The organism is Streptomyces triticagri (assembly GCF_003429565.1).
GTDB classification, from domain to species: domain Bacteria; phylum Actinomycetota; class Actinomycetes; order Streptomycetales; family Streptomycetaceae; genus Streptomyces; species Streptomyces triticagri.
Genome location: NZ_QUAK01000016.1, coordinates 1 through 56,830 on the forward strand (window position 1 = coordinate 1; position 56,830 = coordinate 56,830).

51 protein-coding genes and 2 pseudogenes (1 of these 53 cut by a window edge) are annotated in these 56,830 nt (G+C 71.6%); 25 read left to right on the plus strand and 28 right to left on the minus strand.

The genetic code is table 11. From position 1 onward, the window contains the following. Positions 1-93: 93 nt before the first annotated feature. Both DY218_RS02990 and DY218_RS02995 read right to left on the minus strand, forming a co-directional pair. On the minus strand, positions 94-1,596 hold the full coding sequence (locus DY218_RS02990) for an amino acid permease (protein WP_128554309.1): 1,503 nt from the start codon (positions 1,594-1,596) through the stop codon (positions 94-96). A 109-nt stretch (positions 1,597-1,705) separates the two neighbouring features. Beyond that, complete coding sequence (locus DY218_RS02995; protein ID WP_128554310.1) at positions 1,706-2,182, minus strand: universal stress protein; 477 nt, start codon at positions 2,180-2,182, stop codon at positions 1,706-1,708. Between the two features lie 120 nt (positions 2,183-2,302). Here DY218_RS02995 and lysX point away from each other — a divergent pair, with 120 nt between their 5' ends. Both lysX and DY218_RS03005 read left to right on the plus strand, forming a co-directional pair. After that, entirely contained in the window at positions 2,303-5,647 is a 3,345-nt protein-coding gene (gene lysX, locus DY218_RS03000) for a bifunctional lysylphosphatidylglycerol synthetase/lysine--tRNA ligase LysX (RefSeq protein ID WP_128554311.1), read from the plus strand. 136 nt (positions 5,648-5,783) lie between these two features. After that, complete coding sequence (locus tag DY218_RS03005; protein ID WP_128554312.1) at positions 5,784-6,626, plus strand: polysaccharide deacetylase family protein; 843 nt, start codon at positions 5,784-5,786, stop codon at positions 6,624-6,626. Between the two features lie 68 nt (positions 6,627-6,694). On the opposite strand, the gene DY218_RS03010 is transcribed toward DY218_RS03005, so the two are convergent. Beyond that, positions 6,695-7,360 carry a class F sortase gene (locus DY218_RS03010; protein WP_128554313.1) on the minus strand — a complete coding sequence of 222 codons (666 nt, stop codon included), beginning with the start codon at positions 7,358-7,360 and terminating at the stop codon, positions 6,695-6,697. Positions 7,361-7,693: 333 nt separating this feature from the next. Between DY218_RS03010 and DY218_RS03015 the strand changes: the two genes are divergently transcribed. Continuing rightward, positions 7,694-8,179, plus strand: coding sequence for a hypothetical protein (locus DY218_RS03015; RefSeq protein ID WP_128554314.1), 486 nt, complete (start codon positions 7,694-7,696; stop codon positions 8,177-8,179). A 101-nt stretch (positions 8,180-8,280) separates the two neighbouring features. Here DY218_RS03015 and DY218_RS03020 read toward each other — a convergent pair whose 3' ends face one another. Beyond that, a complete protein-coding gene (locus DY218_RS03020; RefSeq protein ID WP_128554315.1) occupies positions 8,281-8,898 on the minus strand; it encodes a hypothetical protein in 618 nt (205 codons plus the stop codon). A gap of 366 nt (positions 8,899-9,264) precedes the next feature. On the opposite strand from DY218_RS03020, the gene DY218_RS03025 reads away from it, so the two are divergent. From DY218_RS03025 to DY218_RS03040, 4 genes are all read left to right on the plus strand, one after another. Continuing rightward, on the plus strand, positions 9,265-10,251 hold the full coding sequence (locus tag DY218_RS03025; RefSeq protein ID WP_128554316.1) for an SCO0930 family lipoprotein: 987 nt from the start codon (positions 9,265-9,267) through the stop codon (positions 10,249-10,251). Positions 10,252-10,480: 229 nt separating this feature from the next. Further along, on the plus strand, positions 10,481-11,293 hold the full coding sequence (locus tag DY218_RS03030; RefSeq protein WP_128554317.1) for an SAM-dependent methyltransferase: 813 nt from the start codon (positions 10,481-10,483) through the stop codon (positions 11,291-11,293). After that, positions 11,290-13,425 (plus strand): putative bifunctional diguanylate cyclase/phosphodiesterase, encoded by a 2,136-nt coding sequence (locus DY218_RS03035; protein ID WP_128554318.1) that lies wholly within the window; start codon positions 11,290-11,292, stop codon positions 13,423-13,425. Before DY218_RS03030 ends, DY218_RS03035 begins: the two co-directional genes overlap by 4 nt. A gap of 147 nt (positions 13,426-13,572) precedes the next feature. Beyond that, on the plus strand, positions 13,573-14,115 hold the full coding sequence (locus DY218_RS03040) for an FABP family protein (RefSeq protein WP_128554319.1): 543 nt from the start codon (positions 13,573-13,575) through the stop codon (positions 14,113-14,115). A gap of 20 nt (positions 14,116-14,135) precedes the next feature. Here the strand turns inward: DY218_RS03040 and DY218_RS03045 are convergent, their stop codons facing one another. After that, positions 14,136-15,026 carry a LysR family transcriptional regulator gene (locus DY218_RS03045; protein ID WP_128554320.1) on the minus strand — a complete coding sequence of 297 codons (891 nt, stop codon included), beginning with the start codon at positions 15,024-15,026 and terminating at the stop codon, positions 14,136-14,138. 96 nt (positions 15,027-15,122) lie between these two features. Here DY218_RS03045 and DY218_RS03050 point away from each other — a divergent pair, with 96 nt between their 5' ends. From DY218_RS03050 to DY218_RS03060, 3 genes are read left to right on the plus strand one after another with little or no spacing between them, the layout of a single operon-like run. After that, a complete protein-coding gene (locus DY218_RS03050; RefSeq protein ID WP_128554321.1) occupies positions 15,123-15,866 on the plus strand; it encodes a succinate dehydrogenase in 744 nt (247 codons plus the stop codon). Between the two features lies 1 nt (position 15,867). Continuing rightward, positions 15,868-17,817 carry a fumarate reductase/succinate dehydrogenase flavoprotein subunit gene (locus tag DY218_RS03055; RefSeq protein WP_128554322.1) on the plus strand — a complete coding sequence of 650 codons (1,950 nt, stop codon included), beginning with the start codon at positions 15,868-15,870 and terminating at the stop codon, positions 17,815-17,817. Then, a complete protein-coding gene (locus DY218_RS03060; RefSeq protein ID WP_128554323.1) occupies positions 17,814-18,560 on the plus strand; it encodes a succinate dehydrogenase/fumarate reductase iron-sulfur subunit in 747 nt (248 codons plus the stop codon). The genes DY218_RS03055 and DY218_RS03060 overlap by 4 nt, the downstream gene beginning before the upstream one ends. A gap of 150 nt (positions 18,561-18,710) precedes the next feature. Here the strand turns inward: DY218_RS03060 and DY218_RS03065 are convergent, their stop codons facing one another. Next, positions 18,711-19,598, minus strand: coding sequence for a helix-turn-helix transcriptional regulator (locus DY218_RS03065; RefSeq protein WP_128554324.1), 888 nt, complete (start codon positions 19,596-19,598; stop codon positions 18,711-18,713). 101 nt (positions 19,599-19,699) lie between these two features. Between DY218_RS03065 and DY218_RS03070 the strand changes: the two genes are divergently transcribed. Continuing rightward, a complete protein-coding gene (locus DY218_RS03070; RefSeq protein WP_128554325.1) occupies positions 19,700-20,284 on the plus strand; it encodes a YceI family protein in 585 nt (194 codons plus the stop codon). Positions 20,285-20,329: 45 nt separating this feature from the next. On the opposite strand, the gene DY218_RS03075 is transcribed toward DY218_RS03070, so the two are convergent. Together DY218_RS03075 and DY218_RS03080 are read right to left on the minus strand one after the other, a co-directional pair. After that, a complete protein-coding gene (locus DY218_RS03075; RefSeq protein WP_128554326.1) occupies positions 20,330-22,669 on the minus strand; it encodes an excinuclease ABC subunit UvrA in 2,340 nt (779 codons plus the stop codon). Positions 22,670-22,708: 39 nt separating this feature from the next. Continuing rightward, positions 22,709-23,764 (minus strand): LLM class flavin-dependent oxidoreductase, encoded by a 1,056-nt coding sequence (locus tag DY218_RS03080; protein ID WP_128554327.1) that lies wholly within the window; start codon positions 23,762-23,764, stop codon positions 22,709-22,711. Between the two features lie 113 nt (positions 23,765-23,877). On the opposite strand from DY218_RS03080, the gene DY218_RS03085 reads away from it, so the two are divergent. Beyond that, positions 23,878-24,369, plus strand: a complete 492-nt coding sequence (locus DY218_RS03085; protein WP_128554328.1) for a phosphatase domain-containing protein — start codon at positions 23,878-23,880, stop codon at positions 24,367-24,369. Positions 24,370-24,430: 61 nt separating this feature from the next. Here the strand turns inward: DY218_RS03085 and DY218_RS03090 are convergent, their stop codons facing one another. Continuing rightward, complete coding sequence (locus DY218_RS03090) at positions 24,431-24,640, minus strand: dodecin (RefSeq protein WP_128554329.1); 210 nt, start codon at positions 24,638-24,640, stop codon at positions 24,431-24,433. 215 nt (positions 24,641-24,855) lie between these two features. Between DY218_RS03090 and DY218_RS03095 the strand changes: the two genes are divergently transcribed. After that, on the plus strand, positions 24,856-26,121 hold the full coding sequence (locus DY218_RS03095; protein ID WP_128554330.1) for an extracellular solute-binding protein: 1,266 nt from the start codon (positions 24,856-24,858) through the stop codon (positions 26,119-26,121). A 48-nt stretch (positions 26,122-26,169) separates the two neighbouring features. Here the strand turns inward: DY218_RS03095 and egtD are convergent, their stop codons facing one another. From egtD to egtA, 4 genes are read right to left on the minus strand one after another with little or no spacing between them, the layout of a single operon-like run. Beyond that, positions 26,170-27,129, minus strand: a complete 960-nt coding sequence (gene egtD / locus DY218_RS03100; RefSeq protein WP_128554331.1) for an L-histidine N(alpha)-methyltransferase — start codon at positions 27,127-27,129, stop codon at positions 26,170-26,172. Beyond that, positions 27,126-27,959 (minus strand): ergothioneine biosynthesis protein EgtC, encoded by an 834-nt coding sequence (egtC, locus tag DY218_RS03105; RefSeq protein WP_128554332.1) that lies wholly within the window; start codon positions 27,957-27,959, stop codon positions 27,126-27,128. Before egtC ends, egtD begins: the two co-directional genes overlap by 4 nt. After that, positions 27,959-29,308 carry an ergothioneine biosynthesis protein EgtB gene (egtB, locus tag DY218_RS03110; protein WP_128554333.1) on the minus strand — a complete coding sequence of 450 codons (1,350 nt, stop codon included), beginning with the start codon at positions 29,306-29,308 and terminating at the stop codon, positions 27,959-27,961. The genes egtC and egtB overlap by 1 nt, the downstream gene beginning before the upstream one ends. Continuing rightward, positions 29,305-30,573: an ergothioneine biosynthesis glutamate--cysteine ligase EgtA gene (gene egtA / locus DY218_RS03115; RefSeq protein WP_128554334.1), complete on the minus strand. Its 1,269-nt coding sequence runs from the start codon at positions 30,571-30,573 to the stop codon at positions 29,305-29,307. The genes egtB and egtA overlap by 4 nt, the downstream gene beginning before the upstream one ends. Positions 30,574-30,773: 200 nt before the next feature. On the opposite strand from egtA, the gene DY218_RS03120 reads away from it, so the two are divergent. Continuing rightward, positions 30,774-31,664: a TIGR02452 family protein gene (locus tag DY218_RS03120; RefSeq protein ID WP_128554335.1), complete on the plus strand. Its 891-nt coding sequence runs from the start codon at positions 30,774-30,776 to the stop codon at positions 31,662-31,664. A gap of 30 nt (positions 31,665-31,694) precedes the next feature. Here DY218_RS03120 and DY218_RS03125 read toward each other — a convergent pair whose 3' ends face one another. The 3 genes from DY218_RS03125 to DY218_RS03135 all read right to left on the minus strand — a co-directional run bounded on the left by DY218_RS03125 (position 31,695) and on the right by DY218_RS03135 (position 34,115). Next, positions 31,695-32,162 carry a type II toxin-antitoxin system PemK/MazF family toxin gene (locus DY218_RS03125; RefSeq protein WP_199566605.1) on the minus strand — a complete coding sequence of 156 codons (468 nt, stop codon included), beginning with the start codon at positions 32,160-32,162 and terminating at the stop codon, positions 31,695-31,697. Between the two features lie 34 nt (positions 32,163-32,196). Further along, positions 32,197-33,510: a hypothetical protein gene (locus DY218_RS03130; RefSeq protein ID WP_128554337.1), complete on the minus strand. Its 1,314-nt coding sequence runs from the start codon at positions 33,508-33,510 to the stop codon at positions 32,197-32,199. A gap of 188 nt (positions 33,511-33,698) precedes the next feature. Next, positions 33,699-34,115 carry a thioredoxin family protein gene (locus DY218_RS03135; protein ID WP_128554338.1) on the minus strand — a complete coding sequence of 139 codons (417 nt, stop codon included), beginning with the start codon at positions 34,113-34,115 and terminating at the stop codon, positions 33,699-33,701. Positions 34,116-34,242: 127 nt separating this feature from the next. On the opposite strand from DY218_RS03135, the gene DY218_RS03140 reads away from it, so the two are divergent. Both DY218_RS03140 and DY218_RS03145 read left to right on the plus strand, forming a co-directional pair. Next, positions 34,243-35,679, plus strand: coding sequence for a dihydrolipoyl dehydrogenase family protein (locus DY218_RS03140; RefSeq protein WP_128554339.1), 1,437 nt, complete (start codon positions 34,243-34,245; stop codon positions 35,677-35,679). A gap of 123 nt (positions 35,680-35,802) precedes the next feature. Beyond that, complete coding sequence (locus DY218_RS03145) at positions 35,803-37,137, plus strand: enolase C-terminal domain-like protein (RefSeq protein ID WP_128554340.1); 1,335 nt, start codon at positions 35,803-35,805, stop codon at positions 37,135-37,137. A gap of 11 nt (positions 37,138-37,148) precedes the next feature. Here the strand turns inward: DY218_RS03145 and DY218_RS03150 are convergent, their stop codons facing one another. Next, positions 37,149-38,048, minus strand: a complete 900-nt coding sequence (locus tag DY218_RS03150) for a CPBP family intramembrane glutamic endopeptidase (protein ID WP_233521331.1) — start codon at positions 38,046-38,048, stop codon at positions 37,149-37,151. 65 nt (positions 38,049-38,113) lie between these two features. Continuing rightward, entirely contained in the window at positions 38,114-39,064 is a 951-nt protein-coding gene (locus DY218_RS03155; protein ID WP_128554341.1) for an alpha/beta hydrolase, read from the minus strand. Positions 39,065-39,170: 106 nt separating this feature from the next. Here DY218_RS03155 and DY218_RS03160 point away from each other — a divergent pair, with 106 nt between their 5' ends. After that, on the plus strand, positions 39,171-39,722 hold the full coding sequence (locus DY218_RS03160) for a helix-turn-helix domain-containing protein (protein WP_128554342.1): 552 nt from the start codon (positions 39,171-39,173) through the stop codon (positions 39,720-39,722). Between the two features lie 20 nt (positions 39,723-39,742). On the opposite strand, the gene DY218_RS03165 is transcribed toward DY218_RS03160, so the two are convergent. After that, positions 39,743-40,699, minus strand: a complete 957-nt coding sequence (locus DY218_RS03165) for an NAD-dependent epimerase/dehydratase family protein (RefSeq protein WP_128554343.1) — start codon at positions 40,697-40,699, stop codon at positions 39,743-39,745. 279 nt (positions 40,700-40,978) lie between these two features. On the opposite strand from DY218_RS03165, the gene DY218_RS03170 reads away from it, so the two are divergent. Beyond that, a complete protein-coding gene (locus tag DY218_RS03170; protein WP_128554344.1) occupies positions 40,979-41,686 on the plus strand; it encodes a TetR/AcrR family transcriptional regulator in 708 nt (235 codons plus the stop codon). Positions 41,687-41,699: 13 nt separating this feature from the next. Here the strand turns inward: DY218_RS03170 and DY218_RS03175 are convergent, their stop codons facing one another. Beyond that, entirely contained in the window at positions 41,700-42,113 is a 414-nt protein-coding gene (locus DY218_RS03175) for a winged helix-turn-helix transcriptional regulator (RefSeq protein ID WP_128554345.1), read from the minus strand. 105 nt (positions 42,114-42,218) lie between these two features. Between DY218_RS03175 and DY218_RS03180 the strand changes: the two genes are divergently transcribed. Then, positions 42,219-43,058, plus strand: coding sequence for an alpha/beta fold hydrolase (locus DY218_RS03180; protein ID WP_128554346.1), 840 nt, complete (start codon positions 42,219-42,221; stop codon positions 43,056-43,058). A gap of 181 nt (positions 43,059-43,239) precedes the next feature. Here DY218_RS03180 and DY218_RS34425 read toward each other — a convergent pair whose 3' ends face one another. Then, positions 43,240-43,752 carry a hypothetical protein gene (locus tag DY218_RS34425; protein WP_233521332.1) on the minus strand — a complete coding sequence of 171 codons (513 nt, stop codon included), beginning with the start codon at positions 43,750-43,752 and terminating at the stop codon, positions 43,240-43,242. On the opposite strand from DY218_RS34425, the gene DY218_RS03190 reads away from it, so the two are divergent. Further along, the gene (locus tag DY218_RS03190; protein ID WP_407703541.1) at positions 43,740-44,981 is read left to right on the plus strand and encodes a cupin domain-containing protein; all 1,242 of its coding nucleotides are present in this window, start codon (positions 43,740-43,742) and stop codon (positions 44,979-44,981) included. The two genes, DY218_RS34425 and DY218_RS03190, sit on opposite strands and share 13 nt — an antisense overlap. Next, on the plus strand, positions 44,978-45,889 hold the full coding sequence (locus DY218_RS03195) for a sucrase ferredoxin (RefSeq protein WP_128554349.1): 912 nt from the start codon (positions 44,978-44,980) through the stop codon (positions 45,887-45,889). Before DY218_RS03190 ends, DY218_RS03195 begins: the two co-directional genes overlap by 4 nt. A 43-nt stretch (positions 45,890-45,932) precedes the next feature. On the opposite strand, the gene DY218_RS03200 is transcribed toward DY218_RS03195, so the two are convergent. Together DY218_RS03200 and DY218_RS03205 are read right to left on the minus strand one after the other, a co-directional pair. After that, complete coding sequence (locus tag DY218_RS03200) at positions 45,933-46,733, minus strand: SAM-dependent methyltransferase (RefSeq protein WP_128554350.1); 801 nt, start codon at positions 46,731-46,733, stop codon at positions 45,933-45,935. Between the two features lie 150 nt (positions 46,734-46,883). Further along, the gene (locus DY218_RS03205; protein ID WP_199566606.1) at positions 46,884-47,726 is read right to left on the minus strand and encodes a helix-turn-helix transcriptional regulator; all 843 of its coding nucleotides are present in this window, start codon (positions 47,724-47,726) and stop codon (positions 46,884-46,886) included. Between the two features lie 227 nt (positions 47,727-47,953). On the opposite strand from DY218_RS03205, the gene DY218_RS03210 reads away from it, so the two are divergent. Continuing rightward, positions 47,954-48,922 carry an SDR family oxidoreductase gene (locus DY218_RS03210; protein ID WP_128554351.1) on the plus strand — a complete coding sequence of 323 codons (969 nt, stop codon included), beginning with the start codon at positions 47,954-47,956 and terminating at the stop codon, positions 48,920-48,922. 1 nt (position 48,923) lies between these two features. On the opposite strand, the gene DY218_RS03215 is transcribed toward DY218_RS03210, so the two are convergent. From DY218_RS03215 to DY218_RS03225, 3 genes are all read right to left on the minus strand, one after another. Beyond that, the gene (locus tag DY218_RS03215) at positions 48,924-49,913 is read right to left on the minus strand and encodes a DUF3500 domain-containing protein (protein WP_128554352.1); all 990 of its coding nucleotides are present in this window, start codon (positions 49,911-49,913) and stop codon (positions 48,924-48,926) included. An 81-nt stretch (positions 49,914-49,994) separates the two neighbouring features. Then, positions 49,995-52,097 carry a tetratricopeptide repeat protein gene (locus tag DY218_RS03220; RefSeq protein WP_233521333.1) on the minus strand — a complete coding sequence of 701 codons (2,103 nt, stop codon included), beginning with the start codon at positions 52,095-52,097 and terminating at the stop codon, positions 49,995-49,997. Between the two features lie 160 nt (positions 52,098-52,257). Further along, on the minus strand, positions 52,258-53,331 hold the full coding sequence (locus DY218_RS03225; RefSeq protein WP_233521337.1) for a hypothetical protein: 1,074 nt from the start codon (positions 53,329-53,331) through the stop codon (positions 52,258-52,260). Positions 53,332-53,347: 16 nt separating this feature from the next. Between DY218_RS03225 and DY218_RS34775 the strand changes: the two are divergent. Together DY218_RS34775 and DY218_RS34780 are read left to right on the plus strand one after the other, a co-directional pair. Beyond that, positions 53,348-53,557, plus strand: a pseudogene (locus tag DY218_RS34775) (hypothetical protein); the annotation flags it as partial. Between the two features lie 70 nt (positions 53,558-53,627). Further along, positions 53,628-53,774 (plus strand): annotated as a pseudogene (locus DY218_RS34780) (transcriptional regulator); the annotation flags it as partial. Positions 53,775-53,832: 58 nt separating this feature from the next. Here the strand turns inward: DY218_RS34780 and DY218_RS03240 are convergent. Continuing rightward, entirely contained in the window at positions 53,833-54,876 is a 1,044-nt protein-coding gene (locus tag DY218_RS03240) for an NAD(P)-dependent alcohol dehydrogenase (RefSeq protein ID WP_128554356.1), read from the minus strand. Positions 54,877-55,005: 129 nt separating this feature from the next. On the opposite strand from DY218_RS03240, the gene DY218_RS03245 reads away from it, so the two are divergent. Then, the gene (locus tag DY218_RS03245; protein ID WP_128554357.1) at positions 55,006-55,968 is read left to right on the plus strand and encodes an MmyB family transcriptional regulator; all 963 of its coding nucleotides are present in this window, start codon (positions 55,006-55,008) and stop codon (positions 55,966-55,968) included. A gap of 81 nt (positions 55,969-56,049) precedes the next feature. Here DY218_RS03245 and DY218_RS03250 read toward each other — a convergent pair whose 3' ends face one another. Beyond that, positions 56,050-56,830 carry the 3' portion of a siderophore-interacting protein gene (locus DY218_RS03250; protein ID WP_158573962.1) on the minus strand. Its footprint extends 392 nt past the window's final position, so only the last 781 of its 1,173 coding nucleotides appear in the window; the start codon falls outside the window, past its right edge — the gene reads right to left on this strand; its stop codon occupies positions 56,050-56,052.

Sequence of the window (56,830 nt, forward strand, 5' to 3'; positions counted from 1 at the left end):
GTCATGGGCAAGTGACACCGCCGCCGAGCACCCCGTACACACGCATCCGCGGCCTCCCGGCGAACGGGAGGCCGCGGATGCGTGCCGGGTGCCTCAGGACTTGTGCGGCGGTTCGTCCTCCGCCGGACCGCTCTCCGCGGGACTGCTCTCCACGGGACTGCTCTCCCCAGGGGCCGAACCGTCCGCCGCCGGGCCCCGGTTGAGGGCCGAGTTCCGGTACGAGTACCCGAAGTAGATGACCAGGCCGATCGCGAACCACACGGCGAAGCGCGCCCAGGTCTGCCACTGCAGGAACGTGATCAACCAGAGCGAGAACACCACACCGATCGCCGGAACGAACGGCATGCCGGGGCACTTGAAGCCGCGCGGCAGCTCCGGCTGCCGGTACCGCAGGACGATCACCGCGACGCAGACCACCACGAAGGCCAGCAGAATCCCGATGTTCGTGAGCTCCGCGGCCTCGCCGATCGGCAGGAAGCCGGCGATCGTCGCGGACGCCACACCGACGATCCAGGTGACCCGGGTCGGCACATGCCGCTTCGGGTCCGTCTTCGCGAACCACCGGGGCAGCAGCCCGTCCCGGCTCATCGAGAACCACACCCGGGTCACACCCAGCATGAAGGTGAACATCACGGTGAGGATGCCGATGATCGCGCCGATCGCGATCACGTCCGCGAGCCCGCCGAGCCCCACCGACTTGAAGGCCGTGGAGAACCCGCTCTCCGGGTCGACCTCCTTGTAGTTCTGCATGCCCGTCAGGACCAGGCAGGCCAAGACGTAGAGCACCATCGAGATGGCGAGCGAGTACATGATCGCCTTGGGCATGTGCCGCTGGGCGTCCTTGGACTCCTCGGCCGCGGTGCTCATCGCGTCGTAGCCGAACACCGCGAAGAACACGGTCGCGGCACCCGTGAAGGCGCCGCCGACCCCGTACGGGAAGAACGGATCGTAGTTCGCGGTCTCGATGTGGAAGACGCCGACCGCGATCACGACCAGGACCACGAGCACCTTCAGCACCACGACGACCGTCTCGAAGCGGGCGGCGTTCTTGATGCCGAGCGTGAGCAGATAGGCGATCAGCAGGCAGAGCACCACCGCGAAGAGGTCGACGACATGACCGTCACCGGTGCCGGGTGCCCCGAGCATCCACGCGGGCAGGTCGGCTCCCATGGAGTCGACGAGGAAGCCGAAGTAGCCGGAGATGCCGATCGCCACCACCGCGACGATCGCCGTGTACTCGAGCAGCAGGTCCCAGCCGATGAACCAGCCGGCCAGCTCACCGAGCACCGCGTATCCATAGGTGTACGCCGAACCCGCCTTCGGGATCATCCCCGCGAACTCGGCGTACGAGAACGCGGCCGCCGCACTGGCCACACCCGCGATCAGGAACGAGAGCAGCACCGCGGGACCGGCCGTGCCGCTGGCCACCGCGCCGGCCAGCGAGAAGATGCCGGCCCCGATGATGCCGCCGACACCGATGGCAGTGAGCTGCCACAGGCCGAGGGTCTTGGTGAGCTGGCCCTCCCCGCGCCCCTCCTGGATCTGCTCGATCGGTTTGCGGCGCAGTACGCCTTGCCCGGCAGGGATCTTGGCCATCTGCCTCACCTCGATTGATCGTGGACCCTGACGGCCGATCATGATGGACCCGAGAGGGCCGGTGACGGAAGAAGGCGCACCAAAGCCGATGTGCCGGTGCGTACGCGGGCTACGGCACCACGGTGACGGGCCAGCGGCCCGCCTTGACCAGGCGTACCGCCACCGAGCCGATGAGACGGTGCCCGGCCTGCTCGGACGCCCCGACCACCACCGCGTCCGCGGTCAGCTCCTCGGCCGCGCTCACCAGGCCGCTGTACGGATCGCCGCGCAGCGTGTGGAACTGCCAGCGCACCTCGAAGATGCCCTTGACCCGCTCCGCACTCGCCCGGATCTCCTCGATCAGCCCCTCGGCCACCTCGTCGGTGGTGTCGGCCACGGGCACGCCGAGCGCGGCACCGGCGGCGAGCACCGGCTGGACGTACACCATCGCGAGGAGGGCGCCCTGCCGCCGGGCCAGACCGGCCGCGTACGCCGCGGCGCGCAGCGACGAGTCCGATCCGTCGACGCCGACGACGATCACCTTGGGGCCGTCGGTGCCCCGCTCGAACTGGTGGGGCCGCTGCTCCGAGGGGCGCTGTTCCGTCACACGGGTGAGGCTAGTCCACGCGCGGGTCGCACGGCAGTGCGCCCCTGAGGGCCCGGCGGGCGTGCGGCGCCGATGTGGCTCGACGAGCGAGAAGCCGGCGCCCTTCCTAGAGTCGAGCGCATGACTGCCGATGTACGCAGCACCGAGTCCGCCGGGGCCCGGGGAGCGGAGCGGGGCGCGATACGCACCTCACGCCGCGACCGGTTCCTGCACCAGGTGCCCGACGGGTTCGCGACGTTCTTCGGCCTGCTCGCGGCGTACTGCGCGATCATCGCGATCATTCCGCCGCTGAGGCGCGGGGTCCGGCCGTTCACCCGACTCCTGGACGCGGTCACGGTCCCGGTCAGTGCGAACCTCGCGTACGCGGTGTTCCTGGTCCTCCTCGCCACGGCCTGCGCCTCCCGCAAACGGATCGCCTGGCACCTGGTCGTCTGGTACCTGGGACTGCTGATCGCCGCGGACCTGCTGTGGATCGGAGCCGGGCAGTGGACCGAGGCGATCGCCTCCCTCGCCGTCTGTCTGGTCGCACTCGTCCTGCTGATCCTGGCCCACGGCGAGTTCTACGCGGACGCCAGGCGCGGCGCCGTGCGGCGCGCACTCGGCGTCCTGCTCGCCGGACTCGCCCTTGCGACCCTGGTCGGCTGGGGTCTGGTCGCGCTCTTCCCCGGCACTCTGGTGCACGGCCAGCGGCTGCTGTGGGCCCTCTCGCGGGTGTGCGGCGGGCTTGTGCCGATGGGCAGGTTCGACGGGGCGCCGCCGCGGCCGCTGTTCTTCTTCCTCGGGCTGTTCGGGGCGCTCGCCCTGCTCGCCGCCGTGGTGACGCTGTTCCGTTCGCAGCGGATGGAGGCCGCGCTGCACGGCGACGAGGAGCCCAGGATCCGCGCGCTGCTCGGTGCCTACGGATCGCAGGACTCCCTCGGCTACTTCGCCACCCGGCGCGACAAGGCCGTGGTCTTCGCCCCGAACGGCCGGGCCGCCGTCACCTACCGCGTCGAGGCGGGCGTCTGTCTGGCCAGCGGCGACCCGGTGGGCGAACCGGCTTCCTGGGACCAGGCGATCACCGCCTGGCGCGATGCCGCCCAGCGCTACGCCTGGGCCCCGGCCGTGATGGGCGCCTCCGAACAGGGCGCCAAGGCCTACGCCCGCGCCGGACTCGGCGCCCTGCAGCTCGGCGACGAGGCCGTCCTGCACGTCGCCGGCTTCGACCTGGACGGCCGCGACATGCGGGTCACCCGCCAGGCGGTGAACCGGGTCGCACGTACCGGCGCCACCTGCCGGATCCGGCGGCACTCGGCGCTGACCGACGCGGAGATGGAAGAGATCATCGACAAGGCCGACGCCTGGCGGGACACCGAGACCGAGCGCGGCTTCTCGATGGCGCTCGACCGGCTCGGCGACCCCCAGGACGGCGACTGCCTGCTCGTCGAATGCCTCGGCGCCGACGGCCGGCTGCTGGCCCTGCTGTCCTTCGTGCCCTGGGGCACGGACGGCGTCTCGCTCGACCTGATGCGCCGCGACCGGGGCGCACCCAACGGCGTGATGGAGTTCATGGTCGCCCAACTCTGCGCCGGCGCAGGGAAACTGGGGGTCCGTCACATCTCCCTGAACTTCGCGGTGTTCCGCGCGGTCTTCGAGGAGGGCGGCCGGATCGGTGCAGGGCCGATCCTGCGGCTCTGGCGCCGGATGCTGCTCTTCTTCTCCAAGTGGTGGCAGCTGGAGGCCCTCTACCGCTCCAACGCCAAGTACCAGCCCGTCTGGTTCCCCCGGTTCATCTGCTACGGCGACGCCGGCTCGCTCGCCCGGATCAGCCTGGCCTCCGCGATCGCCGAGGGATTCGTCTCCGTACCCAGCATGCGCAAGCTCTGGGGCCGCGGACACACCGCCCGCTTCACCGGACCGCAGCCCGCCACCACCGAGGGCCTGCCGCCGATCGACGCCCTCGGCATCGGCGGCCCGGACACCACCGCCGACCCGATGGCCGGACTCCCCGAACAGGTCCGCGTACGGCACCGCAAGTTGGAGCGGCTGCGCGAGCGCGGCATCGACCCGTACCCGTCGGGCATCGCCGAGCGCACCCGCACTCTGGCCGAGATCCGCAGCGAGTACGGCGCGCTGCCCGCCGGCAGCCGCACCGGGCAGCAGGCCACCGTGGCCGGCCGCGTGATGATCGTGCGCGACTTCGGCGGCATCGCCTTCGCAGTGCTCCGCGACTGGTCCGGTGACCTCCAACTGGCCCTGACCCGGGACGGTTCGGGACCCGATGTGCTCGACGGCTTCACCGCCGACACCGACATCGGCGACCAGATCACCGCCACCGGCGAGATCGGCACCACCGAACGCGGCGAGCTCTCCCTCTTCGTCACCGACTGGCAGCTCACCGCCAAATGCCTGCGCCCCCTGCCCGACAAACGCCGCGGACTCACCGACCCCGAGGCCAAGGTGCGCCGCCGCTACGTCGACCTGATCGCGGCGCCCGCATCCCGGGACACCGTCCGCGCCCGCTCCCGCGCCGTACAGGCGCTGCGCCAGGGCCTCCTCGAGCGGGACTACCTCGAGGTCGAGACGCCGATGCTGCAGCAGATCCACGGCGGCGCCAACGCCCGCCCGTTCACCACCCACATCAACGCCTACGACCTCGACCTCTATCTGCGCATCGCCCCCGAGCTGTACCTCAAACGGCTCTGCGTGGGCGGCCTGGAGAAGGTCTTCGAGCTCGGCCGCACCTTCCGCAACGAGGGCGTCTCGTACAAGCACAACCCCGAGTTCACCATGCTGGAGGCCTACCAGGCCTTCGCCGACTACGACGTGATGCTCGACCTGACCCGCGAGCTCATCCAGTCCGCCGCCGTCGCCGCCTTCGGCCGCCAGATCGCCCACCGGCCGGACGCCGACGGGCGCCTGGTGGAGCACGACATCTCCGGCGACTGGCCGGTGAAGACGGTGTACGGCGCGATCTCGGAGGCGCTCGGCGAGGAGATCGACCCCGGCACCCGCCTGCCCGGCCTTCGCCGGCTGTGCGACCGGGCCGGCGTCCCGTACACACCGGACGACGGACACGGCGACGTGATCCTGGAGATGTACGAGCGCCTCGTCGAGGAGAAGACCACCTCGCCCGTCTTCTACAAGGACTTCCCGACCTCCGTCTCCCCGCTCACCCGCCAGCACCGCACCGACCCACGCCTCGCCGAGCGCTGGGACCTGGTCGCCTTCGGTACCGAACTCGGCACCGCCTACACCGAGTTGACCGATCCAGTCGAGCAGCGCCGCAGACTGACCGACCAGTCGCTGCTGGCCGCCGGCGGCGACCCCGAAGCCATGGAACTGGACGAGGACTTCCTCGACGCCCTCGAATACGCCATGCCGCCCACCGGCGGGCTCGGCGTCGGCGTCGACCGCCTCGTCATGTTCCTCACCGGCCTCACCATCCGCGAGACCCTGCCGTTCCCGCTGGTGCGCCGCCGCTGATCGCGGCCCGCACGCCCGGCGTCGCCCTACTCCCGAACCGCCCCGCGCGCACCCCGGGACGGTCCCATCAGGTGCTTTCGACCGCGGGGCCGTGTTGATGGACGGCACCGGGGAAGGGCCGTGCGAGGCATTAGTCATGAAAAACGACGAATGGCTCCAGGGGCGCAGAACCCTGCTCCGCGGCGGCGTCGCTCTCGTCGGTCTCGCCGCCACCGCCGGCTGCTGGAGCGCGGACCGCGCGGGCGGCCCGGCGAAACCCGCACCGGCCGGCGGAGCGGCCGGAGCCCGGGCGAAGCAACTGCCCAAGGCCTCCGCGTACCGGCTCGCGCCGATGACCGGATCCGGCCCGCAGCGAGCGGCCCCGGCCCGACCACCCGTACGCAAGGCACCCATCCTGCAGATGAGCACCGCCACCCGCAGCATGGTGCTGACCTTCGACGACGGACCCGATCCCCGCTACACACCGGACATCCTCGCCACCCTGCGCAGCCACGACGTGAAGGCCATGTTCTTCGTCTGCGGCGAGATGGCGGAGGAGAGCCCCGACCTGCTGCGGCGGATGATCGACGAGGGGCACACCATCGGCAACCACACCTGGTCGCACCCCGAACTGCCCCGTATGGACCGGAAGAAGATCCGCGACGAGATCGAGCGCACCTGCGACGCCGTCCAGAAGGCCGTAGGCGAGACACCGCGCTGGTTCCGCGCCCCCTACGGAGCCTGGAACCGCGACGTCTTCGAACTCGGCTCGGAGTACGGCATGGAGCCGCTGGCCTGGACCGTGGACACCCTGGACTGGCAGGAGCCGGGCACCGGGTCCATCATCCGCCGCGTGCTCGACGGGGCGGCCCCCGGCGTCGTGGTGCTCTCGCACGACGCGGGCGGCAACCGCTCCCAGAGCGTCGCCGCCCTGCGCCGCTATCTGCCCGAACTGCTGTCGTCCGGCTACCGGTTGGGCGTACCCACCCGGGCCGTCTGAGCGCCGCCCGGGGCGCACGCGTCACGCCTCGGCGCAGCGCGTACCGTGAACCCCCCCCGCCCGCATGGTCAGTTGGAGCTGACCATGCGGGCGAAGACGACGACATTCCCGTCGTACCCATTGCTCTTGGAGAATCCGCCGCCACAGGTGATGACGCGGAGTTCCGGCTTTCCGGACGATCCGTAGACCTTTTCTCCGGGGAAGTTGTTCTTGTCGAAGACCTCGACCCCGTACACCTCGAAAACGGCGGTCTTTCCGTCCCCGCGCTCCACCTCGATGCGGTTTCCCTTCTCGACGGATCCGAGGCCGTAGAAGACGGCGGGCCCGGAATTGTTGTCGACATGGCCGACGACCACCGAGGTGCCCTTCTCGCCCGGCGAGACCGCACCGGTGAACCAGCCGGCCAGATTGGCCTGCTCCGGCGGCGGTGCGTCGACGAATCCCTCGGCGTCCAGACCAACCGGCTGGACCGGTGCGTCGACCTGGATCGCCGGGATCCGCACCCGCTCGGCCAGCGAGAAGCCGAGCGGCTTCACATCGACCGCGGCGGGTGCCCGGCCGGTGGTCCTGGTGTCCGCCGCGGCGGCCGAGGCCGGCTGCGGCGGGCCGACGGCGAACTCCCCGGAGCCGTTCCGGATGAGTGCGAGGCCGGTCAGCAGAACAAGCGCTATGACCCCCCAAGGGGCGCGCCTCTTCCGCGGTTCCTCCTCTTCGGCGGGCTGGAACGATGGCATGCGCTCTTCCCCTCTCAACGCGGAGCTCCGCCGCGTCCGTTGTGCATGGAAGAAAGCTAAGTGCCCGCCGTCCGGCCTGCGACGGGGCGAGGGCGAAACGGGTGGCGGCCATCCGTGCCGTGCGCCATCCGAGTTGCAGCGCCCGGCCAGTTTCTGACGGTCCGTGACCTGCGCCTATTCGGCAATAGCGGGAACGCCGTCGGCGTGTCGCCTCAACCGTACGGCCGATTCCCGAAATGCGGGTTGTCGCAGGCCGCCCGAGGGTCTTAGCGGGAGGCGCTCTCGCCAACTGACCGGGGAACGTTCCCCGGGGCGCCTGCCGCGGAGGTCCTCATGCGTGCAACTCGTACCCTGGCGGTCACAGCTGTCGCCGGTGCGTTCATCGGACTCGCCGCGCCCGCGGCGAGTGCCTGGGACGGGAGTACCATCTCCGTCTCTCCGAGCACCGTCGCGCGGGGCGGCACCGCCTCGGTGACGGTCAACGCCCATGAATGCGCGAACGGCAGCGGGAAGGTGTCGTCCGACGCGTTCCCCACCACCCACCTCAGGCCCAAGGGCGGCGGTGGCGTCGCCAATGTGACGATCCATCACAACGCCACCCCCGGCGTGCACAGCGTCACCGCCACCTGCGGCGGCCAGAGCGTCACCCGCGACGCCGCGCTCACCGTGATCCACGGCGGTGTCCGCGGTGGTCTGGGCGGCAGCAGCAGCACCGGCGCCACCGCCACGGACATCGCGATCGGCGGCGGTCTGGTCACCGCGGCGCTGGTCGGCGGCGGCGTCTTCTGGATGCGCCGCCGGGGCGAGTCCAAGGCCTGATACGACGAAGGTCCGGACGGCGCCGCCGTCCGGACCTCTTCGCCCTCTCACATACGTCGCCCCGGGATCGGCACGGATCCCGGGGCGACGTATGTGCGGGCTCAGGGCGTGTCCTGGGCGCCGTCCTCGTCGGGGCGCCTGCGCGCCCAGTAGTAGGCGGAGCCGAGGGCACCGGCGATGAGGGCACCGCCGAGGGCGATCTCCCCGACGTCCAGATCCGAGAAGCTGCCGCCGATACCGCCGTTGACGCCCTTGTTGTGCGGGGGAGTGGTGGGATTGCCGCCGCCGCCCGCGATGGTGAGATCCGTGGTGCCCTTCTCGCCGTTGCAGTCGAAGGTCACCTTGTACATCGCGCCGGGCTTGGCGTCCCAGTCGACCTTCGCGGTCGCGGGCTTGCCCTTGTGCAGCGTCACCGTGTCGAAGACGCCGGAGCTCACCTTGACCGCCGAGTCGCACCCGTCGGACTTCAGCGTGACCTCACCGCCGGCCGCGACGGTCGACGGAGTGACGCTGAAGCCGAACGAGGTGATGTTGCTGCTCGTCCCCGGGTCGTCCCCGGGCTTGAATCCCTGGTCGGGCTTCAGCCCTTGGTCGGGCTTGAGGCCCTGCTCGTCGCCGGGCTTGCCGCCCGGCTCGTCACCGGCCACCGCGGCCGGCGCTGCCAGCGCGAGTGCGCCGGCCGAGAGCAGGCCGACCGCCGCCGCAGCTATCGCGCGCATGGAATCCTCCGGGTCCCCGAGGAACATCCGCGGACCTGTTCCGCCTGTGCCGTAATGCACCTCGATGCCCGAAACGCTAGGTACGCAAGGGGACAGTCGCGATCCTTGTGGGGCGAATGGGGCACGGGGCTGGGCCACGCGGGGGAGAGTTCCGGCCATTCCCGTGTGGCGTGGGGCGGAAGTGCCCTGAGGTGCCGCGACGGGCCGGGTGCGCGGGGAGGTCGGGGCGGTGTAACCCGTGGCCGCCGTCCCGGCCGGAAGAATTCTTGCGATGCATTGAACGCAGCGTCCCCCCTCCCGCGTACCTAGGGCCATGTGCGGCGCCTCCCGGTGCCGCAGACATCCTGAAGACAACGGGAGTTGACCATGAACACCTGGCGCAACGCTTCGATCGCCGTGACGGCCGCAGCCGTCCTTGCGCTGACGACGGCGTGCGGTCAGGAGCAGGGGTCGGATTCCCCGAACGGCCAGTCCGTGGGCAATGCGGCACCCGCGGAGGGCGGCTACGGCTCCGGCGGGGCGTACGGCTCCGACTCCTCGGGCGAGGGCAAGTCCGCCGCCAAGGCCGCGGGCCAGCTCGCGGTCTGGGAGAGCAAAGAGCTCGGCAAGGTGCTGACGGACAGTTCGGGAATGACCCTCTATCGCTTCGACAAGGACTCGGCGAAGCCACCGAAGTCCACCTGCGAGGGCGACTGCGCCAAGGCCTGGCCCGCGGTACTGGCCAAGGGGGCCGAACCCGCCCCCGGTGTCGACAAGTCGCTCCTCGGCTCCGTGACCGCCCCCGACGGCACCGAGCAACTGACCATCGACGGCTGGCCCATGTACCGCTACGCCGAGGACAAGAAGGCGGGCGACGCCAAGGGGCAGGGCGTGGGCGGCACCTGGTACGCGGCCGCGGCCGACGGAAAGAAGGCCGCTCCCGCCGACTCGGGCGCCGGGGACGGTGCAGAGGAAGGCGCCGAGGAGGAAGGCTCCGGAGGGGCGGCCGACCTGGCGGGCATGTCGACCCGCAAGGACCCGAAGCTCGGCGAGGTCGTCGTCGACAAGAACGGCATGACCGTCTACCGCTTCAAGAAGGACTCGGCATGGCCCATGAAGTCCGCCTGCACCGGTGACTGCCTGAAGAAGTGGCCCGTCGTCGAGCCGGTGTCGAAGAACGACACCGACGGCATCCTGAAGAAGGGATTCGTGACCTTCGACCGCCCGGACGGCCTCCTGCAGCAGACCATCGACTGCTGGCCGCTGTACACCTTCGACGGCGACAAGAAGGCCGGCGACACCAACGGCCAGGGAGTGGGCGGCACTTGGTACGCCGTCTCGCCGCAGGGAAAGCTGATCGGCGCACCCAAGTAGATCCGACAGAGCAGGAGATACGCGGCGCCCCCACGCTGCGGTGCGTGCGATCCGGCCGGCCCCTCTTCCGTCCCCGCGGAGGAGGGGCCGGCTGCATGTGCAGCTGCAGGTGCACATGCCATGGGCAGTGGCTAAGAACGGATGAGTAATTTCCGTTTCTGCTCGACCCGTTGGCGAGCGATCAGTAGCCTCGGCTCGAACACCGGCTCGCCTACAACCGGGAGATCTGATGGACCGCCCTTCCTGGGCCCCGCACGGCATCGACATCTCGACGCCGAGCGTGTCCCGAATGTACGACTTCTACCTGGGTGGTTCGCACAATTTCGAGGTGGACCGAGAGGCCGCCCGCAAGGCCATGGAATTTCTACCGGGGATGCCCAAGATCATGCAGGCGAATCGTGCCTTCATGCGCCGGGCCGTGCGGTACGCGGTGTCCGAGGGCATCACGCAGTTCCTCGACATCGGCTCCGGCATTCCCACCTTCGGCAATGTCCACGAGGTCGCGCAGGGCGAGAATCCGGATGCGCGCATCGTGTACGTGGACCACGACCCGGTCGCCGTGGCGCACAGCGAGGTCGTACTCGAAGGCAATGACGGAGCAGGAATTGTGGCCGCCGACCTCCGAAAGCCCGAGGACATTCTGGGCAGTTCGGCGGTCGAGTCCCATCTGGACCTCGAACGCCCCGTTGCACTCCTGCTTGTAGCTCTCCTGCATTTCGTGGAGGATGCCGACGACCCGTACGGTGCGGTTGCCGAACTCGGCGCGGTACTCGCTCCGGGCAGCCTGATCGTCCTCACGCATGCCGCGTACGACGGGATCCCGCTCCCCGAGCAGCAGGCGGGGGGTGCCGTGGGGGTCTACAAGAACATCCGCAATCCACTGATCATGCGATCGCGTGACGAGATCGCGCGATTCTTCGAGGGGTACGAGATGGTGGAGCCAGGTCTGGTCTCGATGGCCGAGTGGCGTCCTGACACGCCGCCCGAGGACGAGGATCCGTACGCCTTCTCCGGGTTCGCGGGCGTGGGGCGCAAGGCGTGAGCGACACATCCGACGGCCCCGAGGGGCGACTGCGGCGGTTCGCCACGATATGGAGCCGCGCGATCTTTCCGGTGACCGCCACCTCGCTCACCAGACCCGAGATCGAGCTGCAACTGATCCCGCTGGCACGGCAGTTGAGAAACAGCCTGACGGCCCGGGTGTTCCAGCCGGAGGCCGGTCGTGAGGTGGGCGCCGCGCTGATCTCGTTCCACTCGACCGACCCCGAGGTGCTCAGCCGCACCCTGGACGCCGTCGACGCGTACCTCGTCCTGTACTGCGGCGGCGACGGGGACGGCGAGGAACTCCGGGCCCGCAGCGCCCGGTTGCAGCATGCGGTCGCGGCCGGCTTCGCCAAGGCCCTGCGCGAGCGCACCCTCGCCGAGCAGGAGGCCATCTCCCGGGCGACCTTGAATGCCCGTCAGATGGTCGCGGAAGCGCTGCACGCCAGCGAGGCACGGTTCCGCGCGGTCTTCGAGGGCGCCGCGATCGGCATCGGCATAGCTGACCTCGACGGCAACATGCTCGAGATCAACGACGCCCTCAAGCGCATGTTCGGCGGAGCCCTCGACAACAGCGGCCGCTCCCGCAAGGTCCACGAATGGACCCACCCCGACGACGCGCCCCAAGTCTGGCGTCTCTACGAGGAGTTGGTGCGCGGCGAGCGCGAGCACTACCGGGTGGAGAAACCCTTCTACCGCCAGGACGGCACCGTCCTGTGGACCAATCTGACGGTGTCCCTGCTGCGCGACCCCGAGGGCAATCCCCAGTACCAGCTGGCCCTCATGGAGGACACCACCGAGCGCCGGCTCCTGAACCTGCGGCTGCGCTACGAGGCCACCCACGACGCGCTCACCGGACTGCCCAACAGGACCCTGTTCTTCGAACGGCTGGAGAAGGCGCTCGCCACGCCCGGCGGCCGCTTCGGGCTCTGCTACCTCGACCTCGACGGCTTCAAGGCGATCAACGACAGCCTGGGCCACGCGGCCGGCGACCGGCTCCTCGTCGAGGTCTCCGACCGCCTCCAGTCCTGCGCCACCGCACCCGGCGAGATGGTCGCCCGGCTCGGCGGCGACGAGTTCGTGGCCCTCACCACCGGCCCCGACACCGAACGCGAGGTGGACGAGCTCGCCGGCCGGATCCTGAGCATGCTGGCCATCCCGATCCGTATCGAGGGCCGAGAGCTCACCGTCCGCGGCTCGATCGGCATCGTCGAAGGACCCGCCGGTGAGCGCAGCGCCGCGGAGGTGCTGCGCAGCGCCGACATCACGATGTACCGGGCCAAGTCGGCGGGCGGCAACCGCTTCGAACTGGCGGACCCCGAGATGGACGAGCGCACCATCACCCGGCACGGGCTCACCACGGCGCTGCCGGCGGCGCTCGACCGCAGCGAGTTCTTCATCGAGTACCAGCCGCTGGTGCATCTCGCGGACGGCAGTGTCAGCGGCGCCGAGGCCCTGGTGCGCTGGTCGCACCCGCAGCACGGAGTGCTCGGCCCGGACCGCTTCATCCCGCTCGCCGAGCACACCGGCCTGATCGTGCCGCTCGGCCGCTGGGTCCTCGAGGAGGCCGTACGCCAGACCCACGAGTGGCAGCAGCGGCATCCGGGAGCCGGCCCGCTGCGGATCAACGTCAACCTCTCGCCCTGCCAGCTGCACCACTCCGGTCTGGTCGCCGACACCGTCGACACCCTGGAGCGGATCGGCCTCGAACCGGGCACCCTCTGCCTCGAAGTGACCGAGTCCGCACTGATCGGCGCCGACGACGACCTGCTCAAACCGCTGCGCCGGCTCGCCGAGATGGGCGTCGACATCGCCCTGGACGACTTCGGCACGGGTTACTCGAACCTGGCCAATCTGCGGCGTCTTCCGGTCACCGAACTCAAGCTCGACCGCTCGTTCACCCAGGGCATGCAGCAGTACCCGGCGGACCCCGTCGACACCAAGATCGTGGAGGGCATCGTGGCCCTCGCCCACAGCCTCGACCTCTCGGTGACCGTCGAGGGCGTGGAGACCGCCGCGCAGGCCGACCAGCTGCGCCGGCTCGGCTGCGACACGGCCCAGGGCTGGTACTACGCCCGCCCCGGCCCCTGGGACCACCTGCACCAACTGGCCCTGGTGGACGCCACGGGGTGAGGCGGGCGGCGTGGCGCACCACCGGCAGCCGCGGTCCGGTCCGCGAAGATCGGGGACACGCCCTAGGCTTCGAGCACACCGGACGCTCCGCGAGGAATCGATCTCGCGGAGCGTCCGAAGCCCGCACCGACCCAGGAGCCCCGCACCGTGTCCGCAGCCGCAGCGACGTATCCGTATCCCGACGCCTTCGGGGCGGACGCCGTGCCCGCACCGCATCCGCTCCTCGCGCCCGTGACCCGGCTTCTGGGCACCTGGCGAGGGCAGGGGCGCGGCGAATACCCCACGCTCGCCCAGGACTTCGCGTACGCGCAGGAAGTGTCCTTCAGCCACGACGGGCGGCCCTTCCTGCATTACGAGGCGCGGGCCTGGATCGTCGACGCGGAGGGGAACCCGGTGCGCCCGGCGGCCCGTGAGACCGGCTGGTGGCGGCTGCAGGCGGACGGCAGGGTGGAGGCGCTGATCAGCCAGCCCACCGGCATCGTGGAGATCGCGGCCGGCAGGGCCGCTGGCGACACGATCGAGCTGACCACCGGCGAGGTGGCCCTCACCCCCACCGCCAAACAGGTCGACGCCACCCACCGCCGCTACGAGCTGACCCCCGACGGCATCCTCACCTTCACCCATGCCATGGCCGCGGTCGACCAGCCGCTGCAGCACCACCTCTCGGCCCGTCTGCGCCGCATCTCCTGACCGTCGCCTCGCACGGACCGCTACGTGGCCCCGTCGAGCAGCAGCGCCTGCAGTTCGCGGGCCGCGCGCGGCGGGGCGACATCGGCCCGGTGGGCGAGGGCGATCGTGCGGTGCAGGCCGGGGCGGGCCAGGGGCGTGACCCGCAGGCCGCTGCCGGCCCGGCGGGCGACCATGCTCGGGACGACGGCCATGCCCAGGCCGGACCGTACGAAGCCGAGCACGGCGTCCATCTCGCCGCCCTCGACCGCGAAGTCCGGCTCGAAGCCCGCGGCGCGACAGGCGGACACGGTGAGTTCGCGCAGGTCGTAGCCGTGCCGGAACATCACAAGGCGTTCGCCCTGAAGGTCCGCGATCCGTACCGTCCCGCGTGCGCCGCCCGGCGCCGGGACCTCCGGTGACGACACCACGACCAGCTCCTCGCGCAGCAGCTCGTGCGTGGTCAGTGACGGCGCGGGGCTCGGCAGCGGCAGCACCACGAGCGCCAGATCCAGGCTCCCGCGGGCCAGCTCGCGCACCAGGTCGTGCGAGCCGCCCTCCTCGATCAGCAGCCGGATGCCGGGAAACCGGTCGTGATAGGCGCGCAGCACATCCGGAAGCAGCCCGGTGCACAGGCTCGGCGTCGCGCCCAGCCGCACCCGGCCGCTGCGCAGCTGCACCAGCTCCTGCACCTCCTGCCGCGCCGTGTCCGCGTCCGCCAGGATCCGGCGGGCCAGCGGCAGCAGTGTCTCGCCCGCGTCGGTCAGGGCGATGTTCCCGCGGGCGCGGCTGAACAGCTCGGCGCCCAGCTCCCGTTCGAGCGAACGGATCTGCTGGGAGAGCGACGGCTGGGCCACGTGCACCCGCTCTGCGGCCCGGGTGAAGTGCCGGGTCTCGGCCACCGCGACGAAGTACTGGAGCTGCTGCAACTGCATACCGGGATCATAGGCGCGGACGATAGACATCGGCTATGGAAATAAGGTAGGTCATGTCTTGGACCTCTTGGGGTGTCCGGATCTACGGTCAGGTCCATGGCATTGGACACGCGCACACGGCGCACGCCGTCGAAGGGGACCGGCGCAGGGCAGCGCCCCGTGCGGGGCGGCCCGCGCGCTCTCTGGGACTCCACCATCGGCAAGAAGGCCGTGATGGCCGTCACCGGCCTGATCATGCTCGGCTATCTGGTGGCCCACATGATGGGCAACCTCAAGATCTTCTTCGGCCCCGGTGAGTTCAACGGCTACGGCCACTGGCTGCGCACCATGGGCGCCCCCGTGCTGCACCACGAATGGGGCCTCTGGCTGGTCCGCATCGTCCTGGTGGTTGCGGTCGTCGGGCACGCGGTCGCCGCATACCAGCTCAGCCGCCGGGACATCAGGGCCAGGCCCGCCAAGTACGCCCACACCAAGCGACGTACGAGCTACGCCACCCGCACCATGCGCTGGGGCGGCGTCATCCTCGCCCTCTTCATCGTCTGGCACGTCCTCGACCTCACCACCGGGCACACCCACCCCGGCGGTTTCCAGGAGGGCCACCCGTACCAGAACGTCGTGGACACCTTCTCCACCTGGTACGGCAATGTCATCTACCTCGTGGCCGTGCTCGCCATGGGACTGCACGTACGGCACGGGTTCTGGAGCGCCGCCCAGACGCTCGGCGTCGGCAACGCGCGCCGCGAGAGGGTCCTCAAGGCCGGCGCGAACGGCCTGGCCCTGCTCCTGACCGCCGGTTTCGTCTCCGTACCCGTCGCCGTCATGACCGGATTGGTGAGCTGACATGACCTCCTACGCGTCCTACACCACCGGCGAACCCGTCGCCGACACCAAGGCCCCCGAGGGCCCCGTCGCCGAACGCTGGGACACCCGCCGCTTCGAGGCCAAGCTGGTCAATCCGGCGAACCGCCGCGGACACACCGTCATCGTCGTCGGCACCGGACTCGCCGGCGGATCGGCCGGCGCCACGCTCGCCGAACAGGGCTACCACGTCGTCCAGTTCTGCTACCAGGACTCCCCGCGCCGCGCCCATTCGATCGCCGCCCAGGGCGGCATCAACGCCGCGAAGAACTACCGCAACGACGGCGACTCGATCCACCGCCTCTTCTACGACACCGTCAAGGGCGGCGACTTCCGCGCCCGCGAGTCCAACGTCCACCGCCTCGCGCAGATCTCCGTCGAGATCATCGACCAGTGCGTCGCCCAGGGCGTGCCCTTCGCCCGCGAGTACGGCGGACTGCTCGACACCCGCTCCTTCGGCGGCGTCCAGGTCTCCCGTACGTTCTACGCCCGCGGCCAGACCGGACAGCAGCTGCTGCTCGGCGCCTACCAGGCCCTGTCCCGGCAGATCGCCGCCGGGAACGTCGAACTGCACGCGCGTACCGAGATGCTGGACCTGATCGTCGTCGACGGGAAGGCCCGTGGCATCGTCGCCCGCGACCTCGTCACCGGGAAGATCGACACCTATTACGCCGATGCCGTCGTCCTCGCCAGCGGCGGCTACGGCAACGTCTTCTACCTCTCGACGAACGCCATGAACTCCAACGCCACCGCGGTCTGGCGAGCCCACCGGCGCGGCGCCTACTTCGCCAACCCCTGCTTCACCCAGATCCACCCCACCTGCATCCCGCGCACCGGCGACCACCAGTCCAAGTTGACCCTGATGAGCGAGTCGCTCCGCAACGACGGCCGCATCTGGGTGCCCAAGGCGCACGGGGACACCCGCCCGCCCCGCGAGATCCCCGAGGACGAGCGGGACTACTACCTGGAGCGGATCTACCCCTCCTTCGGCAATCTGGTCCCGCGTGACATCGCTTCCCGCGCCGCCAAGAACGTCTGCGACGAGGGCAGGGGAGTGGGCCCCGGCGGCCAGGGCGTCTACCTCGACTTCGCGGACGCGATTCAGCGGATGGGCCGGGCCAAGGTCGAGGAGAAGTACGGGAATCTCTTCGACATGTACGCCCGGATCACCGCCGAGGACCCCTACGAAGTGCCGATGCGGATCTACCCGGCCGTGCACTACACGATGGGCGGACTCTGGGTCGACTACGACCTCTCGACCACCGTGCCCGGCCTCTTCGCCATCGGCGAGGCCAATTTCTCCGACCACGGCGCGAACCGGCTCGGCGCCTCCGCCCTGATGCAGGGCCTCGCCGACGGCTACTTCGTGCTGCCGTCCACCATCAACGACTACCTGGCCCGCAACCCGCACCAGGACCCGGTCACCGACACCCACCCCGCCGTCCAGGAGGTCGTCGCCGAGACCGAGGACCGCCTGAACCTGCTGCTCGCCGTGGACGGAGACCGTACGCCCGACTCCTTCCACCGCGAACTCGGCGAACTGATGTGGGAGTTCTGCGGAATGGCCCGTACGGAAGAGGGCCTGCTGAAGGCCCTCGGCCGGATCCCGGGGATCCGCGATGAGTTCTGGCGCCGCATCAAGGTCCCCGGCACCGGAGAGGAATTCAACCAGAGCCTGGAGAAGGCGAATCGCATCGTCGACTACCTGGAGCTCGCCGAGCTGATGTGCCTCGACGCCCTGCACCGCGCCGAGTCCTGCGGCGGCCACTTCCGCGAGGAGTCGCAGACCCCCGACGGCGAGGCCGCGCGCCGCGACGAGGAGTTCTCGTACGCCGCCGCCTGGGAGTTCACCAGTCCCGGCGAGGCGCCCGTCCTGCACAAGGAAGACCTCGTCTTCGAGTACGTCCACCCCACCCAGCGGAGCTACGCATGAAGCTCACCCTGCGTGTCTGGCGCCAGCCGGCCGCCGACACCGACGGCGCCATGACCACCTACGAGGTCGACTCGGTCTCCCCGGACATGTCCTTCCTCGAAATGCTCGACACCCTCAACGAGGAACTCATCCTGCGCGGCGAGGACCCGGTGGCCTTCGACCACGACTGCCGCGAGGGCATCTGCGGAGCCTGCTCACTCGTCATCAACGGCGACGCGCACGGCCCGGAGCGCACCACCAGCTGCCAGCTGCACATGCGGTCCTTCCAGGACGGCGACACCATCGACGTCGAGCCGTGGCGGGCCGCCGCGTTCCCGGTCGTCAAGGACCTGGTGGTGGACCGCTCGGCCTTCGACCGGATCATCCAGGCCGGCGGCTACGTCAGCGCGCCGACCGGATCCGCGCCCGAGGCGCACGCCACCCCGGTGCCCAAGGCGGACGCCGACTTCGCCTTCGAGCATGCCGAGTGCATCGGCTGCGGCGCCTGCGTCGCCGCCTGCCCCAACGGCTCCGCCATGCTCTTCACCTCGGCCAAGGTCAACCACCTCGGCGTCCTTCCGCAGGGCGCACCGGAGCGCGAGACCCGCGTCCTGGACATGGTGGACCAGATGGACGCGGAGGGCTTCGGCGGCTGCACCCTCACCGGTGAGTGCGCCACCGCCTGCCCGAAGGGCATCCCGCTGCCCTCGATCGCGGCGATGAACAAGGAATGGCTGCGCGCGGCACGCAAGTCGCCGCGCTGAGCCGGTCCGACGAACCACCGGGGAGCGCCGCTCCCCGGTACGCGACCGGGCGGTCGACCCGAAGGTGGTGCTCCGGGCCGACCGCCCGTCGTCCGTGGCCGACCGCCCGTCGTCCGTGCTGAGTTCAGCGAGACCCGTGCCCGCGCCCGGTCAGTCGCCCACCGCGCGCAGCACCCCGGGACCGCGGCCTTCGAGGCGGTCGAGGGCGGTCGCCGTCGCCTCGTCGGCCGGCAGCTGTACGAGCAGGTACTGGCCGTCCGACTCGGGCAGCGTCAGCGCCTCGAACGAGAACCGCAGCGCCCCGGCCGTCGGATGGGCGAGCCGCTCCACCCCGCTGCCCGTGGTGATACGGATCGGCGCCGCGATCCGGTCCGTGAAGGCCGCGCCCGCCGTGATCGACAGCTCCGCCACCAGATCCGCGAGCGCCGGATCCTCCTTGGTCAGGTCGAAGTGCAGCGCCGCGACCAGCCGGTCGGCCACCTCGTCCCAGTCGGGGAAGGCCCGCCGTGCGCGCGGATCGGTGAACAGGTACCGCAGCATGCTCGGCTGTTCGGCATCGAGCAGCCCGAGCGGCCGCATCACCCGCTCATAGGCCCGGGTGTACGCCACCACGTCACCGAACCAGTTGAGTACGACCGCCGGCGTCGGCTCGAGCCTGTCCAGCAGACGACGCACCGTGGGCCGCGCCTCCCGGGCCGGCTGCGGCACCGTGCTGCACAGGAACGCGCTGTCGGCCGCCTTCAGGAGCCGGCGCAGATGCGCCCGGTCGTCGTGCGGCAGCTGCAGCGCGTCACAGAGCGCCCCGAGGACCTGCGGCGAGGGATTGCGGTCCCGGCCCTGCTCGAGGCGGGCCAGATACTCGACGCTGATCCCCGCGAGCAGGGCGAGCTCCGTGCGGCGCAGACCAGGGGTGCGGCGGCGGGTGCCGGGCGGCAGGCCGGCCTGCTCGGGCGTGAGGGCCTCGCGCCGGGCGCGCAGGAAGGCGCCGAGCTCATTGCCGCGCGGGTCTCGGCCCTGTGCATCTCGGTTGCCGGTCACGTCTTTGATCGTACGGACGGCACGGGCGGCGAGGGTGGCCCTGTCACTACCCGTCTCGGCCGGGCCTTCCTCCGCACCGGCGGGACGGGCACCGTCGAGCCATGACCACCACCGAATCCCGTAGCACCACCGACGCCCTGCCGCTGCCCGCCGGCCGCTGGGGCTTCGACCCCTTCCACTCCGCGGTCGGCTTCACCATCCGCCACCTGGGCATCTCCAAGGTCCGCGGCCGGTTCAACGACCTCGAGGCGGAGCTGGTCGTGGGGGAGACCCTCGCCACCTCCTCGGTGTCCGCCACCGTGGACCTCGCCTCCGTGGACACCGGCAACACCGACCGGGACGCCCATGTGCGCTCCCCCGACCTGCTCGACGTGGCCCGGCGCCCCACCATGACCTTCCGCTCCACCCGGATCGACGGGGACGGCGAGGACTGGACCCTCGAGGGCGATCTCACCATCGGCGGGGTGACCCGGCAGGTGACCTTCGACGTCGAGTTCGGCGGGCTCGTCGACGTCCCCATGGACGGCAGCCGGCACGCCGGGTTCGACGCCCGCGGGGAGATCCGGCGCAGCGAGTTCGGGCTCGATTTCGCGCCCGGACTGCTCGGCGACGTCATCAGGATCGACCTCGATGTGCAGTTCGTAGCTCCCAAAGCCGAGGAGGCCGCAGGGACGGACGCCTCGTAAGGCACCGCCTCTTGAGGCAACGCCTCGTAAGGCACCGTCCGGCGCTCAGCCGGGCAGCCGGGCCGCCAGATAGGGCGCGGTCCGGCTGCCGGGCGCCCGGGCCACCTCCGCCGGCGTCCCGGTCGCCACGATCCGCCCGCCGCGGTCGCCGCCCCCGGGACCGAGGTCGACCACCCAGTCGGCCGCGGCCACCACATCCATGTCGTGCTCGACGACCACCACCGAGTGACCGGCGTCGACGAGACCGTTCAACTGCCGCATGAGGACCTCGACATCGGCGGGATGCAGACCCGCCGTCGGCTCGTCCAGGACGTACAGGGTGTGGCCGCGGCGCACCCGCTGCAGCTCGCCCGCGAGCTTGATGCGCTGCGCCTCGCCGCCGGACAGCTCGGTGGCCGGCTGCCCGAGCCGCAGATAGCCGAGGCCCACATCGAGCAGGGTGCGCAGACTGCGCAGCACGGGCGGGGTGTCGGCGAAGAAGTCCGCCGCGCCCTCGACGGTCAGGGCCAGCACATCGGCGATGGTGTGGCCCCGGTGCCGGACCTCCAGGGTCTGTGGGTTGTACCGGGCGCCCCCGCAGTCCGGGCACGGTGCGTATGTGCTGGGCAGGAAGAGCAGCTCGACGGTGACCGCGCCCTCGCCCTGACAGGTCTCGCAGCGCCCGCCCGTCACATTGAAGGAGAACCGCCCCACGCCGTAGCCGCGCGCACGCGCCTCGTCCGTCGACGCGTACACCTTGCGCACCACGTCGAAGAGGCCTGTGTAGGTGGCCAGATTGGACCGCGGGGTACGGCCGATGGGCCGCTGATCCACGGTCACCAGCCGTCCCACGCCCGGGAGTTCCTCGGAGATCGCGCCCGTCAGGGTGGACTTACCCGAGCCCGATACGCCGGTGACCGCCGTCAGAACCCCGAGCGGGAGATCCACCGAGACGTCCCGCAGATTGTGCCGGGTGACCGGACCGATCTTCAGCTGACCGGCCGGCTTCCGTACGGTCCTGGCCGGTGCCGCACCCCGGTCGAAGAGGAAACGCCGGGTCGCCGACTCCGGCACCTCCGCCAGCTCGGCCACCGGCCCGCTGTGCAGCACCCGGCCGCCGTGCTCACCCGCCCCCGGACCCACATCGACGATCCAGTCCGCCTGACGCATCACATCCAGATGATGCTCGACGACGAACACCGAGTTCCCCGCCGCCCGCAGCCGGCCGAGCACGGTCAGCAGAGCCTCGGTGTCCGCCGGGTGCAGACCCGCGGACGGCTCGTCCAGCACGTACACCACACCGAACAGTCCGGATCTCAACTGGGTGGCAAGGCGCAGCCGTTGCAGCTCGCCGGCCGAGAGGGTGGGCGTCGTACGGTCCAACGACAGGTATCCCAGGCCCAGTTCACCCACCACCGCGATCCGCGCCACCAGATCGTCGGTCAGCACGCGAGCGGTGGCATCGCCGGCCGCGGTGGTCAGCACACCGGCCAGCTCGGCCAGCGGCAGGGCGGCCAGCTCGGCGATCGTCCGACCCGCGACGGTGACCGCGAGGGCCTCGGGACGCAGCCTGCGGCCGGCGCAGCCGGGACACGGCGCGCTCTGCAGGAAACGCTCCGCGCGGGCCCGCAGCGTCTGACTCCGCGAATCGGCGAAGGTCTTCATCACATGGCGCCGCGCACTCATGTACGTGCCCTGGTAGGGACGGTGGATCCGCCCCGCATCGCGCACCGGATGCACCGTCACCACCGGCTGCTCGTCGGTGAAGAGGATCCACTCCCGGTCCGCCGGTTCGAGCTCGCGCCACGGCCGGTCCACGTCGTATCCGAGCGCATCCAGCACATCGCGCAGATTCTTGCCCTGCCAGGCCCCCGGCCAGGCGGCGATCGCCCCCTGCCTGATGGAGAGTTCGGGATCGGGCACCAGCAACTGCTCGGTCGTACGGTGCACCAGACCGAGCCCGTGACACTGCGGACAGGCACCCGCCGCGGTGTTGGGGGAGAAGGAGTCGGAGTCGAGCCGCTCCGCGCCCGGCGGATAGTCACCGGTCCGGGAGAACAGCATGCGCAGCGAGTTGGACAGCGTGGTCACGGTCCCGACGGACGACCGCGAGGTGGGGGTGGACCGCCGCTGCTCGAGCGAGACCGCGGGCGGCAGGCCCGTGATGTCGCCGACGTTCGGCGCACCGACCTGGTGGATCAGCCGACGGGCGTACGGGGCGACGGACTCGAAGTAGCGCCGCTGCGCCTCCGCGTAGACGGTCCCGAAGGCGAGCGACGACTTACCCGATCCGGAGACACCCGTGAACACCACGAGCACATCACGCGGGATGTCGACGTCCACACCCTGCAGATTGTGCTCGCGCGCCCCACGTACGCGCAGATACGGATCGTGCGGGCTGTCCATCGGCTCTCCGGGGGCTGCAGTCGGGCAAACCCCACGATTCTAGGCGTCGGTCTCCGCCGCAACGCGGGCACCCCGGACGTCCTGGACGCTCTCGAGGCCGGCCACCCGAGCCAGCGCCCGGTACGAGTCGAGCAGCGCCGTGCGGTCGTACGAGGAGGTGGTGACCAGGACCTCCGCCGCTCCGGTGGCCGTGATCAGGTCCTCGAGCCGGGCGGAGACCTCCTGCGGGGTGCCGTACAGCTGGCCGCGAAGGCCCGAGTCGAAGAGCTCGCGCTCCTTGTCGGACATGGTGCGGCGCTCGGTCGCCTCGGCGGGCTCGAGCGGCGGGAAGACGCCGTGCGTACGGGAATACGCCATCGACCAGGCCTCCGGCACCAGGAGCCGGCGGGCCGCCTCCGCCGTGCCGGCGACCGCGACATTGCCCGAGATGATCACCTCGGGGCCGGCCGACCAGGCGGACGGCTTGAAGGCGTCCCGGTACCGCCCTACCGCCTCCACCATCCGCGACCGGCTGCGCAGATCTCCGATCACCAGCGGAAGACCGGCCTCCGCGGCGACCGTTGCACCCTCGCCCATGGCCAGGACGTACGGCGGGATGTCCAGGCCCTCCGCCGGGTGCGCATGCACCTGAGGGAACTCGGTCTGGGTGCCGGAGAGGAAGCCGAGCAGGGTGCTCAGCTGGTCCGCGAACGCGTCCGCGCCCTCGCGGTCCACGCCGAGCGCCCTGCGGATGCCGCCGGTGAAGCCGACGGAACGGCCCAGGCCCATGTCGATCCGGCCGGGGAAGAGCGAGGCCAGCACACCGAACTGCTCGGCGACCACCAGGGGGCGGTGATTGGGCAGCATCACGCCGCCCGTGCCGACCCGGATCGTCGACGTCGCCCCGGCGACGGCCGCCGCGAGCACGGTCGGGGCCGAACCCGCCACCCCCGGCACGCTGTGGTGCTCGGACACCCAGAAGCGGTGATAGCCCAACGCCTCGATCTGCCGGGCGAAACGCACGGTGTCCCGCAGGGCGGCGGCCGGCTCATGGCCTGCGCGGGTGCGGGAGCGGTCCAGTACGGAGAAGCGGGTGCGGCTGATCACGGAGGTCACACCTCCTTCAACGTCCACGAGCGGGCATGATTCCCGCCCTTCGCAGCCCTTCGGCGCACGCCGGCGCCGACGCGGGGCGGCGGCCACGGGAGAACGCGGCCTACGCTGGGGTCATGGACGGCGCAACGCGGCCACCCCTGGCCCTGTTCGACCTGGACAACACCCTCGCAGGCACCGCACACCGGCAGCACTTCCTGGAACGCAGACCACGCGACTGGCAGGGCTTCTTCGCCGCCGCCCCCGACGACCCGCCGCTCGCCGAGGGCCTCCGGCTGGTGTCGCGGACCGCGGTGGAGTGCGAGATCCAGTACCTGACCGGGCGTCCCGAGCGGTGCCGCCGCGACACCAGCGCCTGGCTGGAGCGGCACGGCCTGCCCGCCGGGCGGATCTGGATGCGCGGGGACCGCGATCGCAGACCCGCCCGGCAGACCAAACTCGACGTCCTGCGGCGTCTCGCGCGGGTGCGCGAGGTGCGGGTCGTCGTCGATGACGACGAGCTGGTCTGTGCTGCCGCGGAGGCGGCCGGGTTCACCGTCGTACGGGCACGGTGGGCGTCGGCGTCGGAGGAACTCGCGGATGCGCAGGAGCGCGAGGGGCGGACCTGATCGTCGGGACTCCGCCCCGGAGCCCTGCTGCTCGATCGCCGCAGGTGTTCGAGCGTGCGGCTCAGTCCTCCAGCCGGAACCCCATCTTCAGCCCGACCTGGTAATGCTCGACGGCCCCGTCGACGATGTGGCCACGGACCTGTGTGACCTCGAACCAGTCCAGGCCGCGCAGGGTCTGTGCCGCCCTGCTGATCCCGTTGCGGATGGCTTCATCGATGCCCTGCTGCGAGGTGCCGACGATCTCGGTCACCCGGTACGTGTGGTCGGACATGGAGGCGTACCCCTTTCCATCGGTGACTCCACCGTGCCCCAGCGAGCCGCCGACCGCGAGTGATCGGGGCAGGTCCCGGCGGCTCGAAGCCGGTTGAAGCCTTGACCGAATCGATTGGTCCATACCAAAATCCAGCCACATACCCGGGCGAGCGCTCCTCGCTTCCCCCACGCCGGGCTGCCGTTCCCTGCCCAGCGTGCCGAAGGTGATCGCCCGTGAAGAAGAAGCTGTACGCCGCCCCGCTCGCCCTGGTGTCCCTGGTGGCCGCAGGGGGTTGCGGACTTCTGCCGGGAGATGACGGAGACGCACGCACGGTCACCGTCTGGATGATGAAGGGCAGCGCCACCCAGGCCTTCGTGGACCGCTTCAAGGCCGACTTCGAGGACCGGCACCCGGATGTACGACTGGACGTGACGTTCCAGGAATGGACGGGCATCGGCGCGAAGGTGACCGAGGCGCTCGACAGCGACGAGGCGTCCGCCCCGGACGTGATCGAGGTCGGCAACACCCAGGTCGCGCAGTACGTCGACCACGGAGGACTGCTCGACCTCACCCTGGAGTCGATGCGCGAATGGGGCATGAAGGATTGGCTGCCCGGCCTCGCCGAGCCGGGCACGCATGCGGGCGCCCAGTTCGGCATCCCCTGGTACGCGGCGAACCGAGTGGTGATCTACAACAAGGACCTCTTCGACGCCGCCGGGATCAAGAAGCCGCCGCAGGACCGGGACGAGTGGACGGCCCAGACCGAACGCCTCAACACCGCCGGGAACCAGGGCATCTACCTCGCGGGCCAGGACTGGTACACCCTCGCCGGATTCATCTGGGAGGAGGGCGGCGAGCTGGCCGTGGAGCGCGACGTCCGCTGGAAGGGATCGCTGCACACCGCAGCGGCCCTGCGCGGCATGGAGTTCTACGAGCGTCTGCAGGCACTCGGCGACGGCCCGAAGGACGCCGACGAGGAGACCCCGCCGCAGGCCGAGGTCTTCGCCGAGGGGGACGTCGCACAGATCATCGCGGTACCCGGCACCACCAAGGCGATCGAGGAGGCGAACCCGGAACTCGAGGGGAGGATCGGCTACTTCCCGGTGCCGGGCAGGACCGCGGGCAAGCCGGGTGCCGTCTTCACCGGCGGCTCCGACCTGGTGATCCCCGAACGCACCGACCAGCGGGACGCCGCCGTGGACGTGGTCGCCGAACTGGCCGGCAAGAAGTGGCAGACCGACCTCGCCCGCACCATGAACTACGTGCCCAACAAGACCACCCTGTCCGGCGTGGTCGGCGCCGAGGAGGGCGTCGCCGCCATGGCCGCAGGTGCGGCCGAGGGCCGGGCGACGCCCAACTCGCCCCGCTGGGCCGCCGTGGAGGGCGACAACCCGATCAAGCAGTACATGACCGCGGTCCTCACCGGCCGCGACCCGGCCCGCGAGGCACGCAAGGCCTCGGCGCGGATCACGGAGGAACTCGACCACACCCGCGGCTGACCGCCTCCGCAACCCCGCCGTACGGTTCGGCTCTCCTGGCCGGCGCCCTCACACCCCGGAGAGCGACAGCGCGAACCGCCCCCGTCGATCCGTCCACCAGTGGGCCGGCAGGAACCCGGCCGCGGCCAGCTCCACCCGGACCCGCTCCTCGCGGAACTTGGCCGACACCTCGGTCCGCAGTTCCTCGCCGGCCGCGAACTCCACGGCGAGGTCCAGCTCCTGTATGTGCACCGTGAGCGCACGCCGGGCGCGAAGCCGCATCTCGACCCACTCACGGTCCGGGTCCCAGCGGGCGACGTGATCGAAGTCCTGCGGATCGAAGTCGGCGCGGAGCTCCCGGTTGATCACCGCGAGGACGTTCTTGTTGAACTCGGCGGTCACGCCCGACGGATCGTCGTACGCGGTCACGAGCTCGCGCTCGTCCTTCACCAGGTCCGTGCCGAGCAGCAGCATGTCGCCCGGCTCGAGCAGCCGCCGTACGGAGCGCAGGAACGCCGCCCGCTCCGTGGGCAGCAGATTGCCGACCGTGCCGCCGAGGAAGGCGACCAGCCGCGGACCCGGTGTCGTCGGGAGCGTGAGCGCCCGGGTGAAGTCGGCGATGAGCGCGTGCACCTCGAGCCCCGGCCGTTCCGCGGCCAGCGCCCGGCCGGCGTCCTCCAGGGCACTGGCGCTCACGTCCACCGGTACGTAACTGTCCAGGCCGGGCAGGGCGTCGAGCAGCAGACGGGTCTTCTCGGAGGAGCCGGAGCCCAGTTCCACCAGGGTCCGGGCGCCGCTCGCCGCGGCGATCCGCTCGGCGCGGCTGTGCAGGATCTCCCGCTCAGCGCGCGTCGGATAGTACTCGGAGAGCTCGGTGATCTTCTCGAAGAGGGCGCTGCCGTGGGCGTCGTAGAACCACTTCGGCGGCAGGGTCTTGGGGCTGCGGGTCAGGCCGCTGCGCACATCGGCGCGGAGCGCGGCCCCGGTCGCGTCCTCGGGCAGGATGCGGGTCAGCTGGAACGGGCTCACGCGATCGGCTCCTCAAAGGGATGGTCGAGCGGGTTCGGTCGGTCGTCGGGCACGCGCGAGCCGTCGTCGGCCGGGCCGGCGGCCGGGGCGTCGATCGGGGTGAGGCGGACCTCCGTACGGCTCGCGGTGAGCAGGGTCCGGTCCGGGACCCGGCACCAGGCCGGATCGTCGTCGTACGGCTCGGACGCCACCACGGTGCGCAGGCCCGGGCCGGCCAGGTAGTACAAGGTGTCGCCCCAGGCGGTCGCGGTGATCGAACGGCCGTCGGTGACCAGGAGATTGAGGCGCGAGCCCGGCGCCGCGGCGGCGACCTCGCGCACGGCACCGGCGAGCGCCGGCCCGTCGCCCGCACCCGCGCGCATGCGGTGCAGCACCAGCGCCCACACCAGAGCGGAGTCGCAACGGGCCTCCAGGGACAGCAGATTGAGCGCCGGCAGTGTCCCGGCCACCGTCGCGAGCGACTCCGGCCACCCGCTGACCGCCCCGTTGTGACTGAAGAGCCGGCCCGCACCGGCGAACGGGGCGGCCGCGGCGGCCCCGTCCGCGCCTGCCTCGGTCGCGTCCCGCACCGCGGCGAGCACCGCGCCGCTGCGGACCACCCGGGTGAGATCCGCGTAGTTCGCATCCGCCCAGACGGGTCCTGCCTGCCGGTAGCGGGCCGGCTCCGGGTCCTCGTCCGCGTACCAACCCGCCCCGAAACCATCCGCGTTGACCGTGCCGTAGCGCTGCTCCCGCGGCTCCCAGGACTGCCGGTACAGGCTGTGGGGAGGCCGGACGAGCACCTCCCCGAGGGGCAGCGGATCACCGAGGTACGCGAGATGACGGCACATCAGCGGGCCCCGTCGTCGGTCGCGCCGCCCTCGTCCGGCCCGGCGTCGCGGGCCGTGCGGAAACCGGAGAAGATCTGCCGGCGCACCGGATGGTCCCAGTTGCGGAAGGTGCCCCGGCAGGCCACCTCGCCGACCGCGAACGACCCGCCGCGCAGCACCTTGTAGTCGCCGCCGAAGAACACCTCGGAGTACTCCCGGTACGGGAAGGCGGCGAAGCCGGGGTACGGCAGGAAGCCGCTCGACGTCCACTCCCACACATCGCCCATCAACTGGCCCACGCCCAGCGGGGATCGGCCCGCGGGGAAGCTGCCGGCCGGCGCCGGGCCCAGCCTCCGCTGCCCGAGATTCGCGTGCTCGGCGCCCGGGTCCTCGTCGCCCCACGGGTAGCGTCGCGACCGCCCGGTCGACGGGTCGTGCCGTGCGGCCTTCTCCCACTCGGCCTCGGTCGGCAGGCGCCGCCCCGCCCAGCGCGCATACGCGTCCGCCTCGTACCAACTGACGTGCAGTACCGGCTCGTCGGCCGGCACGGGCTCGGTCACACCGAAGCGCCGCCGCAGCCAACTCCCGCCCTCCCGGCGCCAGAACAGCGGCGCCCGGATGCCCTGCCGGGACACCAGGGCGAAGCCCTGCGGATCCCACCAGCGCGGATCCTCGTACCCGCCGTCCGCCATGAACGCCTGGTACGCGCCACAGGTGACCGGCGCCGTGTCGATCCGGAAGGCGGGCACCTCGCGGCGGTGCGCGGGACGCTCGTTGTCCAGCGCCCAGGGCTCCGTGGAGGTGCCCATGGTGAACGGGCCGCCGGGTACCAGGACCTCGGGCGCGGTGAGCGTGGCGCGCGGGGGAGCGGCCGACTCGTCGGTGAGGGCGGCGGGCCCCTTCCGCAGCTGATGGGTGATCAACATGGTCTCGTCGTGCTGCTGTTCGTGCTGCGCGATCATGCCGAAGGCGAACGCCGAGTCCTCCAGCGGGGATCCGCGCAGCGAGGATCCTTCGAGTACGTCCATCACCCGGCCGCGCACCTCACCGGCGTAGCGATGTGCCTCGTCCGGGGCGAGCAGCGGCAGGCTCGGCCGCTCCGCTCGCGGGTGCTCGAAGGCGTCGTACACCGAGTCGATCTCCGGGCGCAGCGCCTCCTGCCCGGCGACCGCACGCAGCAGCCACTGCTCCTCCTGATTGCCGATATGCGCCAGATCCCACACCAGGGGCGACATCAACGGCGAGTGCTGAGCGGTGAGTTCGGACTCGTCCACGCACTCGGTGAGCAGCCGGGTGCGGTCCCGGGCGGTGGTCAGTACGTCGAGGGCGCGGGTCCGCAGCGCCTCCGGGTCGGCCTGGGGCGAGGTCATGGGTGCCTCCCGTCGGTTCGGTCGAGCAGATCGTCGGCCGGGCAGCGGCCGCGGGCGACATGGCGTTCCGCGAAGGCGCCGACGGCGTCGCGCACCGTCGTCGAGGCGCCGCGCCGCGGCAGCGCCTCGGCCGCCGCCGCGAAGCACTCGGAAGCGGCCCGGTGGAGTTCGGGGTCGGCGAGGCCGTGCCGGGCCGCGTCCAGCCACAACGGATTACGCGGCGCCGGCTGCGGACCGGCACGCTCGCCGAGGGGCTCGACGATCCGGTACGCGCGCTCGGCCGCCTCCGGATCGTCGAAGAGCGCATCGGTGACCGCGAGCGGGACCAGCCAGCCGTCGTCGCCCGGCTGGGCGTCGATCATGCGCAGTTCCAGGTGCCCGCGCGGCCGTACCGGCGGGAACAGGGTGGTCAGGTGATAGTCCAGGTCGTCCTGAGTGGGCGGGCGCGGCAGCCCGTGCCGCAGCCAGTCGCGGAAGGTGAGCCGGTCCGGGATCTGCCAGGGGCCGTGCTCGGTGCGCAGACACATCACCGGGGCGTCCAGGACATGCTGCGTCCAGGCCGCCCGCGGTTCCGCGCCGTCCGGCGGCGCCGCCGATCTGCCCGGTTCGATCGCCGCCCACACGGCCTGCCGTGTCGACCGCCAGCCGGTCCGACGGCCCTCGGCCATGGGGGAGTTGGCGAACGCCGCGACCAGAACGGCGCCCAGCAGATGGGCCATGCGCCAGCGGCGCCCGTGCCCGAGTGGGCCAGGCTCCTCGTGCCCGGCGTCGACGCACACCTGGACCGAGGCCGAGGAGCACATCATCGCCCGTCCGGCGGGGCCCGCCCGGTCGAAGTAGGCCTCCATCGCGTCGTAGCGCGCGGCGTTCAGGGTGCGCCGCGGCGGAAGCCAGGGATCCTGCCCGATCCCGCTGAGACCGAGTCCGAAGTCGGCGAGCGTGCGGCGCAGGAGAAGGAGATCGGCCGACACGAGGTCGACGCATGCGGAGAGGGAAGGGGCGGGGAGCGAGCTCAGCTCGAGCTGCCCGCCGGGTTCCACGGTGAGCGGTGAGGCGAGCGGCAGGGCGCGGACCGCGGCAAGCGCCGCCTCGTGGCGTTCGGGTGGGACACGGAGCCTGGGATCGCTCAAGTCCCGTATGTGCCATTCGAGTTCGACACCAAGAGTGTGGGGCGGTCCGGTCTTGAAACAGATTCCCTTGACCAGCGCCTCGACCTCCGCCTCGGTGACGGTGGGGGTGCGCCGGGGACAGTCGGCCTCTTGCATGGATCGGTCCTCCGGATCATGGATCGAAGGTGTGTTCGATAATGCGTGGCTCGGTGAGAATGCCTCCGCTCGCCTCTCCCCGTCAACCCAAACTCTTCCGCCGCACCTGCACAAGGGTGCACCTCCGGCCGACGAATTGCATTGCGGCAGCCGTCGCCCGCGGGCAACCATGGCGACATGAGAACGACGGGGGACGGCACATGAGCGCACGACTGCGGGCGACCGCACAGCACACCCAGGAGATCGTCGCAGCAGGTCACTACGTACTTCCGGACGGCCGGCGGGTGGACCTCGCCGCGGACGTCGCGGCCGCGGCCGACGGCACGGCCCTGTTCGGTCCGGAACCGGTCGCCGCCGGCGACGCTCGTACGGGATCCGGCGCCGACCGGGCGGCGTCCGCCGCCACCCGTTTCGAGACGACCGCCGAGAGCAGCCTGGAGGCGGCCCACCGCCTGCTGACCCCGCCGGCGGATGCGCCGGCCGAGGGCGCGGATCCGGTCGCCGTCCTCAACTTCGCCTCAGCGCGCAACCCCGGCGGAGGCTTCCTCAACGGCGCCCAGGCGCAGGAGGAAGCACTCTGCCGGGCCTCCGCCCTCTACCACTGCCTGCTCCGCGCCCCGGACTACTACGCCCACCACCGCGCGGACCGGGACCCGTTCTACACCGACCGCGTGATCCACTCACCCGGCGTCCCGGTGTTCCGTGACGACCGCGGCGCGCTCCTCCAAGTCCCCTACCGGGTCGGCTTCCTGACCTCGCCCGCGCCCAACGCGGGCGTCATCCTCAGCCGTACGCCGGACGCGGCGCCCCGTATCGCGCAGGCGCTCGCGCGCCGCGCCGAACGCGTCCTGGAGACCGCAACCGCCTGCGGATACCGGCGACTTGTCCTCGGCGCCTGGGGCTGCGGAGTCTTCCGGAACGACCCGGCGCAGGTCGCGGCCGCATTCCGGGCGCTGCTCGCGGACGGCGGGCGCTTCGAGGCCGCTTTCAGCCAGGTGGTGTTCGCCGTGCTCGACCGCACGCGCGCGGCCACCACGCTCGGTGCGTTCACCGATGCCTTCGCGGACCTGACCGCGGACACGGCGCCGTGAGAGGTCCCGAGGCGGCCGTGCCCGCGTGATTCATTGCCAGCCGTAGCGCTCCCGGAGCCGATGCACCACCGCATTGAAGCGCATCCGGTCGAGCGCGCAGGCCTCCCGGCGCATCCCGCCGTCGTGCACCCGCAGCACCCGGTCCAGGTCCACCCATGACTCGCGGCCGGAGGAGTCCCAGGGGCCACTGCCCAGCGGCGCCCACTCCCGGTCCCCGTCGTGCCGCTTGCTGGACAGCGCCACACCGAGCAGGCTGCCGGCCGTCTCGCGCGCGACGATCAGCACCGGACGGTCCTTGCCCCGGCCGTCGTTCTCCTCGTACGGCACCCAGGTCCAGACGATCTCGCCCGGGTCCGGGTCGCCGTCGCGGGCCGGCGAGTACTCGGTACGGACCCGGCCCACCTGCCGGGGATCGGCCTCGGTGGTGGCCGAAGGCCCGTGGCGGCCGGGGGAGTCGGCGCGGTACTGGGGATCGGTGGAGGAAGTCACGCGCAGCACCCTAGGCCAACCTCACCGGCGGCCCCGAGGCAGGTCACCCGAAGCGGAACGCTCTGACGACCCGGCCGTCGCCGGACTGGCCCCGCACGTCCCGCAGGTACAGCGTGCCGTCCTGCCACCAGGCGTCCTCGCAGCTCACATCCACGCCGCTGATCGTCTTCGGCGCTCCCCGCACCCGGCCGGCGAACTCCCGCGCACCGTCTCGCAGTCCGAAGGTGTACACCTCCGCCTGGCCCGCGTCGCCCGCACCGTCCGAGACCGCGATCACCCGGTCACCGTCGACGCCCACGGGGTAGGCGGCCGCCCGCTTCTTCGAGCCCTTGTCCGCCCAGAGCTGCTTGCCGGTCTCCAGATCGATCACCGCCGTGCCGACGGTCAGACCGCGGATCGAGCCCGCGGTGGGCACGACCGCGACGCCGTCGGCGAAGTGGACCGCATCCGGGCGGCCCACCAGCGCGTTGTCCGGGAGCCTGATCCGCCGCAGCGGCCGGCCGGAGGCGTCGTACGTGTCCAAGTGGCTGAACTGCGCGCCCCGTTCCGTCCGCAGCAGGACGAGAGGGTCTTCGGAGACGATGGTCCCCGCGCGGTTGCCGTCCGTGAGCCGCTCGCCGGATTCGAGGTCGTACAGCATCCGCTTGTCGGCCGGCTTCTTCCGGTCGCTCCCCGCCTCGGTGGGGCAGTGGCGGGTGAGCAGCGCATACCGCGCACCCACCTCGGAGGAAGGGGCCGAGACCGTGCAGTCGTCGTCCTTCGGCAGCAGCGGGTCGAGACGCCTGCCCCCGGGTGTGAAACGGACCGGCCCCGTACGGGAGTTGAAGGTCAGGACCGCGGAGCCGGCCGCGACGCTGTGCGTGGTGCCGGGCGGGCCGCTGTCTCCCGGCTCGTGGTCGGCGTCGAGCGGGGCCGTCCAGAGCCATCTGCCCGTCTTCGCGTCGACCGCCGCGGCCAGTGTGCACCGCCCCTCTTCGGCATCGACCGGACGCAGCAGCGCGGCACCGATCCCGTCCGCGTTGACCTCGTCCGACAGCGTGCACAGCGATCGGGCGCCGCTCGGCAGGCGCAGCTTCCAACGGCCTTCGCCGGTACGCGCGTCCAGGCCCTGCACACCGTCGCCGAGCCGGTCCACGAAGAGGTCGCGGATGTTCCACCACGGCAACCGGCGAGGCGTCCCCTCGTAATCCGTCTGTTGCCACGCCGCCTTCAGGACGCGCGGCGGGGCGGGCTTCTTCGCGTCGTCGCCCCCGCCCCCGCCGTCCGGCCCGCCCCAGGCCCAGACGGTCGCCGCGATCACCGCCACCACGACCACGCCCGCGCCGCCCACCAGCGGTGCTCCCCGTCGTACGCCCATCACGTCCCCCGTTCCCCCGGCCGTACGGCCCCTGCTCCGGCGACGACCGACCCTACGCGACGGCTCCCGGGACGCGGACGCAGAAGGACCCGGAGCCCTGGGGGAACTCCGGGTCCTCGATGTCCCGACGCGCGCGGCTGTCCTCGCGCTCGCGCCGGCCGCTCACCCGAGGCGGCGGCCGGCCCCGCTCACTCGCCGGCGGGCGAAGCGGGCTGACCGCCCTGCGCGCCCTCGCCACCCTGATTGGCCTGCTCCTCGGCAATGGCCTTCCGTACATCGTCCATATTCACATCGCGTGCCTGGCCGATGACATCCTCCAGGGCCGACTCCGGCAGCGCACCGGGCTGCGCGAAGATCGCCACCTTGTCCCGGACGATCGCGAGCGTCGGGATCGACTGAATGCCGAAGGCCTGCGCGAGCTCGGGCTGGGCCTCCGTGTCCACCTTGCCGAAGACCAGGTCCGGGTGGCGCTCGGAGGCGCTCTCGTACACCGGACCGAACTGCCGGCAGGGACCGCACCAGGCCGCCCAGAAGTCGATGAGCACGAAATCGTTCTCCGACACGATCTCGTCGAAGTTGTCCTTGGTGAGTTCCTGGGTGCTCACTGATCTACCTCTCCAGGCGGCTGCGTCGTACTGACCCGCACAACGGCGCGGGACCGTGCCCTATTCCGGGCCACTGTTCCGGCTGCCCCTGTGGCCGCGGCGCACACATCCGGGAAGACTGGGATTCATGGGACAGGGACATGCAGCCACCATCGAGTACGACGTCGTCGTCCTGGGCGCCGGGCCCGTGGGGGAGAACGTGGCGGATCGCGCCCGGGCAGCGGGCCTGAGCACCGCGATCGTGGAGAGCGAGCTGATCGGGGGCGAATGCTCCTACTGGGCGTGCATGCCCAGCAAGGCGCTGTTGCGCCCGGTGATCGCACGGGCCGACGCACGCAGGGTGCCGGGCCTGCGCCAATCGGTGCAGGGCCCCCTCGACGCCGCCGCCGTACTCGCCCACCGGGACTACTACACCAACCACTGGAAGGACGACGGCCAGGCCGGCTGGCTGGACTCCATCGGCGTCCGGGTCCATCGCGGCCACGGCCGCCTCGACGGCCCGAAACGCGTCACCGTGACCAGCCCCGAGCGCGAGCGGCACGTCCTGGTGGCGCGGAAGGCCGTCGCCGTGTGCACCGGCAGCCGCGCGGTACTGCCGGATCTGCCCGGGCTCGCCGGCGCCCGCGCCTGGACCAGCCGCGAGGCCACCAGCGCGGACCACGTCCCCGAGCGGCTCGCCGTGGTCGGCGGGGGAGTGGTCGGCACCGAGATGGCCGCCGCCTGGCAGGGGCTCGGATCCCGCGTCACCCTGCTCGCCCGCGGCGACGGACTGCTGCCGCGCATGGAACCCTTCGCCGGCGAACTGGTCGCCGAAGGGCTGCGCGAAGCCGGCGCGGACGTCCGCACCGGCACCGATGTGACCTCCGTGGTCCGGCGCGGCGACACGGTCACCCTGACGCTCGGCGACGGTTCCCTGGTCGAGGCCGACGAGGTGCTGATGGCCACCGGCCGCGCCCCGCGCACGGACGACCTCGGCCTGGAGTCCGTCGGCTTCGAGGACGGATCCTGGCTCACCACGGACGACAGCTGCCGGGTGGCCGGCACCGACTGGCTGTACGCGGTCGGGGACGTCAACCACCGGGCGCTGCTGACCCACCAGGGCAAGTACCAGGCGCGCATCGCCGGCGCCGCCATCGCCGCACGGGCGGCTGGAGTGCCGCTGCTCGAGACGGATCCCTGGGGCGCCCACGCGGCGACCGCCGACCACCGGGCCGTGCCCCAGGTCGTCTTCACCGACCCGGAGGTGGCCGCGGTCGGGCCGACGCTCGCCGAGGCCGAGGCGGCCGGGCGCCGGGTGCGCGCGGTCGACCACGACATGGGCGCGGTCGCCGGCGCGGGGCTCTACGCGCACGGCTACCGCGGGCAGGCCAGGATGCTGGTCGACCTCGACACGGAGACGGTCATCGGCGCCACCTTCGTCGGCCCCGGCGCCGGTGAACTCCTGCACGCGGCCACCGTCGCCGTCACCGCCGAGGTCCCGGTGGAGCGCCTCTGGCACGCGGTCCCCGCGTACCCGACGATCAGCGAGATCTGGCTCCGCCTCCTGGAGACGTACCGCGGCTGACCCGCGGATTCGAGGGCCGGCTCGGGACGCTCCCATTGACGCCCCGAGCCGGCCCGTCCTAGCCTCGAGCCGTCTTCATACGCAACTGGCGTCCACGTATGAGAATTTGAGGCTGAGGATCCGATGGGTACCGCACAACCGACCGTCGTCTCGTACGCGGTGTTCCCCGTCGCCGGCCGGGACAGCATGGAGCTCAATCTCTCCGGAGCCCACGGCCCCTTCTTCACTCGGAACGTCCTCGTCCTGACGGACTCCGAGGGCCGCACCGGACTCGGCGAGGTGCCGGGCGGCGAGGCCATCACCCGCACCCTCACCGACACCGAACCACTGGTCCTGGGTGCGGAGTTGGGGCGGTACAAGGCCGTCCTGCGGGCGATCGGGGACCGCTTCGGCGACCGCGACCGATCCGGGCGCGGCAGCCAGACCTTCGATCTGCGGACCACCGTGCACGCCGTCACGGCGGTCGAGTCCGCCCTGCTCGACCTCCTCGGCCAACACCTCGGCGTACCCGTCGCGGCGCTGCTCGGCGACGGCCAACAGCGGGAATCCGTACGGATGTTGGGCTATCTCTTCTATGTGGGCGACCCGGACCGCACCGATCTCGACTACGTACGTGAACCTGACGCCGCGACCGACTGGTACCGCATCCGGCACGAGGAGGCCCTCACCCCCGAAGCCGTCGTACGCCAGGCCGAGGCCGCCCAAGCCCTGTACGGATTCCGGGACTTCAAGCTCAAGGGCGGCGTACTGGCGGGCACCGAGGAGGTCGCCGCGGTGCGCGCCCTGAAGCGGCGCTTCCCCGAGGCCAGGATCACCCTCGACCCCAACGGCTCCTGGTCACTGTGCGAGGCGGTGGACCTCTGCGGCCCTCTCCTCGACACCCTCGCCTATGCCGAGGACCCCTGCGGGGCCGAGGACGGATACTCCGGGCGCGAGATCCTCGCCGAGTTCCGGCGCGCCACGGGCCTGCCCACCGCGACCAACATGATCGCCACCGACTGGCGCCAGTTGACCCACGCCCTGGCCCTGCAATCCGTCTCCATCCCGCTGGCCGACCCGCACTTCTGGACCATGCAGGGATCGGTACGAGTGGCCCAGCTCTGCCACGAGACCGGCCTCACCTGGGGCTGCCACTCCAACAACCACTTCGACATCTCACTCGCCATGATCACGCACTGCGGCGCCGCGGCCCCCGGCGACTACAACGCCCTCGACACCCACTGGATCTGGCAGGAGGGCCTGGAGCGCCTCACGTTCACCCCGCCCCGTATCACCGGCGGTGAGGTCGCCGTGCCGTCGGCGCCGGGCCTCGGTGTCCGGCTCGACCCGGACCGCCTGCACGCGGCGCACGAGCTCTACCGGGAGAAGGCACTCGGCGCGCGCGACGACGCGACCGCGATGCAGTACCTCATCCCCGACTGGCAGTTCGACCCGAAGCGACCCTGCCTGGTGAGGTAGGCGCGAGGACGCTATCGCCGGGCGACGGGGTGCGGAGCCGGTGCCTCGATCGGTGCCTCGGTGCGGGGGCCTGTGTCCCGCCGCCCGGTGAGCAGCAGTACGGCGATCAGGACGAGCTGGCAGCCCGTGATCAGGGCCTGGGTCGCGGGAGTCGTCACGTGCAGCAGGACCATCGTCGTGTTGACGGCGAAGTGCACGGCGATCGCGGCGAGTACGCCGGCCCGCTCGTAGGCGCAGGTGACGAGCATGGCCATGGGGATGTTCCCGACGGCGAAGAGCACACCGCTCGGGGTCGCGAGGCCCAGGTCGTGCTGGACCGTGCCGTCGATGAAGAACAGCGGCATGTGCCACACCGCCCAGCTCACACCGAGCACCAGAGCGATCTGGAAGCGTCCCATGGTCGCCCGCATCCTCGGGTAGGCCGTACCGCGCCAGCCCGGCTCCTCGGAGAGCGGCCCGGACACGAGCATGCTGACCAGGAAGGCCGCGGGGCCACCCATGTCCGCCATCACGTCCTGCGCGTCCGACCAGCTCAGCGTGGTGTCGCCGGCGGCCTGCCCGATCGCCGCCGCGGCCAGTACGGCGCCTGCGGCCGCCACCATCAGCAGCGGCGCCAGGACCAGGGCTGCCGGGCGGAACCGGACCGCGTGCTCGGGGACCGGCTCACCCCGCCGCCCGCGCCGCACCCGGATCACCAGCGCGCCGATCAGCGGGCCGAACGCGCCGAGCAGGAAAGGGACATACGTCGGAGTGCCGGCGGACGCCGATCCGCCGAGTGCGATCGCCGCACCCCAGCAGGCCCAGCTCGTGCCGAAGGCGATGGCCATGAAGAGGATCAGGTCCGCGCGGCGGGTGGCAGGGCGTGCGGGGTTCGAGAGTGCCGAGGGCGTGGTGTGCTGTGAGGTGAGCATGCCAAACCGTTCCGTGTCGTCGGTCCGTTGTGAGACGTACCGCAGGGTGAAGGTGTCTCGGAGGTTCAGGAGGACGGGAGTTGCTCTTCGTGGCCCGCGTACGGGTTCGGCGCCGCGTCCAGGTGTCGGCCGAGCCACTCGGCGACCAGATCCAGCAGTTCGGCGTCGACGGGTTCACGCAGCAGGCGGCGATACGAGCTCAGGCGGTGACGCCCCGGGTCGCGCCGCAGTACGTGCGTGAGGTCCGCGATGCGGTGCGTCTGCGCCCCGCCGGGGACCAGTCGGGCGATGCGGTCCAGGTCGGACGGGTCGACCTGGAGGTCCTTGGCGCCGGTGACGGCGAGGACGGGTGCCTCGACGGCCGCCAGGTCGTCCCGGCTGTCGTGTGCGAGGAGTTCGCGCAGCCAGCGGGCGTTGACCTTGGCTCCGGCCACCCGCGCCACGCCCGTACGGGTGCGCTTCACCCGGGCGAGCGCCCGGCCGCCCAGCGCTCCCAGTGGTCGTCGCAGCAGTCGGACCGGGCCGGGCGCGCTCGCCACGATCGAGCGGCCCTGCCAACGGAACGCCTCCTCGCCCGAGTTGGCGAACCCGGCCAGCAGCACCACGGCCCGTAAGTCCATCCGGGCGCCCAGCGTCGCGGCGTGCAGTGCGCCCTCGCTGTGGCCGATCGCGGCGACGGCGTCCGGCCGGATGCCGGTTCGTGCGGTCAGGGCACGTATGGCCGCGGCGGCGTCCCGGAGGTTGTCGGTGAAGCCCGCCGACCGCCAGTCGCCAGGGGTGGCGCCGGTGCCGCGTCGGTCGTAGCGCAGGGTGGCGATGCCCCGGGCGGCGAGAGCCTCGGCCACCGGCGGACCCAGGTTCACGGGGAGGCCCCGCGTGCTGCCCTCGCGGTCCAGTGGGCCGGAGCCGTGGAGCAGCAGAGCGGCCGGGTGCGGTCCCGGGCCGGGCGGCAGGGTCAGCGTGCCGGCCAGTGACGTCCCGTCGTCCGCGGTGACCGCCATGTCGATGTCGGGCAAGGTCCAGCCTCTCGTCGCGTACGAGCCCCGTGCCTGCGCCGAGTGCTCGCCCCGGTTGCGCACATTCTCAAGTTCGAGAACGTTATCAGATGTGAGATCATGAGGTATGGCGACTGCGAATCTCCTTCTCCACCCGGTCCGGATGCGCATCCTCCAGACCCTGGTGGGCTCAGGCGAACTGACCACCGCACAGCTCCGCGAGCGCCTCCCGGACGTCTCGCCGGCCAGCATGTACCGGCACGTCGCGACGCTCACCAAGGCGGGCATTCTCGAGGTGGTCCAGGAGAGACCCGTACGCGGCACCGTCGAGCGCAGCTACCGCGTCCGGCAGGACGAGGCCCTCGTCGACGAGGAGGCCCGTGCCGGGATGACGAAGGACGACCACCGGCAGGCCTTCACGGTCTTCACCGGGGCGATGATGGCCGACCTCGATCGCTACCTCGCGCGCGACGACGCCGACCCGCCGCGCGAGGGTGTGCTCTATCGGCAGGGGGCGGTGTGGGCCACCCCCGAGGAGTTCGCCGAACTGGTCCAGGAACTGGAGGAGTTGGTGGCCCGCCGTACGGCTCACGCCCCCGGCGACGGCCGCGTCCGCCACATCATCAGCCTCGCCCTGGTGCCCGACAAGGAGACCGGGGGCGAACAAACCTCGCCCTGAGGGGGCGGTCGGGGTGTCAGTCAGCCGCGCGCGGTCGCCAGGAAGGCGCGGTACCAGTCCAAGGTGGCGTCGAGGGTGTCGCCGATGTCGAAGGGGTCGAGGCCGAAGGCGTTCCGGATCGCGGTGGAGTCCATGATCTGCGGTTCGGTGTGCTGGTACCAGAGCTCGGCGTACGAACTCACGAAGACCTCGTCGAACGGTCCGAACGGGACGGGATCGGGCTTGACCACCACATCGAGCGTTCGGCCGACCCGCTCCTCGATCAGGTGGAAGACCTCCCGCGTACTGCGGGCCGGCGCGGTGGGCAGGTGCCAGACACGACCGTCGCCCTCGGGGTGCTCACCCAGGGTGGCCAGTCCTTCGGCCACTGCGCGGATGTCGGTGTAGCTGTGCGGCAGGTCGATGTCGCCGAGGCCGTACACCTCGGTGCCGGCCAGGGCTCCCGGGAACACCCCGCCGCCGAGCGTGGAGTTGAGGACGCCAGGGCCGACGAAGTCCGCCGAGCGGCCCAGCACCACCCGGGTGTGCCCGGCGCGGTGCGCGGCCAGGTACTTCTCGTCCAGCGCGGCCCGCATCCTTCCCTTGGCGCTCGTCGCGCGCCAGGGCGTGTCCTCGGACATCACGGCGCCGCCGGTCTCGCCGTACGGGTAGAGGGTGTCGAGTACGACGAGTCGCGCGCCCTCGGCCCGGACCGCGCCGAGCACGGCGTCCTGGATGCCGGGCAGCAGGTCGATCTGGCGGTGATAGGCGACGTTGACGCAGTGGTAGACCACGGCGGCACCCGCGATGGCCGCCCGCGCGCCCTCGAGCGTGCCCACGTCACCCCGGGCGCGCAGGACGCCGGCGGGTGCCGGGCCTTCCGCGGTGCGGTCGACCAGGCGGACGGCGTGACCGCGGCGGGCCAACTCGGTGGCCACCGTGGTGCCGGCCGGTCCCGCGCCGAGGACTACGTGCAGGTCATTGCTGGTGGTGGGCATGACGGGATTCCCCTTCTGACGTCCTGCTGTCGGTCGTGCATCTGTCGTGCGTCTGTCGTTCCGGAGCGCCCTCCGCGGCGTTCGGCGACACTTCAGTTATACCTCGTAACGAGTGCGATATGTCAACGCGCACACTGGCTCGGAGGCGCCTCGAACCCGGCTTCGAGGCCGCTCGCCGGTTCGCGGGCGGGCCGGTTCTCCCAGCTCACGCGCTTCGCACGCTCACGATGGCGATAGGGTGAAACTCGCTGGAACCGGCTACCGAGGAGGCGTATACAGATGTCCGGCCAGGCGCGCAGTCCCCGCGAGCGCTACCGCGAGCAGACGCGGGCGGAGATCAAGGAAGCCGCCGTGCGGCAGCTCGCACAGGGCGGTGTGGAAGGCGTGGCTCTGCTGCGTATCGCCAAGGGCATCGGCATGTCGGGCCCGGCCCTCTACCGCTATTTCGCCAGCCGCGACGACCTGCTCGCCGAGATGGTCGTCGACGCGTACGAAGGGCTGGCCGCGGACATCCGGGAGGTCGACCTGACCGGGGGCGGGCGCACGGCTCTGGGTGCCCTGGCGGGTGCCTTTCGCGGGTGGGCGGTGCGGGAGCCGCACCTGTATCTCCTCATTCAGGGCACGCCGGTCCCGGGCTTCCGGGCGCCGGCCGAAAGCGTGCTGCGGGCGCGGGCGGTCTTGGGGCCGTTCCTGAAGGTCTTTGCCGAGGGGCGGCCGTTGCGATCCATGGATCCGCTCGTGGCGGAGTTCGCGCAGTGGCTCCGGGACGATGCCGATGTGGCGGCCTGGGTCGGGCAGTGGACCGGGCTTTCGGCCGAGGATGCGGCCGCTCCCGTCGCCCTCACCGGCGCCGTTCTCGCCTGGCCCCAGATGCACGGCAGCGTCAGCCTGGAGGTCGCCGGCCACTTCTCCGGGATGGGGCATCGGCCGGCAACCCTGCTCGACACCCAGGTCACGCTGCTTGCCGACGCCTTCCAACTCGCCTGACCTCGGGCGCGATTCAGCTCTGGTGCCCCGAGCCGCCTTCCCCGTCCTGGCCGGCGGCCTGCCGATTGTTGAGCGTGATTTCGGCCATGTGCGCCTCGGCCCATTCGCGCAGCGCCGAGAGCGGAACCTCCAGGGACCGGCCCAGCTCCGTGAGCCGATAGTGCACACCGGGCGGCACCGTGGGCTCCACCCGCCGGGCCACCAGTCCGTCCCGGACCAGGCTCTGCAGGGTCACGGACAGCATCTTCTGCGAGATCCCCGGCATGCGGCGCCGCAGCTCGGCGAAGCGGACCTCGTCCTCGGCGGCCGCAGCCAGCACCTTCACGGCCATCGAGGTCCACTTCGTGCCGATGCGGTCGAGGAGATGGCGCGTCGGGCACTCCGGGGAGAACAGATCGCCCCGTCGCGGGCCGTGCGGGGTGGTCACCCGGAGCTCACCTCGTATCGGGAAAGTGCCGCCTTACCGGTCCCACGGTAGTTGCCTACGGTGAGGTTGTCACCATTCGTAACCACCGATGCCCGGGAGCGTCCCGTGTCCCTGCTGCGAGCTGTCGCCGTCAACGGCACCGAACTGAACGTCGCCGTCACAGGATCCGGCCCACCCGTCCTGCTGCTGCACGGCTTCCCGCACACCTGGAAGCTGTGGACCGACATCATGGCCGGCCTGTCCGGTCAACACCGGCTGATCGCACCGGACTTGCGTGGATTCGGAGCCAGCGGCCGGCCCGTCGGCGGATACGACGCGGGGACACTGGCCGACGACATCGAGGCCCTGCTCACCGCGCTCGATGTGCCGACCGCCGCGGTCGTGGGCATCGACGCCGGAGCCGCACCCGCCTTCCTGTTCGCGCTGCGCAGGCCGGAGCGCGTGCGCGGACTCGTCGTCATGGAGGCCGTGCTCGGCGGGCTGCCCGGCGCCGAGGACTTCGCCGCCAGTCCTCCCTGGTGGTTCGGCTTCCACTCCGTCCCCGGCCTCGCCGAGACCGTGCTGCAGGGGCAGGAGGAGCACTACATCGACTGGTTTCTCGGCGCCGGCACCCTCGGGCAGGGCGTACGTCCCTCGCTGCGCGACGCTTTCGTGGCGGCCTACACCGGGCGTGCGGCGCTGAGGAGCGCCTTCTCGTACTACCGCGCCCTCCCCGAGAGCGCGGAACAGATCGCCCGGGCCGTCGCGGCGGCACGACTGGTCGTCCCCACCTTGGCGGTGGGGGCGCACCCGGTCGAGAGGGCCCTCGAGCGCCAACTCGCCCCGATCGCCGACGACCTCACCGGCCACGTCATCGAGGACTGCGGCCACATCATCCCGCTGCACCGGCCGCGCGAGCTCCTCGCCCTGCTCGCGCCCTTTCTGCGCGACCTGCCCACGGACTGAAGGCAGGCCTCTCGCGGCCCAACCCCCGTGCATCCACCAGGACTTCGCACCCTTGGCTGCCGGGGCCGGCATGCGGCTCCGCGGCGCCGGTTCCCGCTCGAATCGAGGCTTTCGTCCGGCAGCGCTACGGTGAGTGGAAGGGGGGGGCGACGACCCACGAGGGACCGCCCCGTTCGGCGATCTACCGCCCACGACGGGAGCCCGGTCTCCGCCTGCCCGACCTGCAGGAGGCATCATGACCAACCCGGAGCAAGACCCCACCCAGCAAGAAGGCCCTGCGGACGGTGGCGCGGCCGGAGTGCCGGGCGCCCATGACGGAGGTGCGGACGGTGGTGCCGATGGCGGGGCGGAGGGTCCTGCGGACGGTGGCGCGGCCGGAGTGCCGGGCGCCCATGACGGAGGTGCGGACGGTGGTGCCGATGGCGGGGCGGAGGGTCCTGCGGACGGTGGCGCGGCCGGAGTGCCGGGCGTCCACGACGGTGGTGCGGACGGTGGTGCCGATGGCGGGGCGGAGGGTCCTGCGGACGGTGGCGCGGCCGGAGTGCCGGGCGCCCACGACGGAGGCGCGGACGGTGGTGCCGATGGCGGGGCGGAGGGTCCTGCGGACGGTGGCGCGGCCGGAGTGCCCGGCGTCCACGACGGAGGCGCGGACGGAGGCGCGGACGAGTCCTCCAGCGGTACTTGAGTACCTCACGAGCGGGCCTTCGGCGCCCCGGCCCCGGCGGTGAAACGGCGCAATCCGAGCCCGCAGTGGCCAGGACGCCGGCGACCGGGGCGCTGAGCCGCCTGATCGGCCCGGACTCCGAGGCATTCGCACGCGACGCCTGGGCGCGGACTGCGCAGCTCACGCCACAGGCGGGGGACTTCTCCGACCTGTTCTCCGCAGCCGCGGTGGACGAACTGATCTCACGCCGTGGACTGCGTACGCCGTTTCTCCGCGTCGCCAAGGACGGCTCGACGGTGCCCGACTCGTCGTTCACCTCACCCGCCGGGGTCGGAGCCACCATCGCCGACCAGCTCGACGACACCGCGGTGTGGGGTGCCTTCCGCGACGGCGCCACCCTCGTCCTGCAGGCTCTGCACCGTACGTGGGCACCCCTGGGCGAATTCGTCGCCGGCCTCGGCGCGGAGCTCGGGCACCCGGTGCAGGCCAATGCGTACGTCACACCCCCGCAGAACCAGGGCTTCGACGCCCACTACGACGTGCACGACGTCTTCGTCCTCCAGATCCAAGGAGCCAAACGCTGGCTGATCCACCCGCCGGTGCACCCCGACCCGCTGCGGGACGAGCCCTGGTCCGAGCGGCGGTCCGCCGTCGCCGATGCGGCGCGGGGCGATGCGTACATCGACACGGTGCTCGAGCCGGGCGACACCCTCTACCTGCCGCGCGGCTGGCTGCACTCCGCCCGGGCACAGGGCGCGGTCTCGATCCACCTGACCCTGGGCATCCACAACTGGACGCGCCACGCCCTGGCGGAGCACCTCGCCCAGGAGGCACTCGAGGCACTGCGCGACGATCCCCGTATGCGCGGCACCCTGCCCCTGGGCGTGGACGGGCCCGCCGACGAGCTCGACTTCGTCCGGGAACGTCTCGTCGCCGCCCTCGCATCGGCGGATCCTTCGCACCGATTCCGCCGCACCCGGCGGAGTCGCGGCCGGGCGGCCCCGCTCGGTCCGTTGGCGCAGCACGAGACTGTCGCGGGTCTCGGACCAGGCACCCGGGTCCGCCTCCGCGGGGGCCTCGAGGCACGGTGGGAGGACGGCCGACTGCAGACCCGGGTGGGATGGCTCGACTTCCCCGGGAGCGAGCGGGAGCCGGTGACCCGGATGCTCGACGGCGAGGTGCACACGGCCGGCGACCTCGGCGTCGGACTCGTCGAGCGACTGTTGCGCGCGGGCGTACTGGTGCCCGCCGAACCATGACGGCCGCGGCAGGAGACAACGAGCCCTTCTTCTGCGCCGCGGCCGCCCGCACACGCGGCGACTCCCTCGTGGGCACGGCGCCGCACGGAGTCGTCTGGGTGCTGGTCGAGCACCCGGGAAGCTGGCCGCCGGACGGCTTCGACGGCCTCGACATCGAACCCGGAGTCAAAGCCCGGGTGCACCGGGCCGCGCGGACGGCGCGGGCACGCATCCTGCTGACGAGGCGACACGGCCGCCGCACCTCGCCGGAACCCGGCCGGCGCTGGGCGGTGCTGCGGTACGACGGCTCCGGCGCCGGCCGCCAGGAATGGGGTACCTGGAACGAGGACGAGGATCTGGCGGGAATCGTCGAGGCACTCGGCGCCCCCGGGGAGAGCGGCCGTCCCCCGGTCCTCCTCGTCTGTGCCCACGGCCGGCACGACCCGTGCTGCGCGGTGCGCGGACGGCCCGTGGCCCGTGCCCTGAGCGAGCGCTGGCCGGACCTGGTGTGGGAGTGCACGCATGTCGGCGGCGACAGGTTCGCCGCCAACGTCGTCGTCGTACCCGACGGTGTCTACTACGGCGCACTCGACGGCACATCGTCCGTCGCCGTGCTCGAGGAACACCTGGCCGGCCGGATCCACGCCGAGCACCTGCGCGGCTACACGGATCTGTTTCCCCCGCAGCAGGCGGCCGTCGCCGCCGTACTCGGACGCTTCGGACCCGCCGGACGCCACGACTACGCCGTCACCGAGTCCGCCCGCCGCGGCGACGGCTGGCGGATCCGGATCAGCGGCCGTCCGCCCCGGCCCGCGTCGCTCGAAGTCGACGTACGGGCGTACCGCACCGCGCCTGCCCAGATGACATGCCGCGGACCGGCCCGAAGCTCGGCCGTGGTCTACGACGTCACGTCCGTCCGCGGCGGTTGAGTCCATACCGTCACTGCGGGGCGGGACGGACGCGCTGCCGGCGTCACGGCTTGCGGGCGACCGCGCACCACATCGGCAGGCTGTCGTCGGGGGTGTCGGCCGGCTCCGGGCGCCAGCGGGTGAGGGTCACCACGCCGGGATCCAGGATCTCCAGACCGTCCAGGAAGCGCTCCACCTCGTCCCGGGTGCGGGGTGTGGCGGATGCGTGGCCGGCGGCACGCTCGTTGTAGATCCGCATCGACTCGGCCACCTCGGGGGCGGTGACGTCCGCGGCCGGGTGGGACAGGACGAGGTGACTGCCCGAGGCCAGCCGGTCGAGGAGGCGGCGGGTGATGTCCCACGGATCCTCGGAGTCCTTGATGTACTGCAGGATCGCCACCAGCATGAGGCCCACCGGCCGGTCGAGGTCCAGGGTGCGGCCAGCGGCGTCGAGGATCGTGTCCACGTCGCGGGCGTCGGCCTGTACGTAGTCCGTCTGGCCCTCGGGGCCGCTGACCAGCAGCGCCCGCGCGTGCGAGAGGACGATCGGGTCGTTGTCGACATAGACGACCCGTGCCTCGGGTGCGGCGCGCTGCGCCACCTCGTGCGTGTTGTCCGCGGCGGGGACGCCCGTGCCGATGTCGAGGAACTGGCGGATCCCGGCCGCCGTGAGGTGGCGGACGGCGCGGCCCAGGAAGGCCCTGTTGGCCCGGACGGACGGCACGATCGTCGGGTTGGCGCGGGCGGCGAGCTCGGCGGCCTCCTGGTCCACCTCGTAGTGGTCCTTGCCGCCCAGCCAGACGTTGTAGACGCGAGCGGGGTGCGCCGTCGCCGGGTGCTCTGCGGACTGTGCGTCGTCGTTCATCGATTGCCACCTCGTGCGCCGAAATCGGACAGGCCGGACCTGGGTTCGATCACGCTACACCCCCGTGACGTGCTGTCGACGGGAGCGGCCCGGCACATTTCCGGCCGGCCAACACCCTTCGGTGGTACGGCCGTTGCACCCGGACGCCGCTCAGTGCAGCGACTGCGCGCCCATGACCGACAGGAGTCGGAGCTTCTCGTGGCTCTCGCTGCCCGGAACGGCGGTGTGGACGAGAAGCAGATGCGACTGGCCCGGATCGACCAGCGTCTGACACGTCAACTCCAGTGCGCCGACCTCGGGATGGACGAAATGCTTCACCTCCCATGGACGTACCCCCACCTCGTGCTCGTCCCACACCCGGCGGAACTCTTCGCTCCGGGCGAGCAGCAGCTGTGCGTAGTGCGCCGCTCGGGAATCGGGGCCACGCAGGGTGACGACCTCCCGGAGGCCCGAGACGAACATACGGGTGAGGAACGCGTGGTCCTCGGCCGCGTACCGCTGCCGCGTCGAGGGATCGGTGAACCAGCGGTAGCCGAGGCTGCGGGCCGGACCGCTGTGGCCGGTCAGGTCGCCGGTGAGCGCGATGCCCAGCGGGGTCTGCCGCAGTGTCTCGCCCAGCTCCGTGACGATCTCGGCGGGAGTGTCCTGCAGACGGTCGAGGATGCGCAGCAGGCCGGGGCTGATGTGGTCACTGTCCGGGCCTCGCGGGGGAGGCGTCCGGCCGGCGAGGCGGAACAGGTGGTCGCGCTCGTCGAGGGAGAGATGGAGGCCCTGTGCGATCGAGGCGATCATCTGCCCCGAGGGCCGGGGACCGCGCTCCCGCTCGAGCCGCGCGTAGTAGTCGGTCGACATGTGGCACAGCGCCGCCACTTCCTCCCGCCGCAACCCGGTCGTCCTGCGGCGCCGGCCGCGGGGGAGTCCCACGTCCTCGGGCTGCAGCGACTCCCGGCGGCTCCGCAGGAACTCGGCGAGGCCGGGGCGGTCGATCACCATGCGCGCTCCGTCACCGTGCCTGCCTCCGTCCGACGCTCCAACCGCCGCCCGCGTACCTGGTCCTTTCTACCGCTCGCGCATCCCGGCAGCCACGGAACATCGATTCCCCCTTCAGCCATTGCTGCGGCCACCACGCCGACCGATACTCACAGTGACCGAACTCGACGGGAACGCCGCCCCGTTCCTCCGCGCAGGTGGAGCCGCCCACACACCCCAGGAGCCCGCACATGCCACGCAAGAACATCGACGTCACCGTCCCCGACCTGTCCGGCAGGCGGGCCGTCGTCACCGGAGCGAGCGACGGCATGGGACTCGGTATCGCCGCCCGGCTCGCCGCCGCGGGCGCGGAAGTCCTCCTGCCGGTCCGCAATCCGGCCAAGGGCGAGGCCGCGCTCACCGCCATCCGCCGGGAGGTGCCCGACGCGGACGTGTCGCTGTGCGCACTCGACCTGTCCTCGCTCGCCTCCGTCGCCGAACTCGGCGAGACCCTCCTTGAGGAGGGCCGGCCGATCCATCTCCTGGTCAACAACGCCGGCGTCATGACACCCCCGGACAGGCAGACCACCGCCGACGGCCACGAGCTGCAGTTCGGCACCAACCACCTCGGCCACTTCGCCCTCGCGGCGCATCTGCTGCCCCTGCTGCGGGCCGGCCGGGCGCGGGTGACCTCGCAGATCAGCGTCGCGGCGAACCAGAACTCCATCAACTGGGACGACCCGAACTGGCGGAAGTCCTACAGCGGCATGCGTGCCTACAGCCAGTCGAAGATCGCCCTCGGTCTCTTCGGCCTCGCACTCGACCGCCGCAGCGAAGCGGGCGGCTGGGGCATCACCAGCAATCTGGCGCATCCGGGAGTCGCCCCCACCAGCCTGCTCGCCGCCCGCCCCGAGGTCGGACGCGCCAAGGACACCCTCGGCATGCGGGCGATCCGCGCCTTCTCCTCGCGCGGCATCCTGGTGGGGACCGTGGAGACCGCGAAACTCCCCGCCCTGTACGCCGCGACGTCGCCCCATGCGAAGCGCCGGGGGTTCTACGGACCCGGCGGGCCCGGGCACTTGGGCGGCCCTCCCACCGAACAGAAGCTGTACGGCCGACTGCGCAGCACCGACGACGCCGAGCGCATCTGGCGCCTCTCCGAGGAGCTCACCGGCGTCCGGTACGAGGGTGCCGGGCACTCACCCGCGTCCGGTACCTGAGTCACGGGGCGGACCGCGGACCGCCGTGCTGCTCGGTGTAGTGGCCGCGCAGCAGGTCGATTCCCCAGTCGTGGCGGATGTGCCGCCAGACCGAGTGCGCGTGGTTGCCGTCGTCCTGAGTGTTGTCGTACTCGATGAGGAAGTCCGGAGCGCGGACGCAGTAGTAGTGCCGGTCCCCGGGCGCGAGGCCGCCGGCCCAGGCGAAGGAGACCGAGCCGAGGCCGCGGGCCACCGCCTCGGACCAGCACTCGTCCGCGTACGGTACGGGCGCACGGTCGAGGTAGCGGCGCAACAGGCGCTCCAGGAGCCGCTGTTGACGGGGCGCCAGGTGCGCGTACGTCAGGCCGTCCGGCAGCCGGCCCGGATCGGCGAAGGGATCGTCCCGGGTCAGGATGTCGTCCGGCGGGGTGGCGGCGAAGAGTGCCGCGGCCCGCGCACCGGCGTCCAGATCCGTGACCAGTTCCCGGGCCAGGCCCTCCTCCGGCCCGAGGAGCCGTCGGCCCGACTGCTCACCGGTGCTGATGCGGGCCGGTTCCGAGCCGACGAAATGCGGCGTCACGCGGATGCCGGCCGCCGTGACCAGTACGTGTACGGCGAGATGGTGACCGTTCAGACGCCAGGCCCACGGGGCGTCGCCCGCCGGGTCGCCGAGCAGCCGCACCCAGTAGCGGTCGGCGTCCGGCGAGCCGGTCGTGCCGCGACGGTGCCGTTCCACCTCGATGGCTCCGCGCGCCAGCTCCGCACCGGCCGCGCTGTGCGCCGTCGCGAGGAGCGCGTCGACCGCCGCGCGCTGCCCAGCGTCGAGCCCCTCGGTGCAGAGCCCGGGCCGCCGGCCCGGCAGATAGGTCCACTCGCGGAGTTCCGGCGCGTCCAACCGGCCAGGTCCCGCCCGCAGTTGACGTACCTGCGCCGGATCGAGCACGGACAGCAGCGCATGCGCCGCCTCCCGCATGGCGGCGGTGACGTCCGTCTGTGATCGAGTCCCGCTCACGCCTTCTCCACCCGTCGTCGTCCGTGCCTTCGAGTCTCCATGGTGCGTCAGGACGCTCCCTGGCGTCGGTCCTGACCGACCCTAGGGACGGCGTGAGCCGTCGAGCAGGTCGACGCCGCAGATGTGACCGAGTTCGTGCGCGGCGGACACCAGCGGGGTGCGCAGCTTGTCGAGCGCGATGCGCATCTCGGTGGCGCGCGGCCAGTTCTGTTCGTGCTCGAAGGCGCCGACATCGGCGGGGCGCGCGGCTTCATGGCGGCGGAGCGCGGTGTGCCAGGTGGTGAGGAAGGGGCGGAGCTGGTCGTTGACGAGATGCGAGATGACCAGCGGCAGCGCGCCGGGGGATTCGGTCTGTGCGGCGATCTGATGGAGAGCGGCCCGAGCACTGGCGAACAGCGTGTGCAGCGAGGTGAGCGCCTCCCGCAGCGAACCCTCCTCCGCCGGCAGCGGCTGTACGCCGACCCGGGTGACCAGCTCCACCTGCAGATCGAAGGCGGCACTGCGCTCCTGCGGACCGGGTTCGGACGGTCCGTTCCGCCACAGTCCGCGGGACCCGGCCTCCAGGGCCTGGGCGACCGGCACCGGTGACGGCGCCGCAGGCTCGGTCAGAGCGTGCAGGAGCGCTCGGCGCAGGTCCTCCTGGCGTGCGATGTCCTCGTCGTGCCTGCGTACGGTGCGGGCGAGCAGCGGGTGGACGGTCCAGGTGCCGTCGTGTGCGGGACTCGGTGTCAGCGCCCCGGTGCCGAGGAGTGCGTCCAGGGTGTGCGCGGTCAGCGAGGCGGTCTCCCACGGGTCGTACGGCGGGACCGTACCGAGCGCCGTCTCCAGGGTCTTGGAGCTCAGCGGGGCGGGGCAGGCGACGGCGAGCAGCCGGAGAATGTCGGCGGTCGGTGCCCGGCCGGCGAGCGGGTCGGGCAGCAGCGTGCCGGTGAGCTCGCCCGCGAGGATGTCGGGTCCGGGGGCGTGCAGGCGATTGCGGGTGCGGGTGAAGCCGGCGGCCGCGAGTTCGCGCAGGATGCCGAGCGCTTGCGGGTGGCCGCCGACGTCGTGGACGAGGGCGGCGGCCGCCGCCTGCTCCGCCTCTCCCCGGGGAGTGTGGCGGGCGGTGAGCAGCTGGAGGCTGTCCGCGTCCGGAAGCGGGCCCAGATCGACGGGCTCCGCGAATCCGCCGTAACGCCGCGAACGCGTGGTGATCAGCGTCGACGCGAGCAGATGCGGACCGCGCAGCAGATTCAGATGCTCCTCGGACAGACCGTCGGGGAGCCCGTCCACCGTCCACAGGCACGGCGAGCCCTGCTCGCCGAGGAAGACCGCCAGACGGCTGAGGGACTGCCGCAGTTGCCGCTCCGGTCCACCGGATCCCAGACCGAGCGCGTCGGTCACGGTCGCCACCTGCTCGGCGTACGCATCCATGACGGCCGACGGCTCCGCGCCCTGCAGGCCGTGCAGGTCGAACCAGAAGACGCCGCCGGGGAAGGCCGAGCCGAAGCGGAGCGCGTACTCCTGGGCGAGCAGCGACTTCCCGATGCCGGCCATCCCGCGCAGTTGGGCCGTGCGCCCCGAACCGCCGCTGCTCGGGGCCACCAGTGGGGTGTGGTGGCGGTGCAGGGCGGTATGGATGTGCCACTGCTCGCGCAGGCGCCCCGTGAAGTGCGAGGAGCCGGTCCTGGCCGGCGCGGGCAGCCAGGATCCGGGAGCGGCCCGCCCGTCGGGGTACGCCCGTGGTGCGCTCATCGCATCGACGAGCTCGGCCGTGTGCGCGGCCACCCGGGCCGCGAAACGGCCGAGCGCGCTCGGTGTCGACGGCCACGGCCAGTGGCGGGCGTCCCGCAGCTCCACCGGCTGCACATGTCCGGCGCCGGCGTCGGGATTGACGACGAGGACCCGCTTGCGCGGATCGCCCTCGCGCTGTCCGGCCAGATAGGCGTACGTGAGCTCCCACTGGCAGGCGCGACTGTGCGGGTACCGGGCGGAGTAGAAGGCGAGCAGGCTCTTCGACCGTGCGAGTGCCCCGGTGATCGTGGTGGTGATGGACGCGAAGTCCTCGACGGACGTCTCGTCGACGAACACCCGGAGGCCCTGCTCACGCAGTGCGGCCGCCAGCACACCGGCCTGTTGCACATCGGCACGGCTGTAGCTGACGAAGACGTCCCACTGGGCTGCCTGGTCGCCGTGTATGCTCACGCCCGCTTGCGCGTCCGCGTCCCCCTGCGTCATGCCGTGACCCCCTCGCGCGACGCAACCCGAACATCAGCCGGGGGGGGGGGTGCCGCTGCCTGCCTGTGAGGTCGCGAAGGCGGGATCGGGCTGGGGCGGCGAGGGCCGGGCAAGCTTGTTCACAGCCTCATGATGCGTCATCGGAGGCCGGCGTCGACGGCGGGATGTGCCGGTCGTGCGATCGCCGGGCGTGGGGCAGGCCGGATGTCTGGGGCGGGGGAGCGGACGCAGTGCGGCGCGCGTGCCAGTCGGAGCGCCGCAGATGCCGCTCGGGATCACGCAGTCCGGCGACCTTGCCCAGCGCGACGACATAGTCCCGCAACCGGTGCTGCAGCTCGCGCAGTTCCTCGCGAAAGGCGGCGTTCTCCGGCCAGGCCGCCTCGCCGCCCATCTCGCCGGCCTCCGACTCCTCCCACGTACGCAGTCGCGGGTGCCACTTCGACAGGAAGGGGGCGAGCTCGAAGTTCAGTATGTCGAGGACGAGTTCGTGGACCGAGTCGCCCTTCAGGGGCGGCGGAGGCGTGGAGCCGGACTCGATCGGCTCGCGGTACAGATCGAAGAGGTTCTTCAGGGAGTTCAGCGCCTCGCGCAGGTTGCCCGTGTCGTCGTCCAGCGGACGGGTCGCCACCCGGGTGGCCGCCTGGAAGAACATGCGCAGGGCCGCCTGCCGCATGTCCGTGTTGGCGGTGAACGTCATCGCGTTCCCGGCCACACTGAGCTGCACCTCGGTGAGCTGGGCGGAACGACGGTAGAAGTGTGCCGCCAGTACGACGGTGACGCCCGCGAGCGCGCCGACCACCACGGACAGCAACTGACCGCCCGTCCGACCGATGGCGTACGCGGCGATCCCGACGACGGCCCCCATGACACCGGCCAGCAGCGCTTTTGCCGTGATCCGGGGTCCGGGTCCGCTGCGCCAGGACTGCCGTGCCGCCATCGTGGAGTGCCTGCCTCGTGTCCGGGGTCGCGGTCGCGAGTGGGCGGCCGTGCGGGTGGTGTGCCGCAGCACGCCCCGCGGCGCCGACTCGCCGTCATCGTAGGCGAGTTGAGACACGGGCCGATGCCGTTCCCGCCGCTCGGCGAGGCGCGGCCCCGGCCTCGGGGGTCGGCCGGCCGGCTCGGTGACGGCGGACGCGGCGGGAGCCGGTGCCGAGCGGGCCGCGATGAGGCCCTCGACGCCGAGCAGGAAGGTCTCGCACATACCGGCACCGGGTGATGTCCTCGCCGGAGCCTCCGTCGTCGCGTCGGCAGGTGTCAACGAACCCTTCCTGGCCGGCGCGACCGGCTACGCGATCCCGGGCGGCATCTTCTTCCTCGTATCGGCCCTACGGCTGGGCCGCACCGCCGAGCAGGGGGCTGAACCGCACCGGCCTCACAGGGCCATCAGACCGGCGCTCGTCTCCTCGAAGCCGCAGGCATCGAGGTAGTAGTACGGACGCAGACGGGCCTCGAAGAGAACTTCGGCGCGCTCGCCCCTGCGGACCGCAATCTCGGCGGGAGATCACCGTCGACTGCGATGCACTCGCGCTCACCGACCGCGACCGGACACTCGTGCTCTACAGCGCGCCGCAGGGCTCCCCCGATGCCGAAGCACTGGCCCTGCTGAACGTACTGGGGGCGGAGGCCGGAGACTACCGCCGGTGAGACCGCAGGGTCCGGCCACGGTGCACCACACCGTGGCTGGACCCTGCGTGTCGCTTGCTCAGATCGTGGCGGTGTCGATCACGAAGCGGTAGCGCACGTCCGAGCCGAGGACACGCTCGTACGCCTCGTTGATCTCGGCGGCCGCGATCAGCTCGATCTCGGCGCCCAGGCGGTGCTCGGCACAGAAGTCGAGCATCTCCTGGGTCTCGGCGATGCCGCCGATCGCCGATCCGGCGAGGATCTTGTTGCCGCCGATCAGGGAGAAGAGGTTGAGCGCGATCGGTTCCTCGGGCGCTCCGACGTTCACCAGCGCGCCGCCGACCTTGAGCAGGTTCAGGTACGCACCGAAGTCGAGCGGAGCGGAGACGGTGGACAGGATGATGTCGAAGCTGCCCGCGAGTTCCTCGAAGGTCTTCGGGTCACTGGTCGCGTAGTAGTGGTCCGCGCCGAGCCGGAGGCCGTCGTCCTTCTTGCGCAGCGACTGGGAGAGGACGGTGACCTCGGCGCCGAGCGCGTGGGCGATCTTCACGCCCATGTGGCCGAGGCCGCCGAGGCCGATCACGGCGACCTTCTTGCCGGGGCCGGCGCCCCAGTGCTTGAGCGGGGAGTACGTGGTGATGCCGGCGCAGAGCAGCGGCGCCGCCACGTCGAGGGAGATGCCGTCGGGGATGCCGACGACGAAGCCCTCGGTGACGACGACCTTCTGCGAATAGCCGCCGTAGGTGGGCTCGCCGTCCTTGCCGACGCCGTTGTACGTCTGGATGTTCCCCTCGAGGCAGTGCTGCTCGTGCCCGGACCGGCAGGGCTCGCAGACTCCGCAGGAGTCGACCATGCAGCCGACGCCGACGCGGTCACCGACCTTGAAGCGGGTGACGCCCGGGCCGACCTTCTCGACGATCCCGGCGATCTCGTGGCCCGGGACCATCGGGAAGATGGCTTCGCCCCACTCCTCGCGGGCCTGATGGATGTCGGAGTGACAGATTCCGGCGAACCGGATGTCGATCAGGACGTCGTGCTCACCGACGGTGCGGCGTTCGATGGTCGTGCGCTCCAGCGGGGCCTTGGCACTGGCAGCGGCGTATGCGGTAACAGTCGTGGTCATGGCCTCCACACTGCGCCTGCCGCGCCCCGATCCGCAAAGAATCCGCAGGTCACCGCTTTGCGTACGTTCGCTGGTCCTACTACTGGCGGGGTCAGGCTCGCGAGCGTACGACGGGGGACACTGGGGGACATGGACGAGAACGAAGCGGCTGCGACGGACCGCCCCGACCGCGCCGACAGGCCCGATCGCGCCGACCGGCCCGATCGCCCCGACCACCCGGAACACCTGGACCGCAGGGCCGAGCTCAGCGAGTTTCTGCGCACCCGAAGGGCCCGGCTCCAGCCGGAGGACGTGGGGATCAGCTCGCACGGGCGCCACCGGCGGGTGCCGGGGCTGCGCCGCGAGGAGCTGGCCCAGCTGGCCGGGGTCTCGGTCGCGTACTACACGCGCCTGGAACAGGGCAACGGGCGCAACGTCTCGGCGGAGGTCCTCGACTCGATCGCCCGCGCCCTGCGCCTGAGCGACACCGAGCACGCGCACCTCGTCCATCTCGCCAGGCCCACCCGGCAGCAGCGCAGGCCCGCGGAGCAGAAGCGGCAGCAGCCGGTACGGCCCGCGCTGCGCCGGCTGCTCGACTCGCTGGACGGCGTGCCCGCGTACATCGCCGGTGCGCGCTCCGACATCCTCGCCTGGAACCGGATGGCGGCGGCGCTGTTCGGCGACTGGGGGCGGATGCCGAGGACCGACCGCAACTGGGCGCGGCTCACCTTCCTCAACCCGGACTACCGGGAGCTGTTCCTCGACTGGGGCTCCAAGGCGGCCGACATGGTCAGCTATCTGCGGCTGTACGCGGGCCGGAATCCGGAGGACCCGGAGCTGTCCGCGCTGGTCGGCGAACTCTCGGTCAAGAGCGAGGAGTTCAGGAGGCTCTGGGCCACCCACGACGTGAAGGAGAAGGGCCACGGCGTCAAGCGCATGAGGCACCCCCTGGTGGGCGAACTGACCCTCGCCTACGAGACGTTGCACCTCCCGGACGACGACGACCAGTCTCTGTGCATCTACCACGCCGAACCGTCGTCGGCCTCGGCGGAAGCGCTGCAGCTGCTTGCCAGTTGGGGGGTCGACGAGGAGGCCACGCGCGCGACGTCGTAGGCGTGGTGCCGAGGTGCTCGGCTCGCACACCATGGCGTCGTCGCCGGCCGAGCTCTGCGCCGGAGCCTTCCTCGCTGCGCGTCAGCTCTCGTCCGTGTCGACGTCGGCGGGTGTCGAGGTGTGGCGCCAGTAGCCGGTCATGCGGACCCGGGTCCGGTCGATGCGGCGCTCGCGGCGCAGGTGCTTACGGATGGCCGCCATCGAGCGTGACTCGGCGCCGCCCCACGCGTAGACATTCCCGTCCGGGTGGTCGAGTGCGCGGACCGCGTCGTGGAGGAGCGTGGTGGTGCCGGCCGGCGCGTCGCCGCGGATCAGCCAGGTGACGTGGATGTCGGGCCGGTCGGGGAGCGGCAGGCGGTCGGCGTCGTCGCCGAGCTCGACGAACACGTGGGCCGGGGTGCCCTCGGGCAGGTTCTCGAGGATCACGCAGATCGCCGGCAGGCCGGTCTCGTCGCCCACGAGAAGGAGCCAGTCGGTGTCGGCCGGGGGCTCGTAGATCGTGCGCGGTCCCCAGAGCGCCACCGGGTCGCCCGGCGCCGCGCCGGCCGCCCACGTCGCGGAGGGCCCGGGCTCGGTGTGGGTGTCGTCGCCGATGCCGTGGAGCACGAACAGCATGTCGATCTCGGCGACTTCGGGCCGCCAGCGGCGCAGTGTGTAGTAGCCGCCGATCGGCCGGTCCTCCTCGGCGAACCGGCCGAAGTCCTCCTGCGAGAACGAGGAGTCGACGGTGAGTTCGGTCCGGCCCGCAGGCGGAGTCATGACGTAGATGAACTGGTCGTGCCCACCGGGTGTGTACGAGCCGAGGTCGCCGCCGCCGAAGGTGATCTGCTTGAAGATCGGGGTGACCTGCTCGACCCGTACG

Bases quoted from the DNA above. Each gene is read 5' to 3' on its own strand.
- DY218_RS02990 (WP_128554309.1), bottom strand. From the start codon at position 1,596: ATGGCCAAGATCCCTGCCGGGCAAGGCGTACTGCGCCGCAAACCGATC.
- lysX (WP_128554311.1), top strand. From the start codon at position 2,303: ATGACTGCCGATGTACGCAGCACCGAGTCCGCCGGGGCCCGGGGAGCG.
- DY218_RS03005 (WP_128554312.1), top strand. From the start codon at position 5,784: ATGAAAAACGACGAATGGCTCCAGGGGCGCAGAACCCTGCTCCGCGGC.
- DY218_RS03010 (WP_128554313.1), bottom strand. From the start codon at position 7,360: ATGCCATCGTTCCAGCCCGCCGAAGAGGAGGAACCGCGGAAGAGGCGC.
- DY218_RS03015 (WP_128554314.1), top strand. From the start codon at position 7,694: ATGCGTGCAACTCGTACCCTGGCGGTCACAGCTGTCGCCGGTGCGTTC.
- DY218_RS03020 (WP_128554315.1), bottom strand. From the start codon at position 8,898: ATGCGCGCGATAGCTGCGGCGGCGGTCGGCCTGCTCTCGGCCGGCGCA.
- DY218_RS03025 (WP_128554316.1), top strand. From the start codon at position 9,265: ATGAACACCTGGCGCAACGCTTCGATCGCCGTGACGGCCGCAGCCGTC.
- DY218_RS03030 (WP_128554317.1), top strand. From the start codon at position 10,481: ATGGACCGCCCTTCCTGGGCCCCGCACGGCATCGACATCTCGACGCCG.
- DY218_RS03045 (WP_128554320.1), bottom strand. From the start codon at position 15,026: ATGCAGTTGCAGCAGCTCCAGTACTTCGTCGCGGTGGCCGAGACCCGG.
- DY218_RS03050 (WP_128554321.1), top strand. From the start codon at position 15,123: ATGGCATTGGACACGCGCACACGGCGCACGCCGTCGAAGGGGACCGGC.
- DY218_RS03055 (WP_128554322.1), top strand. From the start codon at position 15,868: ATGACCTCCTACGCGTCCTACACCACCGGCGAACCCGTCGCCGACACC.
- DY218_RS03060 (WP_128554323.1), top strand. From the start codon at position 17,814: ATGAAGCTCACCCTGCGTGTCTGGCGCCAGCCGGCCGCCGACACCGAC.
- DY218_RS03070 (WP_128554325.1), top strand. From the start codon at position 19,700: ATGACCACCACCGAATCCCGTAGCACCACCGACGCCCTGCCGCTGCCC.
- DY218_RS03075 (WP_128554326.1), bottom strand. From the start codon at position 22,669: ATGGACAGCCCGCACGATCCGTATCTGCGCGTACGTGGGGCGCGCGAG.
- DY218_RS03085 (WP_128554328.1), top strand. From the start codon at position 23,878: ATGGACGGCGCAACGCGGCCACCCCTGGCCCTGTTCGACCTGGACAAC.
- DY218_RS03090 (WP_128554329.1), bottom strand. From the start codon at position 24,640: ATGTCCGACCACACGTACCGGGTGACCGAGATCGTCGGCACCTCGCAG.
- egtC (WP_128554332.1), bottom strand. From the start codon at position 27,959: ATGTGCCGTCATCTCGCGTACCTCGGTGATCCGCTGCCCCTCGGGGAG.
- egtB (WP_128554333.1), bottom strand. From the start codon at position 29,308: ATGACCTCGCCCCAGGCCGACCCGGAGGCGCTGCGGACCCGCGCCCTC.
- egtA (WP_128554334.1), bottom strand. From the start codon at position 30,573: ATGCAAGAGGCCGACTGTCCCCGGCGCACCCCCACCGTCACCGAGGCG.
- DY218_RS03120 (WP_128554335.1), top strand. From the start codon at position 30,774: ATGAGCGCACGACTGCGGGCGACCGCACAGCACACCCAGGAGATCGTC.
- DY218_RS03130 (WP_128554337.1), bottom strand. From the start codon at position 33,510: ATGGGCGTACGACGGGGAGCACCGCTGGTGGGCGGCGCGGGCGTGGTC.
- DY218_RS03140 (WP_128554339.1), top strand. From the start codon at position 34,243: ATGGGACAGGGACATGCAGCCACCATCGAGTACGACGTCGTCGTCCTG.
- DY218_RS03145 (WP_128554340.1), top strand. From the start codon at position 35,803: ATGGGTACCGCACAACCGACCGTCGTCTCGTACGCGGTGTTCCCCGTC.
- DY218_RS03150 (WP_233521331.1), bottom strand. From the start codon at position 38,048: ATGCTCACCTCACAGCACACCACGCCCTCGGCACTCTCGAACCCCGCA.
- DY218_RS03160 (WP_128554342.1), top strand. From the start codon at position 39,171: ATGGCGACTGCGAATCTCCTTCTCCACCCGGTCCGGATGCGCATCCTC.
- DY218_RS03165 (WP_128554343.1), bottom strand. From the start codon at position 40,699: ATGCCCACCACCAGCAATGACCTGCACGTAGTCCTCGGCGCGGGACCG.
- DY218_RS03170 (WP_128554344.1), top strand. From the start codon at position 40,979: ATGTCCGGCCAGGCGCGCAGTCCCCGCGAGCGCTACCGCGAGCAGACG.
- DY218_RS03195 (WP_128554349.1), top strand. From the start codon at position 44,978: ATGACGGCCGCGGCAGGAGACAACGAGCCCTTCTTCTGCGCCGCGGCC.
- DY218_RS03200 (WP_128554350.1), bottom strand. From the start codon at position 46,733: ATGAACGACGACGCACAGTCCGCAGAGCACCCGGCGACGGCGCACCCC.
- DY218_RS03205 (WP_199566606.1), bottom strand. From the start codon at position 47,726: ATGGTGATCGACCGCCCCGGCCTCGCCGAGTTCCTGCGGAGCCGCCGG.
- DY218_RS03210 (WP_128554351.1), top strand. From the start codon at position 47,954: ATGCCACGCAAGAACATCGACGTCACCGTCCCCGACCTGTCCGGCAGG.
- DY218_RS03225 (WP_233521337.1), bottom strand. From the start codon at position 53,331: ATGTGCGAGACCTTCCTGCTCGGCGTCGAGGGCCTCATCGCGGCCCGC.
- DY218_RS03240 (WP_128554356.1), bottom strand. From the start codon at position 54,876: ATGACCACGACTGTTACCGCATACGCCGCTGCCAGTGCCAAGGCCCCG.
- DY218_RS03245 (WP_128554357.1), top strand. From the start codon at position 55,006: ATGGACGAGAACGAAGCGGCTGCGACGGACCGCCCCGACCGCGCCGAC.